Consider the following 57671-nt stretch of genomic DNA (forward strand, 5'->3'; position numbering starts at 1 on the left):
GAAGCCTGGAGAACGGCGATTAGCGCAATTGAAGTGAATGGAGCTGTACTTGCTGGTGCAAAGTATACGCTTCAGCCTGGCAGCATCATGATTGATCAATCTGTTTTTGCAAGCGATCAATTATATACGATTAATGTCAAATCGACGAGCTTTGCGGATACATGTGTTAATCAATTAATGCTTGCAGCAGATGGAAACCTTGTACTAAACGGTGGAATGACGAATGGGTCAGCTAACTGGGTGCATTGGTTTGGTGATGGAGGAGATTCGAAATATACACCTAAAGATGGTGTTGCCCAAATTGACATCTATTACCATGGGGGCATGCACCCAGAATGGAATGTTCCTGTCGGCTGGTCTACTCAGTTTAACCAAAGCAGTATCAAGCTAGAGGCAGGCAAATCCTACGAGCTTTCCTTTAACGCATGGTCAACGGTTAATCGTCCGATTGCAGTGGAGCTGGGTGGATATAACAACACTGAAAGCGTACATTTTAATCTGACTGGTGATTCAGCTGCTGTTTATAAGAAAAGTTTGCGGCCAAATAGCAACGTGGATATGACTCTTAAGTTTTTGCTTGGCAACGTCGTAAATGGTGCTTTTGTTACGCCTGATGGTGAGCATACGATTTACATTGATAATGTCGCTATTCGTGAAGTGGCAGCACCACCGGTATTAGTGGCCGATTCGACTGAAAACAAAGTCGGACAGACAATTGAGCTGACATTTGCAGACTCCCCTGCTTGGCGTGCCGCAATTACGCAGCTTACGATTGACGGTGCAGCTGTACAGAGCATCAGCTACACGGTTGAGGCAGGAAAAATCATGCTTAATGCAGATTTATTTACAAGTGTCAAAACGTATCTCATCACCATTGCCGCAGCTGGATACGGCATCAGCAAGGTGCAGCAGCAGGTGAAGACGGCTGCCGCAAACATTGCTCTTCATAAAGCTGCTACTGCATCGTCAGGCAATCAACCAGTAGCTAACGCTGTAGATGGAGCGGGCAGTACCAGATGGGAGTCGGAGTCAACAGATCCTCAGTGGCTTTCTATTGATTTAGGCGCAGTCTATAAGCTGGAAAGTGCTGTCCTGAGCTGGGAGGGAGCATATGGAAAAGCTTATAAGCTGCAAGTATCCTCGGCAGCAGCGCCAGGAGAAAGCGACTGGACGGATGTATTCACAGAAGCCGCAGGCAATGGCGGGCTCGACAACATTACATTAAACGGCGAAGAAGCAAGGCATATTCGAATGGTTGGATCTGCTAGGGGCACCAATTACGGTTATTCCCTGTGGGAGTTTGAAGTGTATGGCACATGGGTAAGCGGCGGCGAAGGAGGAGGAAACGGAGGCAATCCGGATCCTGGAACCACTCCGAATCCAGTGCTAGTGAACTTAGCGCTTAACAAGCAAGCTGTTGCATCAAGCTTTAATGCCGTTTTTCCTGCTCATTTGCTAACAGATGGCGATAAGGTTACAAGATGGGAAGCAAAATGGAGTGACAATAATACAGCTCCGTATCATGCAGAATGGTTCTATATTGATTTGGAAAAAGTTCAGTCCATTAATAAAATCATTTTGACTTGGGAAGCTGCTTATGGAAAAGCGATCGATATTCAAGTTGCTGCAGCAGGAAGCGACTTATCGGCAGCAAGCACAGATTGGAAGCCGGTACATTCCTTGAACAGAGAATTGAGAGCGGAAGACTTTGTTGAAACGATCACCCTTGCAAGCAGTGCGGAGGCTAGGTATGTTCGTATTTTAGTGACAGAAAAAGGTCTTCCTCCATATGGTCCATCACTTTTTGAGATTGAGGTTTATGAATAACTGTTTTATTTAGAGTGATAAAGAGAGCATGCTTTTACAGGGAATCCTGTGAAGTATGCTCTTTTGTCTTTTTGACGTATGATGGTTGCTCTTAAGGTAAACGTTTGTTTATTAATGATGATTTAATGAAGAATGGTAAATATATATTGCGACATATATAAATATATGTTACATATTAAATAACGGAAATGACCTCAACGTGTGTTCTAATTATTTATTCCGTCATATGAAAGCAAAGGGAGACTGGATCATGGAGAGAGAATTAGCATTAGAGCTTGTACGTGTAACGGAACTGGCTGCGCTCGCATCGGCGCCTTGGATGGGAAGAGGCGATAAGAATAGCGCTGATGGAGCAGCAACATCTGCGATGCGCTCCATGTTTGATTCAGTGTCCATACGCGGTACTGTCGTCATAGGCGAAGGGGAAATGGATGAAGCGCCGATGTTGTACATTGGGGAGGAAGTAGGAAGCTTGAATGGCCCCGAGGTTGACGTAGCGGTTGATCCGCTGGAAGGTACGGAAATCGTAGCCAAAGGACTTAACAATGCAATGTCCGTGCTTGCAGTCGCAGGAAAAGGCCAGCTTTTGCATGCTCCTGATATGTACATGGAGAAGCTCGCTTTCGGTCCTGCTCTTGTTGGCAAGCTGTCGATAACTGATCCGATGGATGTAACGCTCCGTAAAGCGGCTGACGCTTTAAACAAGAAAGTTTCGGATTTAACGGTTATGATTTTGGACAGGACGCGCCATGAAGCGATCGTCAAGGTGCTGCGCCGAGTGGGTGTGCGTATAAAATTTTTGTCGGATGGTGACGTTGCAGGCGCGATGGCACCTGCATTCCCTGAAGCAGGTATTGATTTATATGTAGGCTCAGGAGGAGCGCCAGAGGGTGTACTGGCTGCGGCAGCGCTGAAGTGTTTAGGCGGCGAGCTGCAAGCAAGACTGATGCCGGCGGATAGCAACGAGTATAATCGCTGCGTGAAAATGGGGATAGAAGATCCGTATCGCGTGCTTACGATGGAGGATATGATTGGAACGGGCGATGTTTATTTTGCAGCAACAGGCGTTACGCCAGGGGAGTTTTTGGGCGGAGTACAGTATTTTCCTGACGAGAGGGCAGAAACGCATTCCATCGTAATGCGCGCTAAGACCAAAACGATCCGATTCGTACGTGCTATGCACTATTTGCCGAATAAAACATTTTTAAATAATGATAATTGATTGATCACTGGAGTGGCCGGCCGAAAGGCCGACCACTATTAAAATAACATTCTAATAATACAATGAGCAGCAAGAATATAACTCAGCTGATTAGGAATTAACGGACATCAGATCCGTTATTTGCTTGAAATCCCCGTTTTTAAAGAGCTAACGGACATACAGTCTCTTATTTGGTCTCAAAAGCCATGATTATGTTTCCATTTACATAAATAACGTATCTGATGTCCGTTAGAATTGTATTTGAGCTGTATTCACCATAATAGCGGAACCTATGTCCGTTAGAGCTGAGCGCGTAAGCTTAACCTGCCAAACTTTGTCTAATCTCGTCAACCTAACGACCCCATCGACCCCAACGACCCCAACGACCCCAACGACCCCAACGACCCCAACGACCCCAACGACCCCAACGACCCCAWCGACCCCATCGACCCCATCAACCCTAAGCCCCCCCCAGAACCCCCACCTAAAACTAATATTGATTTCGAGCTGGAAACGCTCCTATTAACCTTTATTGCGAAAGCGTTCCTCATAGAGGAATTAACGGACATCAGATCCGTTATTTGCTTGGAATCCCCTATTTTTAAGGATCTAACGGACATACAGTCTCTTATTTGGCTTTAAAAGCCGTGTTTACGCTTCAATCGCCATAAATAACGTATCTGATGTCCGTTAGAATTCAATTTGAGCTGTATTCACCATAATAGCGGAACCTATGTCCGTTAGTGCTGCGAGAGGGCTTAACCAGTCTAACCCCAAGCCCCCAAGCCCCCAAGCCCCCAAGCCCCCAAGCCCCCAAGCCCCCAAGCCCCCAAGCCCCCCCCACCTACAAAATGTCGATGCTGAGCTCGATACACTCCAGTTACTCTTCATTCGATGAGCGAGGTGGCATATTACTGAAAAAACTCCCGTCAATTCGAGTACATCCCCTCCTTAGAGTAGATGTTGTCGAATAAGCGGGAGTTTTTTTAGTAAACCGATATGAAGTTTGTCACTAATGAGAGTAGCGGAAGCTATTCTTGTTAGTTTTCCTGTGAGGTGGCTGCTTACTTTTAGTGCTTCATTGTGTGTAAATGCGCTCACAGCTGAATGGGACTTCTTCCGTAAAAGTAACTCAAATGCTAAGTAGAAGTGCTAATGTTGACTATTAGTACGTTAGTTGCCGCCTGGTATGAACTTTTTCAACCAAGTTCCAAAGCTGGATGGATTGCGCGTTTGGATCAGAACGACACCTTCACCGCGGAAGCGGCATACGAGACCTTCGCCGCTCGTAATGCTGGATAACCAGCCTTTAGACGCTTTTTCTATCGTATAGTTCATATAGCCAGGCCAAGCAACTAAATGACCGTTATCGATGATGACTTCTTCGCCATGGCTCAAGTTTAGAGCATGGATCGCGCCATATGAGGAGAGAAACACCGTGCCCCGGCCGCTGATTTCTACAATAAAGAAACCTTCGCCCGATAAGAGTCCTTTGCCTAGGTTTTGCATTTTTGTATTGACTTCTATGCCGCTGGTGCCAGCTAAAAAACCATCCTTTTGCACATAAAGCTTATAAGAGCCGTCGAGTTCAATCGCTTCAATATCTCCGAGAGAAGGAGGGGCAAGGTGGACTTCACCTTGACCCCGATTTGCAGTCATCTCTTGGAAAAAGAACGTCTCTCCGCTTAACATTCTTCCGAGTCCGCGCATAAACCCGCCGTCTGTTGTCCCTTTAAGATCGATGGTAGGGGACATGGACACCATTGCACCCATTTCGGCTTTTACGCTCTCGCCCGGATTGAGCCTCACCTTCAGCATGGCAAAGGCGCCTTTATAAAAAATATCATAGTTCATGAATTAACCTCCTCAAAGGTTTTGCTTAAGCAATATCTGCTTCGCATCCATCGCATTAAGCTCGCAATGTAAAACGAAGCCTCGTAAATTCCATTTAGTCAAGGGGAGGCTGTGTCACACCTTCGCGCTCTGCTTGTCTGCGATGAGCCATCCGACTTGCTGCCGATGCAGCGATAGCCCCAACGATATCGTCCAAAAACGTATGGATTTCTCCATCGGTTTTGTCGTTCAGCTTGACCAAAATGCCGGGCTTCAGCTTATCGACATATCCGAAATTCGTAAACCCGATGCTTCCATACACATTGACAATGGACAATGCCAAAATTTCATCGCATCCATAAAGACTCTCGTCATGCTTGATCATATCCTGCAGCGGAGCCATAAGCTTGCCTTCCTCGGCGAGGATATCAAGCTGGATGCCGGTCAAAACGGCATTTTGCACCTCGCGCTTCGATAGGACGGCATCAATATGGACGATACAATCCTCTGGCGTTAAGCCAGGGAAATAGTCTTTTTGCAAAAAATGTACGAGCTCGGCGATAGCCAGCTTTGTTACTCCGCGTTTGAGGAGCCATTCGTCTGTAGCCTCAGCCACTTTGCGGCTGTTGAGGCTATAAGTTTCGGGATTGGACATGTTTTTGTTCCCCCTTAGGATTTTATGGACAAAACTGGTCTAAAAAAGGGAAGGGCTCGTATACATAGTACTACAAATAAGGAGTTGTACAAAGCCGCTAGGCAAAACTTGATTAGGGAGGAAAGGTCAATATGATTCAAAAAAGATGGATTAGGGGTGCTGTACTTTCGGGGGTTCTCGTGCTGCCCATTCTTACTTCGGGTTGTGGTCTGTTTTCCAAGCAGACAAGCCAATCAATCGATCCGCCGCAGGTTGAGGTTAAGGATGGAGTAGAAGGTGCAGAAACTGGACAGGCAATCGGAGTTGGTGAAGAAGCGCAAATGACAGTATACCTTGAAGATCGTAACGGTTATTTGGCTCCAATCTCACTTCAGACCTCACTCGGAGCGAATGAGCAAGCCGCACAAAAGGCACTGGAAATGATGGTCGAGAATGGGGCATACGCGAATCAGCTGCCTGAGGATTTCCGCGCAGTTATCCCACAAGGCACTCAAATTAAATCGTATAAATACGATAAAGAGCAAAAGCTTGCTAAAGTAGAATTTTCTGAGCCGTTCAGTGACTACAATCCACAGGACGAACGTACGATCGTTGAAGCGATCACATGGACTCTGACAGCTATGCCGGGGATTGAAGGCGTAGAAATTTGGTATGAAGGCGCTAAGCTGCCAGAAATGCCACAAGACGGCTTCCCGCTTGACAATACGCTGACACGTTCAGTGGGCATTAATATCGAAGCGGCAGACGGTGTGAACTATGCGCAATCAACGCCTGTAACGCTGTACTTCTCCGCTCAAACATTAAACGACGAACAATATTATGTGCCAGTTACAAGATTAGTCGCTCGCTCGGAGACTCCGACGAAAGCAGCGCTGGAACAACTCATTTCGGGTCCGCTTAACAAAAAAGAGTTGACCAGTGTAATCCTTCCGGATGTACAAGTGAAGGATGTTGTACAGGAAGGTGATGTTGTCACTGTAGATTTGCAGGATGAAGCGTATCAGCAAGGTCAGAAGCTTCCGTCCGAAATGCTTCAAGCACTCGTTCTTTCTATCACTGAAAATACGAAAGCAGCAACGGTTCAAATTAAAGTAAATGGAGAATCTAACTTTACGGACGAAGCGAACAACTCCTATAGCGAGCCTGTAGGCAGACCGCATCACGTCAATGCTATTAAGTCATAAGAGATAACTCCGGAATGTACAAAGAGGCCGATCAAAAGTGAACGCTTTTGAAAAGCCTCTTTTGTGCATTTATTAGCATGTATTAGGTCTGAACGGTTTATTTTAAGCAGAAGCAAGCATGCAAAAAATTTCCACTGATCAGCTGAATTTGTACATTCATGACCGCTTCACTTTTCTTTTTCACGGGCAGCGGATGCAATTCACAGGTTACTTTGTTAAAATAGGAAAGATTGCAGGATGGGATACTTTTGTTTTCTAATCGAAAAACGCTAGCACTCAGGAGGAAATTAGAATGAGAAACGATGGTCGGCAACCGAACCAGCTTCGGCCGGTAACCATAACGACAGGTGTCAATAAATACGCAGAAGGATCGGTTCTCATCGAGGTTGGAGAGACGAAGGTCATTTGTACAGCGAGCGTGGAGGATAGAGTACCTCCATTTATGAAAGGGCAAGGCAAAGGCTGGATTACAGCTGAATATGCAATGCTGCCTCGCGCAACACATACACGCAATATTCGTGAAGCGGCTAAGGGTAAGCTGACAGGACGGACGATGGAAATTCAGCGCCTTATTGGTCGTGCATTGCGTTCGGTCATTGATTTGCAAGCACTAGGTGAGCGGACTATTACGCTTGATTGTGATGTCATTCAAGCCGATGGCGGTACTCGTACGACATCTATTACAGGTGCGTTTATCGCGCTTTCCATTGCAATTAACAAAATTTCCGAGAAGGTACAATTTGCAAAATATCCGATTACAGATTTTTTAGCGTCGGTAAGTGTAGGTGTCATTCAAGAGAGAGCGCTGCTTGATCTGAACTACGAGGAAGATTCCAAAGCTAAGGTTGATATGAACGTTGTTATGACAGGCAGCGGCAAGTTTGTTGAGGTGCAAGGAACTGGCGAGGAAGCACCATTTTCGCGCGATGAGCTTAATCAATTGCTGCAACTTGGAGAAGAGGGTATTCTCGAGTTGATCAGCAAGCAAAAGGATGTTCTCGGTCCTTTGGCGGCTCGAATCGGAGGTTAGTATTCTGATGAAGCATTCCATATTAAATCATGCTGTTATTGTTGTAGCTACAAAAAATGCAGGTAAGGTGAAGGAATTCGCGCATGCGCTTCAGAAGCTTGATAAATCGGTAGAAAGCTTGCTGGATTATCCGCAAATTCCGGATATCGTGGAAGATGGCGATACATTTGCCGCCAATGCTCGCATCAAAGCTAAGACGACGGGAGACATTCTTGGCGTTCCTGTGCTGGCTGATGATTCAGGCTTGCGCGTTGCAGCGCTGAATGGCGATCCAGGTGTCTATTCCGCTCGTTATGCAGGTGAGAATGCGACTGACGGTGAAAACAATGCCAAGCTCATTCAGGAGCTTCATCAACTAGCTGATCATGCAGAACGAGAAGAATTGCAAGACGGGTCCAAAATACTGAGCAAAGCACAGTTCGTATGCGCGTTAGCGCTGTATGATCCGGCGACCGGTTTGTTTCTGGAATCGGAGGGTACAGTGGATGGCGTCATCACGGATAATCCTCACGGCAATGGAGGTTTCGGTTATGATCCGCTGTTTTGGCTTCCTAGCTTGAATCGCGGGATGGCCGAGCTGTCTAAGGAAGAGAAGCAGCAAATCAGCCATCGCGGCGATGCATTAAGAAAGCTCCTTCCGTTGCTTGAACAAGCATAATAAGTGAAAAAGCAACCCTATCCAAGAGCAGCTGAATGCAGCGGCTTTTAGCGGATGGGGTTGCTTTTTTTGTGTGATGAGAACAAAAACATTATCCTTGTCAGCTTAAGATATGACGACCTTATATTCCTTCAACCATAAATTGACCTGATATAAATAAGCGAATAGCTGCGGACCGGACATCAATTGACCAAACCAAGGGGTATTCGAGCTTGCGGATTCCGACTCGGTTAGCGCTCTAACCTTTTCTACATTAATTAATGGAAGGAGCGGGGAGCTGGAATCGTTCAGTACATCTAACAAAAGCCCTTTGACTGCGGCCAAATAGTTCGGATTATGCGTTTTAGGATAGGGGCTTTTTTTACGAGTCAATACGTCCTCAGGCAATACACCGCGCAGCGCCTTGCGCAATATTCCTTTTTCGCGATCGCCGGATGTCTTGATCTCCCATGGGATATTCCAAACATATTCAACTAACCGATGATCACAGAAAGGGACACGGACCTCAAGGCCTGCTGCCATGCTCATTCGATCCTTGCGGTCTAGAAGCGTTGGCATGAAGCGGGTGATGTTCAAATAAGACATTTGACGCATCTTCCGCAGCTGCTCAGATTCGCCATCTAGATGAGGAACCTCTGCTATCGCTTGGGAATAACGATCCCCAATGTAGTCAAGCGGTTTAATCCATGCGGCAACGTCAGGTGCGAGCAGATCAGCACGCATAACTGAAGCAAGCGACCAAGGGAAGGTATTGGCATTTAAAGCCTCTTCGCGATGAAACCAAGGATAGCCGCCAAAAATTTCATCGGCAGCTTCGCCTGAAATTGCTACGGTTGCATCTTTTTTTATTTCATGGCAAAAGAGCAGCAACGAAGCATCAACATCGGCCATGCCCGGAAGATCGCGAGCAAAGGTGGCTGCTTTTAATGCGCCAACCAAATCAGGTGTATCAAACTGTATAGGATGATGAATTGTGCCCAGATGCGTCGTCATTCTCTCGATCCATGGCGCATCACTATTAGGCTGGAAGGCATGTGCCTTAAAATGTTTATCGTTGTCCGCATAATCAACAGAGTACGTGTGGACATTCCCTTGCCCGTTCTCGTTGTAATAATTGACAGCGAGTGTAGTTAGCGCACTGGAATCAAGGCCGCCAGACAGCAGGGTACATACAGGAACGTCTGAAACGAGCTGCCGCTCAACGGTATCTTTTAGCAGCGCTCCTACTTGTTCAGCTGTTTCTTCTATATTTTGCCCATGGGGGCTGCTCTCAAGCTGCCAGTACGTAATCGTCTTCACGCCAGCGTGATTGACGGTCATACACTTGCCAGGTCTAAGCTCATTGATTTGCTTATATACACCATGGCCTGGAGTGCGTGCTGGTCCTAAAATAAAAATCTCAGCAAGCCCTTCCGCTCCAACCTCCGGCTTCACGGCAGGGTGTGCCAATATACATTTTTGTTCGGAGCCAAAAATAAACAAACCATCCTGTGTGCTATAGAACAGCGGTTTGACGCCAAGCCGATCACGCGCCAGAAATAGTTCTTGCTCTAATACGTTCCATATGGCAAAAGCAAATATTCCGTTAAAACGCTCTACGCAAGACTTGCCCCATTCCATAAAAGCGACCAGCAGCACTTCTGTATCACAATTTGTCGTAAAGATTCTGCCCCTGCTTTCAAGCTCCTTGCGAAGTTCTGGTGCATTATACAATTCCCCGTTATAGACAACGACATATTTGTCGTCGCCGGTATGGCGAATCATTGGCTGTGCCCCGTTCTCCGGATCAATGACGGATAAACGTCGATGGCCTAAAGCGCAATGAGCTGATATCCACGTACCGGAAGCGTCGGGACCGCGCGGTGCAAGGGTGTCTGTCATCTTCTCTAAGCTTTCACTTTGCTTAGTCAGATCACGGTTCCAGTCGATCCAGCCGGTAATTCCACACATTGATCTCATTCCTCTCTTTTGCTGGTCTCAAAGTAGCGATAATATCAGTTATATGCAGAATAAGGGATAAAATGTCTGTCCGACGGGGGATGCTAGAAGTGGCTGTGAAAAGTAATAAATGCAGGAAGGAGTGTGCGATTGATGGCAGAGCAAGAAGCAGGCAGTGAAGAACGCAAGCATTATTTCGTTTCTGTTCAGGCGGGACAAATATTAGAGGATCCGCAGGCAGCTGCGTATGAACTTGAGATTATAATGAACGAAAATGAGTATACGAAGCTTAGAGAGCTGTTTGATGAGCTGTCTAGCATGGATGAAGCGGAGATGTTTCATTTCTCGTACAGTCCGTTTGGCTCAGCAAGCGATGGCGAAATCAACGCTGGTTACGATCAGTTGATTGAGCGAATTTACAGGCAATTGTATGAGTTTGGAACGGACACGACGAAGCAGCATATCGAATCGATGCAGTTTTTTTAATAAGCGGATAAGTAAGCATAAACAGGGTGTTGCAGAAGCTGAATAGCTGAGGCAACATCTTGTTTTTTTATAATACAATCGATATATACATGGGAAATAAGTTGAATGATACAGTAAAAATAAAATAAGAATGTTTTTTCTAAATTATATCGCTGTTTTTAAGTAATCATTTCTATTATATTGCTGCAAAAAATGATATACTTCTACAAAAAATAGTGGAGGGTTTTCGTTTTGCAAAAGTTAGTTTTTTTTGTCGGAGTAGCGGGGACGGGCAAAACAACGGTAGCTAGAAAGTTGTCTGCTCGCATTCCAGCTGCTTTTCTTGACCGGGATACGATAGGCGGTCGTTTTGTTGAGGCTATATTGGAGTTAAACGGCCTGGATAAAAGAGATCGGGATTCTGATTATTACAAAAAGCATTTGCGTGATTTGGAATATGATACGGCAAAGGACGTATGTATTGAAAATTTGGCTGCTGGTCAAAACGTATTTATGATTTCACCTTTTACGGCAGAACTGAAAAACAAACAGTGGATCGAAGAGGTTGTTGAGGCAGCAGGCCTCACGATGAACGAGGTAGACGTTAAGGTGGTTGTTGTCACGCTGCTGGATATGGAGCTGCAAAAAAATCGGATCATCGGGCGTCAAACAGAGCGCGATCAGTGGAAACTGGACAACTGGGGCGACTTTGAGAAACGGATAGCATTTGTTCCGCAAATCAACTGGGTTATTCCTAACTCCTCCATCCTCGTGTTTGATAATAGCGGAGAGCTAACGGAAGAGAAAGCCGAGCAATTATTCCAATTTGTTAATGAAAAGCAGACAACATTATCCGTTTAATATAATAAGAAAAGGCGGCTTCATTTGGGGAATTTCCCTATGAAGCCGCCTTTTTATTTGTGGTTTTGTGATTAAACGGTTTTCAAAAATGATTTCAATTGCTGGATAAAGGCTTGTGCTGCAGCTTTAGGCTCACGTGCTTTATGTGTAATAATGCCATGCGTCAATAGGAGCTCTTGGTTCAAGGGCAATGACAGCAGCGTACCTGCGGCTACCTCATTAGCTACATTTGATTCTGGTACGAATGAGATGCCCATTCCGCAAGCAACCGTCTGCTTAATGAGCTCAACACTGGAGAAAGACAAATGATCAGCAAGCTCAACATCAACTTCTCTCAGCATATCGCGTCCATAAGTGTGGTAGATACACTGATCCCCGAAGCTAATGAAGGCGTTGTCGTGCAACGCTTGCCATCCGAGCTGCGCGAAGCGCTCTTCCAGCGCAGGAGCACAGATCAGCAAGAGCTTCTCTTCTATTAAAGGTGCAAATAGAAGGTCGTCACGTTCCGGAGCCTTGGGTACGATGCCGAGGTCAACGCGATGGATTATGACATGTGCGGTAATATCATGTTGCAGGCCAGGCGTTAAATGCAGCTTGATCTTGGTGTATTGCTGGAGAAAGCCGGTTAAAAAATGCGGTAGATGAGAGATGGCAAACGACTCTAGAGCTCCGATTCGAACGATACCTGACGGCATGCCAGGCTCCGAGAACGCATCCTGAAGCGAATGTCCAAGCTGGATAAATTGATATGCATAGGGAGCTAGCAGCAAGCCTGCTTCTGTTGGCTCTACGCCGCGCGGCAAACGGTGAAAGAGCTTTTTGCCGCTTGCTGTTTCCAAATGTCGAATATGTGAGGTTACCGTCGATTGAACGTAACCGAGACGATCAGCGGCACCGCTGAAGCTTTTCTCCTCCAGCACAGCAGTAAATGTAACAAAAAAACGACCTTCCCAAGACTCCAGCATGTTAACTCCCCTTAGGTATCGGAATTTGAAATGGGTTCCATTGTAAACATTCAATTCTCGAATGATTTCTCTTATGATAGCATGATGTCATAATAAGAGAAACGGGGAATGAGAAATGCTGAGAAATAAAAATTGGAAGCCGCTGGCGGCAGCGGTTGTTGGCACCGTTGTTATCGCATTGCTGCTGACCATGGGCGATTTAATGTCGATTACGCTGATGATGGCTCCATTTGGGGCCAGCTGTGTTATCGTGTTTGTTTTGCCAGATAGTCCGCTTGCCAAAGCCAGAAATGTTGTTGGAGGCCATTTGATCAGCACTGGAGCAGGTCTTGTGATGCTGCATCTGTTCGGAGATTCAACATGGTTCATTGCACTATCTGTTGGATTGTCCATCCTTCTGATGCAGCTCACAAGAACAGTTCATCCACCCGCAGGTGCTGATCCGCTTGTTGTTATGCTAAGCCATGCGGGCTGGTCCTATCTGTTTACTCCGGTCCTATTCGGAGCGGTGCTGATCGCGCTTGCCGCTTATGGTTATAGGAAATTATTGGCGACCAAGTCAGCTGCTTTGAAGTCATAGAAATAAAAAAAAGGGCTGATCCAGTTGGTAAATACCGGGATCAGCCTCTTTTAAATAGATCAGTATATAATAAAAAAACCACCTGAATAGGCGGCGTTAATGGATAATAATATGGCGTCCCGGAAGAGATTCGAACTCCCGACCGACGCCTTAGAAGGGCGTTGCTCTATCCAGCTGAGCTACCGGGACACAAGAAATAATATAGCACACATCATTAAAATATTGCAAGCACTTTTTTGAATTTATATTCTTTTTATTATAAAATAAGATTTATGAGTTGTCGGAATACTACATTTGTTTTTTCTTTTGATTGTACATGGTATAATCGTACGCAAGATTGTCCGAATGAACAAAAGGCGCGACCATAAGGCGGTGTTATCATTACAACTCCCAATGACACACAAGGCGACAACAAGGATAACGTTTACTTGTTCCCTAGCATGCTGGACCATTATCAGGTACAGTTAACCCGTATGCTGGAAGCGGAACAATACGGGGAGGCCAAGGAGTTGCTGCGCTTTTTGCTGCAATGCCAGGGCGAGGATGCTCGCCATTATGAAGAGTGGGACAGCTTACTTACGTGGCTTGACATGGCTTTTCCTGGAGAAGGAAATGATGGAGAAGATTCGGGATTCCTATCGGCCAAGCGAGAGAAGGAAGAGGACGAGGCGACTATGCGCGAGCAACTTCTTAATCCTCCTGATCAAGATGAAGCTTATGTGAACCAAGTGCTCTACATCATGCAAAATCATCCGATGATCGATCAGCAAATTCTTGCTCTTGAACGCGCTGCTTATATTCAGACTCCAGAAGTGGATGATTCCATTAAAAATTGGCTGGTAACCCAGCAGGTTCACCCTGTCGTTCAGTTTAAGGCACTGCAATGCTTGCGCAAGCGAGGAGCTGCCGGTTTACTGACACTGGAGAGACTTGGTGAAACCGTAGAGCTTGATTTGGAAGCGACGCCTCTTTCTATGGATGAATTCCCTTCGCCAATTATTAGGATATTGGAGCGGACAGAGCAGGTTGCCGAGGTCGATGATCCCACATTGCCGCATTTTGCTAGAGAGCTTTGGAAGGAAAGTTTACAGTTTTTGTATGGTACGGCTGCTTATCATTGGATGTTGAGAGAAGACGAGGATACAGTTGATTATTTTGCAGCTGCGCTGCATTTGACGCTGCTTCTTACCGTTTACGGCTCGGCAAACGATGACGATATTCGTGATACATACGGCATTACCGAAGGTTTAAGGTTCCGTTATGAGCAAGCATGCAAGGCGCTTAGACAGGTTGCCGTTTTGCAGCAATCGGGAGAAGATGAGCCAGAGTCTTGATAATCTGGGCTAGCTTGTTTATAATAGAATGGTTTATGAAACGTGATAACTACTGATGCATGAGCATTTTCGGAGGGGAAGGCATAAAATGAAAGCAACTTGGGAAAAAATAGACAAGAACATCGTGTCGATCGACGTGGAGGTAGGGGCGGAGAAAGTCACTGTTGCTCTTGATCAAGCATTTAAGAAAGTCGTACAAAAAGTAAACGTACCTGGATTCCGTAAAGGTAAAGTGCCTCGCGGCATGTTCGAATCCCGTTTCGGTATTGAGAGCCTGTACCAGGATGCAATTGACATTCTGTTGCCAGATGCTTATTCCGATGCAATCAAAGAAACTAATCTTGAGCCGGTTGACCGTCCTGAGATTGAAGTTGAGCAATTCGCAAAAGGCGAAACATTCAAATTCAAAGCAAAAGTTATCGTTAAGCCAGAAGTTACACTTGGCGAATACAAAGGCTTGGAAGTTGAATCCGTTGTTTCTGAAGTTACAGAAGAGGAAATCGCAGCTGAACTTGAGCGTTTGCAACAGCGTCATGCTGAGCTTACTGTTGTTGAAGAAGGCGCAGCGGCTAACGGCGACATCACAGTTATCGATTTCGACGGTTATGTAGACGGCGAAGCGTTTGAAGGCGGAGCAAGCGAGCGTTATTCACTAGAGCTTGGTTCGAATTCCTTTATTCCAGGTTTCGAAGAGCAAGTGGTTGGCATGCAAATCGGAGATTTCAAGGACATTGAAGTTAATTTCCCTGAGAGCTACCATGCAGAGCACCTTGCAGGCAAACCAGCTGTGTTCAAAGTGAAGCTTCACGAAATCAAACGCAAAAGCTTGCCAACGCTAGACGATGAGTTTGCAAAAGACGTAAGCGAGTTCGATACGCTTGAAGAGTACAAGCAGGATCTCGTTAGCAAACTTAAAGAGCGCAAAGATCAAGAAGGCGAACAAGCTCGCGAAACAGCAGTTGTTGACAAAGCTACGGCAGCAGCAGATGTTGAAATTCCAGAGCCAATGATCGTGACTGAAACGGATTACATGATCAAAGATTTCGAAAACCGTCTTAAAATGCAAGGCATGAACATGGACCTATACTTCCAATTCTCCGGTCAAAACGAATCTGTTCTTCGCGATCAAATGCGCGCAGATGCTGAGAAACGCGTTCGCAACAACCTTGTGCTTGATGCCATTGCTAAAGCAGAAAACATCGTTGCAAACGACGAAGATTTGAACGAAGAGCTTGAGAAGCTGTCCAAATCATACAACCGTCCTTCTGCTGAGCTTCGTGACATTTTTGAGAAAAACGGAAACCTTAGCAACTTGCAGGAAGATATTGCACTTCGCAAAACAATTAAGTTCTTGCTTGAAAACAGCAAAGCTGTTTAATAGCCACATACGAATAATTGAATAAATGCTTCACTCAGGATAAGGCACGTCGTTGATACGTGCCTTATTTTGACCCTACATATGGAAATGTGCTTGTTTTGGAGGCTAAACTCCGTACATATCGAACGGCCGGCGTCGTATAATGTATTAGTGGAAAAATGACATGAATACGATGACGTGTTACAATAAGTAAGTAACCAAAGTCATAAACGAAAAGAGGTTGGTCGCATGAATCTAGTACCGATCGTAGTCGAACAAACGAATCGCGGGGAACGTTCTTACGATATTTACTCCCGTTTGCTGAAGGACCGTATCATTTTCCTTGGGAGCGCAATCGATGATGATGTTGCAAACTCCATCATTGCACAGCTGCTGTTTCTGGCGGCCGACGACCCAGAGAAAGACATTCATCTATACATTAACTCTCCCGGCGGCTCCGTGACTGCGGGAATGGGTATTTTTGATACGATGCAATATATTAAGCCTGAGGTGTCCACGATTTGTATGGGCATGGCAGCAAGCATGGGTTCGCTGCTTCTTACAGCGGGCGCGAAGGGCAAGCGTTTTGCGCTTCCTAACGCTGAGGTTATGATCCATCAACCACTTGGCGGCGTACGCGGTCAAGCATCTGATATCAAAATCCATGCTGATTGGATTTTGAAAACGAAACAAAAGCTAAACCAAATTTACGTAGACCGCACCGGACAGCCTTATGAAAAAATCGACCGAGATACCGACCGTGACAACTTCATGAGCGCGGAAGAGGCTCTTGCCTACGGTTTGATTGACAAGGTGATTACTGCACCGGTATCGACGATTTAATCGAAGGGGTGATTACATGTTTAAATTCAACGACGAAAAAGGCCAGTTGAAATGTTCTTTCTGCGGCAAATCGCAGGATCAAGTACGTAAATTGGTTGCCGGTCCTGGCGTCTATATATGCGATGAGTGCATTGAGCTTTGTACCGAAATTGTTGAGGAAGAACTCGGCAATGAGGAAGAGCTTGATCTTAAGGATATTCCGAAACCGAAAGATATCCGGGCTATTCTGGATTCTTATGTCATCGGTCAAGAGTTTGCGAAAAAATCGTTGTCTGTAGCGGTTTATAACCATTACAAACGGATTAATTCCGGAAGCAAAATCGAAGACGTAGAATTGCAAAAGAGTAACATTTTGCTGCTAGGTCCTACAGGCTCAGGTAAAACGCTGCTAGCTCAAACGATGGCTAAAATTTTGAATGTTCCATTTGCAATTGCAGATGCTACTTCGCTAACAGAAGCAGGATATGTGGGCGAAGACGTTGAGAACATTTTGCTTAAGCTCATTCAAGCTGCAGATTATGATGTGGAAAAAGCGGAACGCGGCATTATTTATATCGATGAGATCGATAAAGTAGCTCGCAAATCGGAAAACCCATCCATTACGCGCGATGTTTCTGGCGAAGGTGTTCAGCAAGCATTGCTCAAAATATTGGAAGGTACAGTTGCATCCGTTCCTCCGCAAGGTGGACGCAAGCATCCGCACCAAGAATTCATTCAAATCGATACAACGAATATTTTGTTCATTTGCGGAGGCGCATTCGATGGCCTCGAATCATTGATCAAACGTCGTATCGGTAAGAAAGTAATCGGCTTTAGCTCTACAGGCGAATTGCAGAAGGATCTTAAAGCTGGTGAGTACCTCACGATGGTATTGCCAGAGGATCTGCTCAAATTCGGTTTGATTCCGGAGTTTGTAGGCCGTCTGCCTATCATTTCAACGCTTGAGCCGCTTGATGAGCCTGCACTCGTTCGGATCTTATCCGAGCCGAAGAACGCGCTTGTGAAGCAATATCAGAAGCTGCTTGAAATGGACAATGTGAAGCTTGATTTCGAACCGGCTGCACTTGATGCTATTGCGAAAGAGGCAATTAAGCGCAACACCGGAGCTCGTGGCTTGCGTGCGATTATTGAAAGCATTATGCTGGAAGTTATGTACGAGGTACCATCACGCGATGATCTAAGTACATGCCTAATCACTGAGCAAACCGTTCAAGAAAAAATCATGCCTGAGCTTACCGCTAAGAAAAGCAAGAAAAAAGAAGAGAGTGCGTAAGCCAGCACTCCAATATAAGAAGCTATAAGTCTAGGCTTATAACTTAACTTATATATGACCGCGTAACGAGCTGTTTCCGCTACATTGTAATGGAATGGGAGCAGCCGTTTACGCTTGACTACCGTCATTGTTTCCACCCAGCCGCGCGGTTTCTAAAACCGCCAGTCAAAGGGTGGACTTTGCCGTTCATGGGAGAGATAAGCTTATGTACTTACGTCAAGATACGGTACCGGTTAAAGTCGGCAATCTAACGATTGGCGGCAGTAACGAAGTGATTATTCAAAGTATGTGTACGACGAAGACTGCTGATGTCGAAGCTACTGTTGCGGAAATACTAGGACTTGAAGAAGCTGGCTGCCAGCTAGTCCGGGTTACTGTCAACAACAAGGAAGCGGCGGAAGCGATTAAGGAAATCAAGAAACGCATTCATATTCCGCTAGTTGCGGATATTCATTTTGACTATCGCTTGGCACTGCTAGCTATCGAGAATGGCATCGACAAAGTGCGGATTAATCCGGGCAATATCGGTCGCCGCGAACGCATCGAAGCGGTTGTTAAGGCTTGTAAGGAAAAAGGCATTCCGATCCGGATTGGCGTCAACGCTGGTTCATTAGAAAACCATTTGCTAGAAAAGTACGGTTACCCGACACCGGAAGCAATGGTAGAGAGCGCGTTGTTCCATATCGGTATTTTGGAGGAGCTCGATTTCCACGATATTATCGTATCTCTTAAAGCATCGGATGTTCCAATGGCCATTGCTGCGTACTCGATGGCGGCAAAAGTCATTAAGTATCCGCTCCACCTAGGCATTACAGAAGCTGGAACGCTGCACACAGGCACGATTAAGAGCTCCGCTGGTATTGGTGCTTTGCTCGCGCTTGGCATTGGCAACACGCTGCGTATCAGCCTTAGCGCTGACACGGTAGAGGAAGTCAAGGTTGCTCGTGAGCTTCTTAAAACCTTTGGTCTAATTACAAATGCTGCAACACTCGTTTCCTGCCCAACTTGCGGTCGTCTAGATATCGATCTGTTTTCGATTGCAAATGAGGTAGAAGATTATATTTCAAAAATTAAAGTGCCAATCAAGGTTTCTGTGCTTGGTTGTGCGGTCAATGGTCCAGGCGAGGCTCGTGAAGCGGATATCGGTATCGCTGGCGCTAGAGGCGAGGGCATGCTTTTCCGTTATGGGGAGCTCATTCGCAAGGTGCCAGAAGCTGAATTGCTGTCTGAGCTAAAGAAGGAAATTGACGAAATCGTACGCGTTTTTGAAGCGACGGGCGAAATACCTGGCCGCAAGCATCATACACCTGCATAATCATTTATGAAAAGGTTTATTTACGTCATTTGCAGACGTGAGTAAGCCTTTTTTTTTGTTGATGAAAAGGGGAAATTCGTGTGTTAACGCTTCTTATGATAAATGTGATGGTAGGCTTGAATTGTACTTTATACATTACGTGATAATAGGATATACCTCTAAGTAACGAGCTTCGCTAAAGTAATTTCCCCCTTTCCCAACACGAGGTTTCGAAATAAAGAGAATTGCTTGTGAAAAATAACAGCATTAACGGTTATTACCACATCGTAGAGGCAATACTATTTTATACGCATGTTTATTAAGGATAGCTATGCACATTGAAATCAACGAAGCAGGTCTAAGTTCTTCTCTTAAGCCTTCTTGTAGTTACATGATTAGCTAGAAAGGTATGAAAATGAAGCAAGGTATTTAATTAATATTTCCATTTAAGGATTATATTCCTGCGGAAATGATCGTCACTATTCAAATGGCTACAGCCGTTTACGCTTGAAATATAAGAATGAAAATAGATGATCATTTTCATAAAAGCTTATATTTCTACGCGAAATGAGCCTACACTATTTCATCGGCTACAGCCGTTTACGCTTGAAATATAAGGATGAAAATAGCTGATCATATTCATAAGAATCTTATATTTCTACGCGAAACGAGCCTACACTATTTAGACGGTTTCAGTCGTTTACGCTTGAAATATAAGAATGAAAATAGATGATTATTTTCATAAGAATCTTATATTTCTACGCGAAACGAGCTTTCACCATTTCATCGGCTACAGCCGTTTACGCTTGAAAGGAGCGGATTACTAATGAGTTTAAGTGTTGTATTAATGTTGATTCAAGTGTTTTTTGCAGTTGTTATCGGCTTGTATTTCTGGAATTTGCTGCGCAATCAAAAGACGAACCGCTCGGCCGTTGATCGCGAGTCTCGCAAGGAGATGGACAAGCTTAGAAAGCTTAGGAGTGTATCGCTTACGAAGCCCTTATCGGAGAAGACAAGGCCGCAAGCGATGCAGGACATCGTTGGCCAGCGTGACGGTCTGCGTGCCTTAAAGGCGGCGCTGTGCAGCGCAAACCCTCAGCATGTTATCATTTATGGCCCTCCAGGTGTTGGGAAGACCGCTGCGGCGCGTGTCGTGCTGGAGGAAGCCAAAAAAAATCCTTCTTCGCCGTTTTTGCCTGAAGCGAAATTTACAGAGATCGATGCGACAACCGCTAGGTTTGATGAGCGCGGAATAGCTGATCCGCTAATCGGCTCGGTTCATGATCCTATTTATCAAGGTGCAGGTGCGATGGGTGTAGCAGGTATTCCTCAACCTAAGCCAGGCGCTGTGACGAAGGCGCATGGCGGGATCTTGTTTATTGACGAAATAGGTGAATTGCATCCGATTCAAATGAATAAATTGTTAAAGGTACTGGAAGATCGTAAAGTGTTTCTGGAGAGCGCGTATTATAATTCGGAGGATTCGAATATACCAGTGTATATTCATGATATCTTCCAAAACGGCCTGCCTGCTGATTTCCGTCTAGTCGGTGCAACAACACGGTCGCCGCAGGAAATTCCGCCAGCTATCCGTTCGCGCTGCATGGAGGTGTTTTTTCGTCCGCTGCTTGCTGAGGAGATTGGCTTAGTAGCAGAAAACGCAGTGAAAAAAATTGGCTTTGCTCCTTGCCCTGAAGCGATCGATGTCGTCAAGCGATATGCGACGAACGGACGCGAAGCGGTTAACGTCATTCAGCTAGCTGCGGGTGTAGCTCTATCCGAAAAAAGGGACAGCATCGCTGCGGGCGATATTGAATGGGTTGTAAACAGCAGTCAAATTCCACCGCGTCCTGATCGCAAGGTGCCGGATGCACCGCAAATCGGTTTCGTAAATGGCCTTGCTGTATATGGTCCAAATATGGGCACGCTGCTCGAAATCGAAGTAAGCGCAATTCCTGCTGCTTCTGGCAAAGGTCTGTTTACAATTACAGGCGTTGTAGACGAGGAGGAGCTTGGCGGAGGATCGCGGACGCTTAGAAGAAAAAGTATGGCAAAGGGCTCAGTCGAAAACGTAATTACAGTTTTGAGACGTATCGGGCTTAATCCGCAGGATTTTGACTTGCATATCAACTTCCCTGGCGGTACGCCGATTGATGGCCCTTCTGCCGGTATTGCGATGGCAACAGCTATTACATCAGCAATAAAAGGCATTCCAATTGACAATAAACTGGCCATGACAGGTGAAGTTGGCATACATGGAAACGTAAAACCTGTTGGCGGCGTATTAGCTAAAGTTGAGGCAGCTTTCCAAGCTGGCGCTAAAACAGTCATTATCCCGAGGGAGAACTGGCAAGCGATTTTTGCAGACTTGGAAGGTCTTAAGGTCATTCCTGTCGAAAAGGTGGAAGAAGTGTTCAAGTTTGTGTTCCCAGATACTGAAGTGTCCCCTGTGCGGGTCGAAGCTCCGCTTGGAACCGATCTTTTTATCGCTTCAGCCGTTCCGTATTTGCAGGCTGATTCCGTAGAATGATAAACTAGGGTAGACGTTAACAATTGGAGGTGCTGGTGTGGGACCTAGTAAATCGAAAGGTCGTCGGCTGCCCTTGCTTCCGCTTAGAGGGCTACTCGTTTATCCCAGCATGGTGCTCCACCTTGATGTGGGTAGGGACAAATCGGTTCGAGCGTTAGAACGCTCGATGGTCGAAGATCATATGATATTGCTTTGTTCACAGTCTGAAGTGAACATTGAGGAGCCGACTGAGGAAGATATATATAAAGTTGGCACCATAGCAAAAGTAAGGCAAATGCTGAAGCTGCCTAACGGCACGATCCGTGTGCTGGTGGAAGGCGTATCGCGTGCTGAGATTTTGGACTATTTGCCGAACGACGAGTTTTATGAAGTATCTGTAAAAGAATTGCCGGAGCAGGAGACGGATGATCCTGAAGTCGATGCGCTTATGCGCTCGGTCTTGAACCAATTCGAGCATTATATTTCATTATCGAAGAAGGTTACGCCTGAAACCTATGCGGCGGTTTCTGACATTGATGATCCAGGCCGCCTTGCGGATGTCATTACGAGCCATCTTTCGCTGAAAATCAAGGATAAGCAGGATATTCTTGAAACCGTAGATGTCGGAGCTCGACTAGAGAAGCTGCTCGACATTTTGAACAACGAGCGCGAAGTGCTGGAGCTCGAGCGCAAAATAAACCAACGCGTTAAGAAACAGATGGAAAAGACGCAAAAGGAATATTATTTGCGCGAGCAAATGAAGGCGATCCAGAAGGAGCTCGGAGAGAAGGAAGGCCGTGCTGGCGAGGTCGAGGAGCTGCGTGCGCAGCTGGCCGAGGCAGGCGTGCCTGATCTCGTGAAAGAGAAGATCGAGAAGGAAATTGATCGACTCGAGAAAATGCCGTCCACCTCTGCAGAAGGCGGCGTCATTCGCAATTATATCGATTGGCTGCTTTCTTTGCCTTGGAGCAAAACGACCGAAGATGATTTGAGCTTGAGCAAAGCAGAAGCGATTCTTAATGATGACCATTATGGTCTAGAAAAGCCGAAAGAGCGGGTGCTTGAATATTTGGCGGTTCAGAAGCTAGTCAAGCAGCTAAAGGGTCCAATCCTTTGCTTGGTAGGCCCGCCGGGTGTTGGTAAAACCTCGCTTGCCCGTTCGATTGCCAAATCGCTTGGTCGTAAGTTTGTGCGTATCTCGCTTGGCGGTGTACGAGATGAAGCGGAGATCCGCGGTCACAGGCGGACTTATGTAGGCGCTATGCCAGGAAGAATTATTCAAGGCATGAAGACAGCAGGTTCTTCAAATCCTGTATTTTTGCTGGATGAGATTGACAAAATGGCGATGGATTTCCGTGGAGATCCAGCTTCAGCACTTCTAGAAGTGCTCGATCCTGAACAAAACAACACGTTTAGCGATCATTATGTAGAAGTGCCATTTGATCTATCTAATGTGATGTTCGTAACGACCGCGAATGCGATGCACAATATTCCTCGTCCGCTGCTTGATCGGATGGAGGTCTTGTATATTCCAGGATATACGGAGCTTGAGAAGCTGCAAATCGGAAATCGTTATCTATTGCCGAAGCAGAAAAAGGAACATGGCTTGACCGAAGAACAGCTCATTGTCTCGGAAGAGGTATTGCTCCAACTGATTAGGGAATATACGAGAGAATCCGGCGTTCGTAATTTAGAGCAGCAAATTGCAGCAGTGTGCCGTAAGGCAGCGAAACGATTTGTTGCAAATGAGCAGACAGAATCCACCGAGCCATTTGAAGTTACGAGTGAGGAGCTCAAGGAATTGCTGGGCCCTTCGAAGTTCCGTTATGGCCTAGCTGAGAGCGAGAATCAGATCGGAGCGGTGACTGGTCTTGCGTGGACTGAGGTAGGTGGAGATACGCTTGTCATTGAAGTCACAGTAATGCCGGGTAGCGGAAAACTAACGTTAACTGGTAAACTAGGTGATGTCATGAAGGAATCTGCTCAAGCGGCATTCAGTTACACTCGCTCGAAAGCGATTGAGCTGGGCATTGACCCAAGCTTTCATGAGAAAAATGATATTCATATTCATATTCCAGAGGGTGCGATTCCAAAGGATGGTCCATCAGCCGGCATTACGATTGCAACAGCGCTTATCTCCGCGCTTACAAACCGCTATGTGGATAAGGAAGTGGCGATGACGGGCGAAATTACGCTCAGAGGCCGCGTGCTTCCGATTGGCGGTTTGAAGGAAAAATCGCTGGCAGCACATCGTGCAGGCATTCGCAAAATATTGTTGCCGAAAGAAAATGAACGGGATCTAGGGGATATTCCCGATAGCGTACGACATGATATGCAATTTTTTCCTGTCAGTCATATGGATGAAGTGCTGCAGCATGCGTTGCTTCCGGTTCAAACGGAAGAGAAAGCAGGTACAACGATTTTATGAAAATTACACAAGCAGAATTCATCATCAGCGCAGTAAAACCACATCAATACCCAGAGGACGCCTTGCCAGAGATAGCTCTGGCAGGGCGTTCGAATGTCGGAAAATCTTCATTGATTAATAAACTTATTTTACGCAAAAACTTAGCTAGAACGAGCTCGCAGCCAGGCAAAACGCAGCAGCTTAATTACTACCGTGTTAATGACCTTATTTATTTGGTTGATTTTCCGGGGTATGGCTATGCTAAGGTTTCCAAAACTCAGCGCTTGCAGTTTGGCGAAATGATTGAACGTTATATCCGTGACCGTGAGCCGCTCAAGCTTCAGCTGCTGGTCATCGATATTCGTCATGAACCGTCTCTGCTCGATCAGCAAATGTACAAATGGCTGAAGCATTATGAAATCCCAACATGCGTCGTTGCGACCAAGGCGGATAAAATTCCGAAGTCGAAATGGGACAAGCATATTAAAATGATCAAAAAAACGCTTGAAGTCGACCCAAGCGATTCCGTCGTATTATTCTCGTCTGAATTAGGGCTTGGACGCGAGCAACTATGGGACATCATAACCGAAGCGATTGCTACATGAGGTAGCAAGACCAGCAAGTTATTCTATAAAGCAGAGGATTTAGTGAAATAGTCGGCTTTCCTCGTGAATTCTACCGTTATTTTGTGGAATATGCGAGAATATCGGGGATGAACGACAGGAATAAAATGATAAGATCACGTATAATATACTTAAGCAACAAGACCAAAGTTAAAGACCAAAGCGTGCAAGTTCAAAGAATTGAGGAGATTTTTATGGCTAAGCGGCTAGCCACAGAGTATGTAAATGCCAAACTGCAATTGACGAATGAAGAGATGGCTGAGTTTATCCGTTCATTTGAAGAGCAACAAATACACCTTCAGGTGTTGGTGCTTGACAATGGGAATCAGGAGCTCGTTCTCGAAGATGTAGCAGGGAGGGAAGAAGTCCGACTGACCTTTGAACGTCAACAAGACTATTACGTGTGCGTATTATCTTGCCGTCTTGTGCAACCGAGGCTGACCAATGCTATGCGAAAAGCTCTTTCAGCTTTCCGTGGCAACGCGATCGTCAACCGAATCTACAGTCATTATACGATGATCTATCATTATAAGAATGGTTCCGTTCACCAAATTGTCGAAAGCTCGAGCACAGGGGAGCGCATTGTATTCGAATTCAAGGATACACTTGGCCAACTGGAGCGTGTGTTCCAAAGTCGTTTGATCGAGCGGGAAATCGGATTGTTAAGCAATGCAGTCAATGAATTGCTAGATCTTCGCAACCAAACGAAGGATGCTGAAGAAATTAGCAAAATCGATGAGCGCTTAACCGATCTGACTCGCAAGCTCTTCATCCTTGAAGCTTAAACCATTTAGGAAATCTTGATTAAAGAGGCTGCTTTCGCAGCCTCTTTTTTTTGTTTTCAAAATATTACATCTATGAATTTTGCAACATTTTGCGTGTTTAAACAGTTAGTATCAGGGTAAGGCGAGTGGATAGCATCTTAGTTTTTTATACAACAAGGAGATGAATAGGAATGAATCAAACCAAAAGATTTAAACAATTTGCTATCGGAATATCATTTGCGATCGCATTATCTTTAACAGCGTGCAGCAATAAGGATACAGGAGCAGATCAAGTGCCGCCGCCGGCAACAGAGATGCCGAGCAATCAGCCAGAGACAAGTACACCGGCCTCACCGGACACCAAGCCAAGCGTCCCGCCTTCTGAACAACCTAATGAGCAACCAGGCGGTAATGGCGCTGAGGAGCCGTCTAGCGACTCTGAGGCCGGAGAAACGATCAGCTCAGTCTATGCGCTTGCGAAGGAAGGCAAAGTTCCAGGTTCCGATTATGCTGCCCATATCGCATTATTTGATGATATAGAGAAAAAATGGGGCAAGCCTGATACCAACGAATCCGCTGGGAAAGGGATGTATGCTGCCTATAAAGATAAAGGGATTACATTTGGATACAACAAAGGCATGCTTGTTTATGATGTAAGATCTTATTCGAAAAAGCTTCAAGGCATTACATTGAAAGACATAGAGATCGCGCTTGGGTCTGCTGATGAAAAAACGGTTAACGGTACGGATGACATTTATACCTATGAGGTCAATAAACAATATCAGCTTAAATTTATTTTGGCTGAAGCAACTGGCAAGGTGGATCACATCTCGGTATACAGTCCGCAGGACGCAAAAAATAATATGGCGGGATGATCGCACAGCCCATTGCGAGATAAGCTTCAACGTCATACATTGAAAACGGGGCTGGCAATGAAAGGTTATTTCCATCCTTTAGAAAAAAAGTATTGCAATTATCCCGGATAGATGTTATTTTTATTCTCGTTGAAAAGATTGTTGATGTTAATAATAGGAACCAGGATTCACTCAGGACATTGTTATGTTGCGAGAGATTAATCCCTCGAGAAGTGAATGACGTAGGTCCTAGCGGATGAAATTTTTCAAACATTTTATTCCTAGGAAGGGGGAACCGGAAGATGGAATACTCAACTTTCGGAAGACACGTTGCTGTTGATACTTGGGGTGTAGACTTTGATCTACTGAACAGCGCTGAATTTTTGCAATCACACATGGTAGAGGCTGCAGAGGCTTGTGGTGCTACTGTATTGTCGGTTCAAGCCAAACAATTCGATCCTCAAGGCGCAACTGTGCTCGTGCTGCTGTCGGAGAGTCACCTCTCGATTCATACGTATCCTGAGAGAGGTTTTGCTGCGCTTGATTGTTATACTTGCGGCGAAACTGTAGATCCTCAGCTTGCGATCGACTACATGCTCGCTGTACTGAAGCCAAAAGCGACGTATGCGAAGAAGCTTGTACGCGGTATGGGCGAACTGCAAGTAGAAGAGCCAAAAATGAAACAAACTGAGCTCGTTTAAGAGCTTTAAAATTTATTGCTCATAGCGAAATAACCATGGATGGTATCCATGGTTATTTCTTTGTAGTAAAAGGGAATAATGAGTCTGTACTTTTCAAATATTATTCATAAATGAACATTATCTGAATGTTTTACTATGCTATAATTATCGATAACATCAATGCTTGATCGCTTAAAGAGAAGGAGGCAGGTGACCGCGCATGCACATTATCGCAGTAGGACTGAATTACCGAACGGCTCCCGTAGAAGTAAGAGAACAATTTGCGTTCGCAGAACGGGATTTGCCGGAAGCATTAATACAGCTCATTCAGACACAAAGCATAATGGAATGTGTCATAGTAGCGACCTGCAATCGGACGGAGCTTTATGCAGTTGTAGATAGGCACCATCTATGCGGGCATTACATTCGAAGCTTTATGGAGAAGTGGTTTAAGCTGCCTAGGCAGAACTTCACCAACCATTTATATATGTATGAGGACGAGAAGGCGATTGATCATTTATTCCGTGTAACGAGCGGACTTGATTCCATGGTCATCGGCGAGACTCAAATTTTGGGACAAGTAAAAACAGCTTTTCAGCTCGCACAGCAGCAGAAGACGACAGGTACAGTTTTTAATATGCTGTTTAAACAGGCGGTTACGATGGCCAAGCGTGCCCATTCCGAAACGTCAATTGGCGAATCTGCAGTTTCTGTGAGCTACGCTGCCGTTGAGCTTGGGAAACGGATTTTCGGACAATTCAACAAAAAAACGGTTATGGTCATTGGTGCGGGTGAAACGGGCGAACTGACTGCCAAGCATCTGTACACGAATGGCGCAGATCGCGTCGTTGTTGTAAATCGCACCTATGAGCGGGCAACACAGCTGGCAGACAAGTTTAATGGAATCGCATGGTCGATGGAAGAAGCAGTGGATAAGCTTCATGAAGCAGACATTATTATCAGCTCCACTGGCTCGAAAGAATATGTGTTAACGCGCAAACAGGTTGCAGAAGCTATGCAGCGTAGAAAAGCGAAGCCGCTCTTTATGATTGATATTGCGGTCCCGCGTGATTTGGACCCTTCGATTGCTGCCGTTGATAATGTATTCTTGTATGATATTGATGATTTAGAGGGCATCGTGGAAAGCAATCTCGCGCATAGGCGTCAAGAGGCTGCCAAAATTGAAGCGATGATTACCGAAGAAATTGAAGTGTTCGAGCAGTGGTACAAAACGCTTGGCGTTGTTCCCCTTATTCGAACTTTGCAATCCAAAGCAGCAGGCATTCACGAGGAAACGATGAACAGCTTGACGAATAAATTGCCTGATCTCGGCGAGCATGAGCTTAAAGTAATCCGTAAGCTAACAAAAAGCATCGTTAACCAAATGATGCAGGATCCTATTTTACGAATTAAAGAAATGGCTGGCGAGAAGCGGGCAGACGAAGCGATGGATATGTTCGTTAAGCTGTTTGCACTCGAGGAAGATCTTGCTAAAGCGCGTCAAGCGGAGCTTGAAGCGGCAACAGATACTGTCGCTGCTGCAAAAAAGAAAAATGTTCAACCCCATGCAGCTGCGGCGGTATTAGCACCTATTACAAGGTAGAGGGCTGCTAGGTGGAGGAGCTATGGAGACGCAAAACTTTTTATATGATGCGATACTTTATATTTACGCCCTGAGCCTGCTGTTTTATTTCTCCGACTTCATGAATGCAAGTCGGAGAGCGAAACGGATGGGTACAGGGCTGCTTATTTTTGTTTGGGTATTACAGACTGGTTACCTTGTTACTCGCATCGTATCTCATTTGCAAATGACGGAAGTATCAACCTTTGAATACTGGTTAGGCTTTTCTTGGCTTTTAGTTACCATTTCGCTAGTGATCAGTCGATTTATTAAAATTGATTTCATTGTGTTTTTTGTAAATGTTGTTGGTTTTGCGGTGTTGGCGCTTAACCTGTATAGTGACCCTGGAAATGGCGAGTCGCTTAAAGTTTGGGAAACAACAAGAGAGCTATTATACATTCATATCAGTCTCGTTTTGCTTGCGTATGCTGCATTAACCATAGGCGCTTTGTTCGCCGGCATGTATTTGTTTTTGCATAATCAGCTGAAACGAAAGCGCTGGTCAAACTTTGTGCGCAGATTGCCAAGCCTCGATATGATTGAGCGTTATGGAGATCGAGCAGTCATTGTTGGCGTTCCATTGTTTGCAATGTCGCTTGCGATTGCGGTGACGTCTATACTTGTCGAAAGACGGTTTGCGTTGTTGATTGACTGGAAGGTACTGTCTTCCTTTGGAACCTTGGTCATGTACATTATTTATGTGTACCAGAGAGCAATGCTCAAACGTCCCGGATTGCAATTGGCCCGCTTTTATATTATTTCGTTTGGTTTGCTGCTTCTGAATTTGTTTACTAATTATTTCTCCTCCTTTCATTAACGAGAATTGACTGCTGGAGGCAAGGACGGCAATGAATGGTTTATATCCAATTTTCATGCAGCTTAAAGGCAAACGCTGCGTTATTATCGGCGGCGGAAGCGTGGCGCAGCGAAAGCTGCAAGGGCTGCTGGCTGCTGGAGCGGATGAAATATGGGTCATCAGCCCGTCATTAACTCCTCAACTCGTGAGTTTGGCTTCCGACGGGGAAATCAACTGGTTCCAGCGAGAATACAATGATGGCGATCTTGCTGGTGCATCGTTAGTGTTTGCGGCAACAAACGATAAACGTTTAAATGCGGAGATTGCGGACACCGCCGATCGGCTTGGCATTTTAGTAAACGCGGTGGATGATGCTGACAAAGGCTCGTTTATTTCACCTTCGATTGTCAGGCGTGGAGATTTGCTGCTGGCGGTTACTGCTTCAGGCGCAAGCCCGGCATTGTCTCAGCAAATAAAGAAAGAGCTTGCAGCGCTTTATGGCCCGGAATACGAAGAAATAACTATAGTATTGCGTCGCTTCCGGGAGAAAGTGTTAAACAGCTTGCTTGATGAACAGGAGAGACAATCCGTGCTGAAGCTTGCGGCCGAAGAGGCAGCGACGCTAAAGCGGATCAATATTGATATGGATGAATGGCTGCAAAGCCTGCTTCATCGGATAGACAGGGGGCTTACATAATGGCAACAACTAACCAAGGACAACGAATTATCGTGGTAGGAACAAGGCAAAGCGCACTTGCGCTTACACAAACGGGACAAGTGATCGATGAACTGACACGCATAAGTGAGAAGCATGGGTGTGATTATAAGTTTGAAGTGAAAAAAATAGTAACAAAAGGTGATCGCATACTTGATGTTACGCTGTCTAAAGTAGGTGGAAAAGGGCTGTTCGTTAAGGAAATCGAACAAGCACTTGCAGACGGTGTAATTGATTTGGCCGTTCACAGCATGAAGGACATGCCTTATGAGCTTCCAGAAGGGTTAATAAATGGAGCGATTCCAAGACGCGTCGATCCGAGAGATTGCCTTATCACTCGTGAAGGCGGCGGATTGTCTGAATTGCCTCTAGGTGCGAGAGTGGGAACGAGCAGCCTGCGCAGATCCTGCCAGCTTAAAAACGCGAGACCTGATCTTCAGCTTGAGTCCATAAGAGGCAATATAGATTCCCGTATTCGCAAATTAGAAACCGAAGGTTTCGATGCGGTTGTGCTTGCTGCAGCTGGTCTGAAACGCATGGGATGGGAAGATCGCATATCTGCGAACATTCCTGTTGATGTATGCTTGCCTGCTGTAGGACAAGGCGCACTTGGCATTGAATGCCGCGAGAATGATGAACAAGTTCGAGAGCTGCTTTCCCTTCTTAACGATGATGAAACCGAGGTTACGGTACGAGCTGAGCGAAGCTTCCTTGGTTCACTGAATGGTGGATGCCAGGTGCCGATAGGCGCATATTGCACATTAGGTGATGAGCTCCCAGGCCAAAGCGGGAAACATGAGCTTATCCTGACGGGCATGGTCGGATCGCCGGACGGAGCAACGCTGCTGAAAGAAGTGATGAAGGGAATTGATCCTGAACAGCTTGGCCGTGATGTTGCAGATGCACTCATTGCACGCGGCGCAGACCGTATTTTAGCTGAAATTGGGGGATGACGGGCTTGGACAAGGGGAAGGTATATTTAGTTGGCGCCGGACCGGGAGATCCGAAGCTGATTACGGTGCGCGGACTGCAATGCTTGGAGGAATGTGAGGTTGTCGTTTACGATCGCTTGGCAAGCCCGAGATTGCTCCGGTACGTGAAGCCGGGAGCGGAGAGAATTTACGTCGGCAAGCTGCCAGACCGTCATACAATGAAGCAGGAGGAAATCAACCAGCTTCTTGTCGATTTGGCGCTGCAAGGCAAGATCGTTACACGTCTGAAAGGCGGAGATCCTACGATTTTTGGACGAGTTGGAGAAGAAGCCGAGCTTCTTTATGATAACGGAATCGAGTTCGAAATCGTGCCAGGCATTACCTCGGCAATCGCAGTTCCCGCTTACGCAGGCATTCCAGTCACACATCGTGATATGGCATCATCCTTGTCCATTATTACGGGTCATGAGAGTCCGGATAAGCTTGACCGCTCCATTCATTGGGATAAAGTAACGAATGCTACGGGAACCCTTATTTTTCTAATGGGTGTCGCCAAAATAGGATATATTTCTGATCAGCTGATGAAGCATGGCAAGCCGCCGCAAACGCCAGTTGCGCTTATTCGCTGGGGAACGAGAGTTGAGCAGCGTACCATTGTTGGCACGCTGGAAACCATTGAGGGGATTGTCAAAGCAGCGAATTTTCAGCCGCCTGCTGTCATTGTGGTAGGCGACGTTGTACTGCAGAGAGAGAAGCTGAAATGGTATGAGAACAAGCCGCTATTTGGCTTGCGTATACTCGTTACACGAGCTAGAGCACAGGCAAGCGAGCTAGCTGAACAGATTGAAACGCTTGGCGGGGAGCCTTGCGAGTTTCCGGTCATTGAAACGATTGAACCAACGGACCCCGTTGTTGTAGCTAACTTGAAGGAACAGTTGGAGCAGGCAGAACAATATGAGTGGCTAATGTTTACGAGCGTAAACGGCGTGGAGTACTTTTTTGGATGGCTGCGTAAATTTAATATCGATATTAGGAGATTTTTTGGTTCGAGAATTGCAGCAGTTGGTCCTAAGACAGCTGAGGCGCTTGCAAAGCGCGGCTTAGTGGTTGATGAGCTGCCTGTGAAGTTCCATGCGGAAGGCTTGCTGGACAAGCTGGTGCCGCAGCTGAAGGCCGGAGAACGAGTGCTGCTGCCTCGAGGAGATCTTGCACGCGAGGTATTGCCTCGCGAGCTGAAGGCAATGGGACTTGTGCCAACGGAAATCGATGTTTATGAAACGGTCATTGTCGATGAGCAGGACGAGCTTGCCCTCGAATGGATTCGTGAGAAAGAAATTCACATGATTACATTCACTAGTTCATCGACGGTGACCAATTTGCTTGAGGTATTGAGACGCAAGGGCATTTCAGATCCAGTACAACTATTATCGGACATTCCCATTGCGAGTATTGGCCCGCTAACAACGAAGACTGCACTAGAAGCAGGCTTGAAGGTTGCTATTGAGCCAGAAGATTCAACGCTGGATAGTATGCTTAAAGCAATCGTTGATTATCAGCAAAAACAACTTGCTAAGCTAGTCGAGGAGGAATACTAAGTGATGAGTTTCCCAACAGTAAGAAATCGCAGATTACGCAAAACGTCTGCTCTTCGGAGCATGGTAAGAGAAACCGTGCTGAGTGTAAATGATTTTATATATCCGATCTTCGTTACGCATGGTGTAAATATAAAAGAAGAAATTCCATCTATGCCAGGTGTATACCATCTGTCGATGGATCTTTTGGAGCAGGAGATTCGTGAAGTGGTTGCTTGCGGCATTCAATCGGTGCTGCTGTTCGGCCTTCCAGAATATAAAGATGCTTTGGGATCTTCGGCTTATGATGCGAACGGTATCGTTCAACAAGCGATAAAAGCAGTGAAGAAGTGGGCGCCGGAGCTTGTTGTTGTCGCTGACACTTGTTTATGCCAATTTACCGACCACGGTCATTGCGGCATCGTACATTTGCATGAGGAAACAGGCATAGCGGAAGTGGATAATGACTCCTCGCTTGATCTGCTCGTACAAACGGCGGTATCGCAAGCGGAAGCAGGAGCAGACATTATCGCACCTTCCAATATGATGGACGGCTTTGTGCTTGCTATTCGTGAAGGACTAGATGACGCTGGCTTTAGTGACGTTCCGATTATGTCTTACTCTGTTAAATTTTCTTCGGCTTATTACGGCCCTTTCCGTGATGCTGCACATTCGGCTCCACAATTCGGCGACCGCAAAACATACCAGATGGACCCAGCTAACGTACGCGAGGCACTTCGTGAAGCAGAGTCAGATATTGCTGAGGGTGCCGATATGCTAATGGTCAAGCCTGCTTTAGCTTACTTGGATATTTTGAGGCTGCTTAAGGATAAATATAATTTACCGGTTGTCGCTTATAACGTCAGCGCCGAATACTCGATGGTGAAAGCCGCTGCAGCTAATGGCTGGATCGATGAGCAATCGATCGTTCTAGAAACCTTGCTAGGCATGAAGCGTGCTGGTGCTGATCTCATTATTACGTACCATGCAAAGGATGCGGCACGTTGGTTGAAGGGAGAGGGGTAAGCAGATGAGTGAACAATCGAACCTTAGAAATGATGCGCGCTCAGTAGAAGCTTTCGAAAGAGCGAAAAAAGTAATGCCAGGCGGTGTAAACAGCCCGGTTAGAGCATTCAAATCAGTGGGCTTGAACCCTGTCTATATGGAGCGGGGAGAAGGCAGCCGCATTTATGATATCGATGGCAACAGCTATATCGATTATGTAGCATCATGGGGCCCTCTCATTATGGGTCATGCCCATCCTGAAGTGATCGAAGCGATTAAACGTACAGCAGAGAAGGGGACAAGCTTCGGCGCCCCAACAGAGCTTGAAACATTGATGGCTGAGCTTGTTTGCGAGCGAGTACCTTCAGTTGATATCGTTCGCATGGTTAACTCCGGTACGGAAGCGACGATGAGCGCCATTCGGCTTGCTCGCGGTTATACGAAACGAAGCAGGATTTTGAAATTCGAAGGCTCATATCATGGTCATGCGGATAGCTTGCTCATTAAAGCAGGCTCAGGCGTTGCGACGCTTGGCTTGCCTGACAGCCCGGGTGTACCGGAGCATGTAGCTTCGCATACGATTACGGTACCATACAACGATATTGAATCGGTAAAGCTTGCTTTCGAAAAATTCGGTGAGGAAATTGCTTGTGTCATCGTTGAACCGGTAGCTGGCAACATGGGCGTTGTTCCGCCATTGCCTGGTTTCTTGCAAGGGTTGCGCGACATTACAACGCAGTACGGTACGGTTCTTATTTTTGACGAGGTAATGACGGGCTTCCGTGTTGGTTATAACTGCGCGCAAGGACTTTATGGTATTACGCCAGACCTTACTTGCTTCGGCAAAGTTATTGGCGGCGGATTGCCAGTCGGCGCATACGGCGGCAAACGGGAGCTTATGGAGATGATTGCACCGAGCGGACCTATCTATCAAGCGGGAACCTTATCAGGCAATCCGCTTGCGATGGCGGCAGGTTATGCAACATTGAATCTGCTAACCCCTGAAGTGTATGAGCATATGGAGCGTCAAGCGGTTAGGCTGCAGCTTGGTTTTGAAGCGAATGCGCGCAAACATGGCATTGCAAATACGATTAACCGTGTTGGATCGATGGTTTGTCCGTTCTTCACGGATACGTTTGTCATCAATTTCGAAACGGCAAAAACATCCGATCTAGAGCGCTTTAAGGCTTATTTTGCGGCGATGCTTGATTTGGGTGTAAGCATTGCTCCTTCACAATTTGAAGGCATGTTTGTTTCCGGGGTTCATACGAATGAGGACATAGATGCGACAATCGAAGCGCATGATATTGCGTTTAGCCGCTTGTAATATTGCTGTATTTTGAAATGAAGGCAAGAGGCTCGTAAGGAAGCGAAGTTGTTTTTTGCATCGTTTACGATTGGGAGGAACGTTATATGATTGATGGTCAGATGAAGAGGAATGGACAATGGCTGGAGCTAGACTGGCTTGCTCTTGGCGCTGCGTCCTCTGATACCATTAATCCTGAATCGGAAAAGGATCCGGCAGCATCGCCGGAGCTTGCGCAGCCGCGGGCTGGCAGTCATCCGCACGTTGTGCGTCAGTGGCTGCTGGCCCGTTCCTTTTTTCCGCAGAAGTGGATTAATCGGTTGTTTTCAATTGGAGGCATTCAGTGGAGCGGGGAGCATCTGCAGCTCCTTGCTTTCCCGCCAGTAGATCCGCGCAGTGATGCTTCATATCGTCACCTGCGCAGGGATACTAAACTAAATATGCCAGATGTGTTATATGAAGACGATTTCTGCATCGTATTTGACAAGCCAGCTGGCATGGCAGTGCATGGATCATCTCCCGGTCAAAGCGGAACGCTGGATGAGGCGGCGGCATGGCATCTTTTGAGCCAAGGCGATCCGCTGAATATACGTCATATCCACAGGCTGGATGATGATACGTCTGGTCCCGTTTTATATGCAAAAAATGATTTGGCCCAGTGGAAGCTTGATGAGGCGATGAGAGCGAAAGCGATAGACAGACAATATATGGCTGTCGTTCAAGGCCGAATGTCAAAGCTTTCGGGTACGATCAATATGCCAATAGGGAAGGATCGACATCACCCGGCAAGGCGCAGAGTTTCAGAAAACGGCGATCTAGCAATTAGCCATTACGAGGTTGTGGCAGCAAATTCTCGATCGTCACTAATACGTGTAAAGCTTGAGACGGGACGAACGCATCAAATTCGGGTTCACTTAAGTCATATTGGACATCCGCTGCTTGGAGACGGTCTGTATGGAGGCAGCACAGCACAGTTGAAGCATCAAGCGCTGCATGGGGAAAAGCTTGTTTTTCCGCATCCTCTGACCGACTCGCTAATAGAAGCAGCCTCGCCTTGGCCGCAATGGCTGATGCAGCTTTCAGAAGAGATGGAGTTCCGTTCAAAATGATAGTCATGCTCCTGCCCAACCTACCATATAGATAAGTAGTGAATGTAACGTTAGACCAAGCATTCAGTATGAGAGGGGAGGATTTAGGCGTGTCGGATCAAACGAACGGATTACGTTTTGATGTGTATGAGCGCGTCCACTTGCCCGATGATGTTGCGGCAATTGACGAGTTGGAGGAAATTGAGCTTGTTCCTCGTATTCAAGTTATCGATCAAGGGGACCATGCGGTGCTTAGAGGGCAGCTTCTGCTTAGCGGGGTATATAGGAGTCAAACTGATTCCGAAAACTCCCTGACGCTGGAGCACTGGATACCGGTCGAAATAACGCTGCCAATGAACCGCATATCACGGCTGGATGATATTTCGATTGAAATTGACAATTTTGACGTCGATCTTTTGTCTGCTCGCACATTAAACATTACGGGTGTTCTTTCTTTGCGCGGTATTTCTGCTCAGCCTATTCAGGAGCCGGAGGACATTTGGCGAGAAGAACCTTTTACTGTCATTCATCAACGGGAAGTTTATGATGAACGAGCCGTGGAAGCTTTTAATGGGCAAAATGCCGCTATTGAACAATCGTACATAGCGGAAGAACTTGAGCTTGCTGCGCAAGAGGAGATTTCAAACGAGCAAATAGCCGATGCATCGGATGAGCCTGAGGAAGCAACCGTAACAATCTCTTCCTCATCTTCAGGTGGAGGCTGGTCATCTTCGCAGTTATTCGCATCTCCTGCTCCGCAGGAAGAGGATGTGGAGAGCCAAGAAGATGAGAGAGAAATTTCACTATCTTCTCAGCAAACAAGCAACGAGGGCTGGTTAGCAACATCCTCGCCGTTTGCAAATGATTCCGCAGTGATTCCACCAGTTGAAGCAGCAAGCGAGCAAGTACTGGCGGAGGAACGTGAAGAGCCGGTACAAATCGATGCTCCAATAGCTCAAATAGCTCCAGTAGCAGAGGCTTTCCCGCAGCAGCAGATTCCTGTTCCAGAGCAGGAAAAGCAGGAGCCGCGTATCGCAATTACAAACAAGCAGCCGCAAGAGGGTTCTGGTTTGGCAGGAGATGTCGGCATTCTCACGCTGCTTCAGACGAGTCGGCGTGAACAAGCAGCACGTCAGGCGGCAGAACAGGTAGTCGCTCAGCAGCGGGCAGATGAGGAAGCTAGAGTACAGGCTTCTGGCGATGAGATTGAGTGGAAAAACTTATTTCTGGGCAAACGCTCGGAAGATAAGGAATTTAAGAAAATTCGGATGTGTATTGTGCAGCGGGACGAGACGCTTGATGTCATCGCTACACGCTATAGCATGAATCCGAGGGAAATTGTAATGTATAACCGATTGGACGACTCAAGTGTGTCGGAAGGACAGCTGTTATACATTCCATAGAGGCTTCTGTAACGAAAATGCCCTTATTGCTCATTAATTTGAGCGATAGGGGCATTTCTTGCTTCTGCCGAGGTTGACTCAGGTCAGCAACAAAGGTATGATAAAAGTATATATGTGTTATAACGACATTGATGGGGAATAGTAGGCAGCAAAGCCTTCAGAGAGTGGAACCGTTACGCTGAGAGGTTCTGCAGGAAGTGACTGCTACGAGTCGCCCCGGAGTTGCCTGAGCCAAGTAGGAGCAACCTGTGCTCTACCGAAGTCAGGCCGGCCGCAGCCGTTATCTGTTTGAGTGCCATGCGGATACATTTCGCGTGGAACAAAGGTGGTACCACGGAAGCTTAACCTTTCGTCCTTTATGATAAGGGCGGCAGGTTTTTTTTGTTTTTGTAGATCGATTTATGGAGGATGGACGAATGTCAGAAAATCAAACGACAACTGCAATGCCGACAACTTATGATCCTAAGGCAGCTGAGCAGAAATGGTACGATTACTGGATGCAGGGAAAATTTTTCGAGGCAGGCAAACGACCGGATGCACAGACGTATACGATTGTTATTCCGCCTCCTAACGTTACCGGAATGCTGCATATCGGGCATGCGTTAGATTTTACCCTACAAGATATTTTAATTAGAACGAAGCGTATGCAAGGTTTCGACACACTATGGGTGCCAGGAACTGACCATGCGGGCATCGCGACGCAAACAAGAGTTGAGCAGAAGCTGCGTGAGCAAGGAATTTCGCGCTACGACCTAGGTCGTGAAGCATTCCTAGAGAAAGTATGGGAGTGGAAGGATGAGTACGCAAGTACGATTCGCGATCAATGGTCGAAGATGGGACTTTCCCTCGATTATTCGAGAGAGCGGTTCACTTTGGATGAAGGCCTCTCCAAGGCTGTACGCGAGGTTTTTGTTAAGCTGTATGATAAGGGCTTGATCTATCGCGGCAAAAAAATCATTAACTGGGACCCTGCTGCTCGCACAGCTCTTTCAGATATTGAGGTAGAGCACAAGGAAATCAATGGTCATTTGTATCACTTGAAATACCCGCTTAAGGACGGTTCAGGCTTTATAACGGTTGCAACGACACGTCCAGAGACGATGCTCGGCGATACAGCTGTAGCGGTTCATCCAGAGGATGATCGTTACAAGCACTTGATTGGGCAAATGATCGTGCTTCCAGTCGTTGGGCGCGAAATTCCGATTATTGCAGATGAGTACGTCGATAAGGAATTTGGTTCAGGTGCCGTAAAAATTACGCCTGCACATGATCCAAATGACTTTGAAGTTGGCGAGCGCCACAGTCTGCCGCAGATCATTGTGATGGATGAGACAGGTACTATGAACGCTGAAGCTGGTCCTTATCAAGGTCTCGACCGTGCGGATTGCCGCAAGCAGCTCGTTAAGGATTTGCAGGAGCAAGGTGTATGCGTGGAAATCGAAGATCATGTGCATCAAGTTGGTCACAGTGAGCGCAGCGGCGCCGTTGTTGAGCCCTATTTGTCTACACAATGGTTCGTTGCAATGAAACCTCTAGCTGAGGCTGCAATCGCAGCTCAAAAGGCTGGCAAAGGTGTCAACTTCGTACCTGAGAGATTCGAGAAAATATATTTGCACTGGATCGAGAACGTACGCGATTGGTGTATTTCGAGGCAGCTATGGTGGGGTCACCGCATACCGGCTTGGTATGATGAGACGACAGGTGAAACACATGTCTCCCGTGAGAATATGGAGGGCGATCACCTTACCCAAGATAATGACGTGCTTGATACGTGGTTTAGCTCCGCATTATGGCCGTTCTCTACACTAGGCTGGCCGGATGAAACGAATGACCTGAAACGTTATTATCCAACGGATGTACTCGTAACGGGTTATGACATCATTTATTTCTGGGTATCCCGAATGATCTTCACAGCTCTTGAGTTTACAGAGCAATCTCCGTTCAAAGATGTGCTGATGCACGGACTTGTTCGTGACTCCGAAGGACAAAAGATGTCCAAGTCGAAGGGCAATGGTGTCGATCCGCTTGAGGTTATCGAGAAATATGGTGCAGATGCTATGCGTTATATGATCTCGACAAGCAGCACGCCAGGACAGGATTTGCGTTTCCGCTGGGAGAAGGTTGAGCAATCGCGCAACTTTGCGAACAAGATTTGGAATGCATCACGCTTCGCGCTGATGAATCTTGAAGGGGTTGAAGCAGCTGATATTGATATCACTGTTAACCTCGGTACAGCGGATCGCTGGATTTTGCATCGTCTGAATGAAACGGTTCGTGATGTAACTCGATTAATTGACAGCTATGAGTTCGGTGAAACTGGACGTCTATTGTATAATTTCATTTGGGACGATCTTTGCGACTGGTACATTGAATTCGCTAAGCTTAGCCTTTACAGCACGGATGAAGCAGCTAAAAAAGCTACGCAATCGGTACTTGCTTATGTGCTAGACCGTACGCAGCGCCTTATTCACCCGTTCATGCCATATATCAGCGAAGAGATTTGGCAGCATCTGCCTCATGTTGGCGATACGATCACTTTGGCAGAATGGCCGGTTTATGATACTGCGCTTGAAGCGCCGGACGCTGTGAAAGAGATGGAGCTCCTGATGGAGATGATCCGTTCAGTGCGCAATATCCGAGCAGAAGTAAATGTTCCGATGAGCAAAAAGATTGAAATGCTAATTAAGCCTGCTAGCGAGGCTGAAGCTGCTATTATGTCCCGCAACGAAGAATTTATTAAACGTTTCTGCGGTACGTCAAGTTTGGAGACTGGCCTGCACATTAGTGCGCCGGACAAAGCAATGACTGCGATTTTAACTGGTGCTGAGATTTATTTGCCGCTTGCCGGCTTAATCGATATTGCTCAGGAGATTGCTCGTTTAGAGAAGGAACATCAGCATTTGAATACCGAGGTAGAGCGGATTGAGAAGAAGCTCAGCAATGAAGGCTTTGTGGCAAAAGCGCCAGCTAAGGTTATCGATGAAGAACGCGCCAAAATGAACGATTATGCAGATAAACGCGACAAGGTACTAGCTAGAATTGCGGAATTGCGCGGATAACGCTGCAAAACGGAAGAAGGACGATTAGTATGGCAGAACAACAAATAGAGCAGCGGCCTGCAGGGCCGCTGCAATCCTACCGGGAAGCGGTAGATTGGATTACTGGGCTAATTCCATTCGGTATTCGTCCAGGTCTTGATCGGATCGAGGAATTGATGGAACGGCTGGATAATCCGCATCGCAGATTAAAGTTTATCCACATTGCCGGGACAAATGGGAAAGGGTCTACTTGTGCATATTTGACGAGCGTTTTGCTGCGCGGCGGATATGATGTAGGCACATTTACATCGCCATATATAACGAAGTTTACGAATCGTTTTCAATATAACGGCATCGATATCGAAGAAGAGACGCTGCTTAGACTTGCCAACGAGCTAAAACCTCATGTTGATGAGCTTGCTCAGACAGAACTAGGCTCGCCTACGATGTTTGAAGTATCTACAGCGCTGGCTATTCTTTTTTATGCAAAGGTCACTTATCCCGATTATGTCGTGTGGGAGACAGGACTTGGCGGCAGGCTTGATGTGACGAATATCGTTCAACCGGTTGTTTCCGTCATTACAAATATTGGCCATGACCATATGGATAAACTCGGTGATACGATTGCTGCAGTTGCGAGCGAAAAAGCTGGCATTATTAAAGCAGGAATACCGGTTATTAGTGCGGTTACTCAGCCAGAGGCAATTGAGGTTATTAAGCAAGCAGCTGAAGGCAAAAAAAGCACGCTTTATTTGTTAGGCGAACAGTTCCATGAAACGGCAATCTCGGTTCGCGAGAATGAACAAACTTTCCGCTTCGACAATCTATTCCGCAGCATCGAGCCTTTGACAATCACGCTAAATGGTGCCCATCAACGGACGAATGCAGCGGTTGCTGTCATGACGCTTGAGATACTTCGCCAATATAATGCACTGGTCATCGAAGATGATGTCCTGGCGGAAGGGCTTCAAAAGGCTGCGTGGCCGGGACGACTTGAGATGGTTTCTGATCAGCCTCGTATTTTGGTCGATGGCGCACATAATCCAGAAGGTGCAGAGTCACTCGTGGACGCTTTAAAAAATACTTACAAATATGATCGGTTACATCTTATGATGGGTATGCTGGAGAATAAGAATCATCAGGATGTTCTTCAGCATATACTACCAATAGTGGATACGCTTATTGTGACCGAGCCTGACTATCGAATGAAAAAAGATGCCTCTGCTTTGGCTGATTTGGTACGTGAAATGCGTCAGCAACAGCCAGATCAGTACGCTTTCGAGCTTGTAGTGGAATCAAACTGGCAAGCAGCATTACAAAAACTACAACAGTTAACCGGGGAAACAGACCTTGGAGTCGTGACAGGCACGCTATATTTAATTGCTGACGTTCGCTCCCGCATTTTGTATGACTCGGATTCTGAAAAAGGTTGGTGAACCGTCTTTGAATACGGCAGAACACGTTCATTTCATCGGAATCGGCGGTTACGGAATGAGTGCCATTGCCCGCGTTATGCTGGAAATGGGCTATAAGGTGACCGGGTCCGATGTCGCACGTCAAGAATTAACAGAGAAGCTTGCAGCAAATGGTGCCAGCATTTATATCGGTCATCAGCCCGAGCATGTGAATGGAGCGGACTTGGTCGTATACTCTACGGCACTTTCCAAAGATAATGTTGAACGGAAAGCAGCTGAAGAGCTCAACATCCCAGTTTTGCATCGATCGCAAATGCTGGCTAGATTGATGAATGCAGGCAAAGGAATCGCAGTAGCCGGCGCACATGGCAAGACGACGACCTCTTCAATGATCGCGCTTGTTATGGAATCTTGCGGTGCGGATCCAACCTATATTATCGGTGGCGAAATCGTTAATGTAGGTACAAACGCAAAAGCGGGCAAAGGTGAATACGTCGTAGCGGAAGCGGACGAGAGTGATGGTTCATTCCTTCATTATCACCCTACGCTTGCTATCGTGACGAATATTGAGCCGGATCATCTTGAAAATTATGATGGCGATTTCGGCAAGCTGAAGGCTGCTTATGTGCAGTTTTTGCAGCAGGTGAAAGCGGACGGCAAGGCGATTGTATGCGCGGATGACGAGACGGTTAACGAATTGATACCGCAAGTATATCAAGGCAATATGAACTCATCGCAGCTAGTGACTTATGGCATTGACGGCGATGCAGACTATAAAGCTCAAAATGTTGTACTTGGAGACCGGAAGGTAACCTTTACAATGACGCATAAAGGGGCATTGCTTGGAGATGTGGAGCTGTCTGTTCCTGGTCTTCATAATGTGTACAATGCAATGGCTACTGTAATTACTTGTCTCGAAGCAGGCTTGTCTTTTGACAAAATTGCTGTCGCGATTCAATCATTTAGAGGCGCGAAACGCCGCTTCCAGGTGCTTGGGGAAGTTAATGACATATTGGTCATTGATGACTATGCGCATCATCCAACGGAGATCAGAGCGACAATCAGCGCTGCAAAAGCAACAGGTAAGCGTATTATTGCCGTGTTTCAACCACAGCGTTATACGCGGACGTTTTTCTTATTCGAGCAATTCAGCCGCGCATTCCCAGAGGCCGATGAGGTAATTATTACCGACATCTACTCGCCGGCAGGCGAACTGCAAATCGAAGGAGTAACATCCCGCAAGCTGGTGGAGCTGATCAAAAGCAACAGCAACGCGAACTCCGAGTATATTCCAACCAAAGAAGAAGTGCTTGCATACTTGACTGAGCGGGTCGCACCAGGCGATCTTGTTATCACCATGGGAGCAGGCGACATTTGGAAGGTAGCGGATTCGTTAGCGAAATCGTTAAAATCAAACCAATAAGCAGCTAATGCCCGGGATTCCATATCGGAATCACCGGGCATTTTGTATAAGCATAGGACTTTTCGTAAGAAAGGTTCTAAATAAGCCCACATAAAATTAGCTTCAAAAATCGATAAAGTTGAATCTCACTAATCCAATTCCCTGTCCCCCAATTCAATTGCCTGTACTCACTACCTAATAAACCTCTCACTCTTTACCTCACTCATTCACTCACTCATTCACTGATCTAATCAACCCACTTAAACTAGCACTAGCTCATTAACCTTATAATTCAACAACCCAATAACCTATGCTTTAAAAAGCCTCCACAGCCTCCCAGCGGGACGGAGTGCACTAAACCTCATAATCTCTACAATCAAAAATTACGGACCCTTAATAATCCGTTTACGGGTCTCAGAATACGCATCAAGGTTTTAAGAAGCACCGAGCGAATCCAAGCGGGACAGGCTTTTGTTAGTCCCATTGCGAGTCTTAGTGGATGCAGTAAGGTTTGTAGAAACTTCCAGCGTGTCTAAGTAGGGACGAAGCTCACTCCAAGCGACATTTGCTTATTAACGCTAGTTGCAGACTTTTAATATTTCAATTGGGAGTCTCAGAGGATACAGCAAGGTTTTTAGAAGCTTCCAGCGGGTCCCAAAGGGACAAAGCGCTCCAACGCCGCATGAACTGTTGGACGCCGGATGTGGTTGTACGTTAGTTGAGTTGCGGGTGTCCAGAGGGTGCAACCCTTGGGGCCCTCCCTTGGAAGGGAGGGTTTGGGTGGGTTCGAAAATGTTTTAATCTTTTAAGTTTGAAATTGAAGTTTGAAATTGTAATCTCTTTAAAATAAAACCTTTGAAGGTTTGGTAGACAACCCTCTAAGGGCATGGGTCTAAATCTCTCAAATGTCTCATAGATTAATACTAGATGAAAGGGACAAGGAGTGGATGAAATGACTCAGAAAAACCGTATTACTTATCGTTTTGACCGTAATGGCAATGGACAGTCCGTTAACGAAGAAAGCCGCAGCAATGACAATCAACAAGAGGCTCTCGATCATAAAGCAGCATCACCCAACAACTCTAATAACAATGCGAATAAAATGATTTCCAAGAAAGTTGTTCCTCTATACCCATCGACAGAAAAGCATTCCGTCAGCGAAGTGAGTCCATGGAACAGTCCGTTCCAAGAGGATATTGGCGCATTGGAGCAGCTTATTAGAGATGCTGATTCGAAGCCAGTATCCACTCCAAAACAGGCTCAGCCCAATCCTCCAAAAGAGAAGAAAAAAACGATAAAACCAACTTTTATGGATGATCCCTATGAGCAGCCTGAGGATCTACAGACACATGAGGAAAGGTATTCAGATAGGGAATATATGCAGGAGCCGATTCAAGCGTATGAGGAAGAGTTCGTTGATGACGAAATCAGTATAAAAAGAGTGAACTATGCGCGAGCGAAACGTAAGGCTGGAGCGCCATCATGGTTTAATGTATTTTTGTCAGTGACGGCTGCGCTTGCTACTGGAGCGCTGTTTGGTTATTTATTGTTGTCATTGTTTACGGGGGCAAGCATTTGGCCGGGAGGAACTGGCAATAAGCCTGACTCAGTACCCGTGATTGGTGATTCTGTCCAAGAAGGAACAGGCAAAGAACCGGTTGCAGGTGTAGGTGAGGAAAGCAAGGAAGCGGGCGTTGAAAATAAAAATGACCCTGCAGCAAAACCAGATCCGAATACTGCGATGGCTGCACTTAAGGGGCTGGATCGTTCTTATTATTTGCTGCAATTTGGCGTGTTTAGCAATACAGAGGGCAGGGATGCCGCAATGGCGCAATTGGCCGAGAAAGGGCTTGCTGGTGCTGCTATGACAAGTGCTGCTGATTATCGCGTATATGTAGGCATGGGTACAGATCGAAAAGGAGCTCAGGTTATTCGGAATATGATGCCGGAAATCGATCTTTATATCAAAGAAGTAAATATAGTAAATCCAGGAAAAATACCGTTTAAAGGCGATCAAAAAGCAGCACAATCTTTCTTTGATCAAACGGCTGTAGTCGTCCAAATGTTGGATGAATTAACAGTAGCCCAGCTGGAACAGCCGACCTTATCGCCGCTTGGCGATGTTGCAGCAAATTCGTGGAAAGCCGAGCATCAAACATGGACAGAAAACGCGGAAACGCTGCGAATAGGTATAGTAGATGCGGAAGGTAAGGCATATTTGGATAAAATCAATCAAGCGATGAATGCGGCAGCAAAGACGATGGCAGAGTACGATAAAAAGCCTTCTCAAGCACAATTGTGGAAGACACAAGCGGAAGTTATGAAAGTGATCATTACGCAAAAAGAATGGTTTGAGAAGATCAGCGCATTGTAAACGAATAGGTTCATGCGTATAATAGTCTTAGGTGTCATTTCATGGCGAGAGGCGTTGAAAGATGAAGAAAAACGGCTGGATTCTTCTCATTTTTATCATATTTGGATTGTTGGCTGGTGCTCTAGTAGCGCGATGGCTGACTCCAGTTCCAGGCATCTCTTTTTTAACGAAACCAATCGAAACATCATGGTCACCTGCTGTCGATCTATATGTGCTCAGTTTCAACCTAACGCTTCATCTGCAATTCAGCTTGTTTAGCTTAATTGGAGCCGTAATTGCAATATGGTTATACCGCAAAATGTAGAGCAGCAGACATTGATGCATGAAGGAAAGCATGAAGGAGCGCAGCATTCAATTTATGGAATATAAAAAATTACGCAACGAAGCGATTAGCCAGCTAGTACTGGCCTCTTCGTCACCGCGCCGGAAGGAACTGGTCGCATCGCTGGACCTTTCTTTGCCGGTTTATATTTTGTCTACTGATACGGATGAAACGATTGAAGCAGGCTGGTCGCCATCGGAAGTTGTAGAGCAGCTCAGCCTGCGCAAAGCAAAAGCAGCCATACCCCTGCTGCAACAAAAGCAGGAGGTACCAACGTCTTTAATTATTGGTGCGGACACCATTGTCGTGCTTGACGGAGATGTGCTTGGCAAGCCTGCTGACGACGAAGAGGCAAAGTCTATGCTTAGACGCCTTCAAGGCCGCTCCCATGAAGTGTATTCAGGAGTTGCTTGTGTTCTCTCTACAAGCGGGGAAGCATTGGTTGCCCATCGCAAAACGAAGGTAATGATGAAGCCGCTTAGTGAGGATCAAATTGCTAGGTACGTTGCTACCGGCGAGCCGAGGGACAAGGCGGGCTCTTATGGCATACAAGGACTTGGAGCGACGATTGTAGAGCAAATTGACGGCTGTTATTTTAATGTCGTTGGCTTGCCGTTATCGCTTCTCTCAGACATGCTCGCTTCCTATGACATTGCTGTTTTTTAAAAGGTAACTTAATTGATTTCAATCGGATTTTTTTTCATGAATGTGGCAGGATATGAATAATTCATTTTTTCGAAGAGGCGGGATTGGGACATGTTGCCGCAACCTATGATTTTGCGTGAAGTCCCCCATGAAGAACGTCCAAGAGAGCGCATGATGAAATATGGGGCAGAAGCACTTAGCCATACCGAATTGTTAGCCATACTGCTGCGCACAGGTACGAAGCGGCAATCCGCCGTACATTTGGCAGGAGCGGTGCTTAAGCAATGCGGCAGCCTGCGTAATTTAATGGATATGAGCATGGAACAATTAACAGCCATTAGAGGAATTGGTCCGGCAAAGGCGATTCAGCTTCGTGCTGGCATTGAACTGGGAAGAAGAATTTCCCGGAGTCAGCTTGGTGAGACGGTTATTGTGCGCAAGCCGCAGGATGCTGCGGAATATGTGATGGAAGAGCTCCGCTATTTGAAGAAGGAGCACTTCGTATGTTTGTTTTTAAACACAAAAAACCATATTATTGCCCGCGAAACCTTATCTGTCGGTACGCTTAATGCATCGCTAGTACATCCTCGAGAAGTATTTCGTGCAGCTATTTCACGTAAYAGCGCATCTATCATTTGTGTTCATAATCACCCAAGCGGCGATCCTACGCCAAGCCCAGAAGACATTGCGTTAACGGGACGTTTAGCGGAGGCTGGACAGCTAGTCGGAATAGAAGTTCTTGACCATTTGGTAATCGGTGACGGAAGATTCGTAAGTTTGAAGGAACAAGGTCATATGTAATATAATAAAGTGATGTGGCAATTAGAAGGGAGCAAGAACATGTTTGGTGGTTTTTCGAAAGATTTGGGTATTGATTTAGGAACAGCGAATACGTTGGTATTCGTCAAGGGAAAAGGAATTGTGGTAAGGGAGCCTTCTGTGGTGGCCCTTCGTACAGATACAAAAACAATTGAAGCAGTAGGCGAGCAAGCCAAAAAAATGATCGGTAGAACGCCCGGCAACATTCGTGCTGTTCGTCCGATGAAAGATGGCGTTATCGCTGATTTTGAAACGACTGCTACGATGATTAAATATTTTATTCGCCAAGCTCAAAAGCAGCGTTCTTTATTCCCTCGTCATCCAAACGTTATGGTTTGTGTGCCGTCAGGCATTACAGCGGTTGAGAAACGCGCGGTCGAGGATGCGACTAAACAAGCCGGAGCTCGTGAGGCCTATACGATTGAAGAACCATTCGCAGCAGCGATTGGCGCTGATTTGCCTGTATGGGAGCCGACAGGCAGCATGGTAGTTGATATTGGCGGAGGTACAACAGAGGTTGCTGTTATTTCATTAGGCGGAATCGTTACGGCGAGATCCATTCGTGTAGCTGGTGACGAGATGGATGAAGCGGTTATTCAATATATTAAAAGACAATACAATCTCATGATCGGGGAACGTACATCCGAGCAGCTGAAGATGGAAATTGGTTCAGCACTTCCACTGGATCGTCCAGAAACGATTGAAATTCGTGGACGCGATCTCGTATCGGGATTGCCTAAGACACTAGCGATTACATCCGATGAGATTACAGAAGCATTAGCAGATACCGTTAATGCCATTGTTGACGCGGTGAAAGTAACGCTGGAGAAATGCCCGCCGGAGTTGTCTGCGGACATTATGGATCGCGGTATCGTGCTCACAGGCGGCGGCGCCTTGCTGCGCAATCTGGACAAGCTGCTTCAAAGAGAGACAGGCATGCCTGTTATTGTTGCCGACAATCCGCTTGATTGTGTTGCGATCGGTACTGGCCGCTCGCTCGATAATATTCATTTATTTAAAGCAAGAAGCTCATCTCGTTCGAGACGCTAAGTTAGGTCCGATGGGGAAACGGATATGAAATGGGCAGGTGGTCGAGCTGTTTAAGCTAATGAGAAATAAGCGTATGTTTATGCTTATGATCGGGTTTATTTTATTCATAGCGGTCATCGGCTTCTCGCTAAGCGACCGCAAGGAATTATCGTGGCCGGAGAAATTTTTGAAGGATTCGGCAGCATACGTGCAGCAATGGTTCTACAAGCCCGCTGGTTATATAGCGGGCTTCTTCGAGGATATTAGTAATTTACGTACGATTTATGAAGAAAATGAGCAGCTGCGCCTTACAGCTGCAGCTTATTCTCGTGACAAGATTAATTACAATTTCGTAGAAAAAGAGAATGAACGTTTAAAGGCAGAACTCTCGTTCACACAGCGTCAGAAAGAGATGTACAATTATAATTATTTGATCGCACAGGTTGTATCGATCAGCAACGATGCGAATAACCGCACGATGACGATTAACTTAGGTTCCAGAGATGGCATCAAACCGAATATGGCCGTAACAACCATAGAGGGGTTGATCGGTCTTGTAAGTTCAGTAACCCCCAATTCGGCAGCTGTTACTCCAATTACAGAACTTGACGAAGCATCACCAACGTTCAACTCCATTGCTGTGACGATTATGGGTCGTGAGAATGAATCATTTGGTGTTCTGAGCAGCTACAACAAGGAAACGTCTAGAATCGTTATGACGAAAATCGCCGAAGACGATAAAATGGAATTTCAAGATACAGTTATTACATCTGGCCTAGGCGGTATTTATCCAAGAGGACTCGTTGTCGGAACGGTTGAAAACAAGCAGCTTGGCGACTTCGGCCTTACATATACGGCATCGGTCAAGCTATCAGCAAGTTTTGATCATCTGACTGAGGTATTTGTTGTTCAGGTCCCTGAAATGGAGGAAGCCGAGAAATGAGCTTGAACCGAATCATCCTGCTCATGTTGCTCTTGTTTGTTATCGAGGGAGCAGTGATGCCGTGGATTATTCCAGCCGGCTTCGGTCAACGGATCATTCCTCACTTTGTATTTGTAATGGTCATCTTCTCAGGTCTATATAGCAGAAGGCATCTTGCACTCATGCTTGGCATAAGCTTCGGATTGCTTCAGGATATTGTATACTTTGGTCATCTGCTTGGAATTAATGCGTTTATTATGGGTTTAATGGGTTACTTTACTGGCGTATTGCTGGAGCATCGCCGTTCAACGCTTATGATGGCGATTTCTGTTGTGGGTTTTGCCTGCATTCTATATGACAGCGCCATATATTTCATTTACAAGGCATTTCGAATTACGAATGAAAGTTATGCATGGGCTCTTATCGATCATATCCTTCCTAGTTTATTTTTACAGCTGGCGTTTGCACTCTTGTGTTATGTACCGGCGCGAAAATGGTTTGAAGGGCAGACATTGGTCAAAGCAGAGAAGGATGAGGAATAAAATATTGCTGCAGGCAGGATTTTGCCCAGCTTAGCAAGAATCCATTAGGTTGGGGAGGGACGAACGTGACCGATAAGCAGCATATTATTATTAAGGGTGTAAAAGAAGGTCTCGTGTTCCTTCTCGACGATAAATGTGAATTTGCGACGCTTCTAGATGAATTGCAATACAAGCTGGAGAAGACGCATCAGCAGTTGCTCACAGGTCCCCTTGTTCACGTTCAGGTGAAGCTTGGATCCAGGCAGATTTCTGATGATGATAAAGATCGCATCAAAAACGTGATACGTTCACAAGGAAACCTAATGGTTCAATCTGTTGAGTCTGAAGCGCCTAAGATCGATCCTCAGCTCGGACAGCAACCTAATCTGCAAGTGCTCACGTCTATTATACGCTCAGGCCAAACTTATGAGCATGATGGGGATTTACTTTTAATCGGCGATTTGAATCCAGGCGGTACTTTAATGTGTACAGGTGACATATATGTGCTGGGTGCATTGCGCGGAACCGCGCATGCTGGGATTGGCGGGAGGACGGACGTGATTATAGCGACTTCACTCATGCGGCCAACTCAGCTCCGCATTGCGGATGTAATCAGCAGACCGCCAGAGGAATGGATGACCGGCGATGCCTCTATGGAGTTCGCCTTCTTAAGTGAAGGTAGAATGCAAATTGATAAGCTAGCGCAATTATTCCGCATACGGCATAATCCTATAATGTTTAAAGGAGTGTAGAATATGGGAGAAGCGATTGTTGTAACATCAGGAAAAGGCGGCGTCGGCAAGACGACCACTTCGGCGAACCTGGGTACCGCGCTAGCTTTACTTGGTAAGAAGGTTTGCATGGTTGATACAGATATTGGACTTCGCAATCTGGACGTGGTTATGGGACTTGAGAATCGAATCATTTATGATTTGGTTGATGTTGCCGAGGGCCGCTGCCGCTTGAATCAGGCGCTCGTTAAGGACAAACGCTTTGAAGAGCTGTACATGCTTCCTGCCGCACAGACGAAGGATAAGGATTCTGTTACGCCTGAACAAGTTCGAAATATGATTTTAGAGCTCAAGAAAGAGCATGACTATGTTATTATTGATTGCCCAGCGGGGATTGAGCATGGCTTTCGAAACGCAATTGCAGGTGCCGATCGGGCTATCGTGATTACTACACCTGAGAACGCTGCAGTGCGGGATGCCGATCGTGTAATCGGACTGCTGGAGCAGGAGAAAATACCAAGTAAGCTAATCATTAACCGGATTCGTCAAAATATGATGAAAACCGGGGAAATGTTGGATATCGATGAAATTTGTCAAGTGCTGGCAGTCGATTTGATCGGAATCGTACCTGATGATGAGAAAGTTATTTCTGCTGCAAACAGCGGAGAGCCGACAGTTATGAATCCGGCTTCACGTGCCGCAATCGCCTACCGGAACATCGCACGCCGCATACTTGGCGACATGGTTCCTCTCATGCTGCTTGATGAGAAGGCGGGAGCGTTCAAACGTTTCCGTAAGTTCCTCGGAATAGGATGATTACGACTTGCTTAACAAATTAAAAAAGCTGGATTGGGGAATTTTGATAATCTTAGTTTTACTTATGATTATCAGTATCGTACTTGTCTATAGTGCAACTGCAAATAATCCAAAGTATGCCGGATATGAAATCAAACAGCTGAAGTTTTACGGTTTGGGCTTTTTTGTAGCTATCGCAGCCACCTTATTTGATTATCGTATCGTTCTCAAGAGCTGGCATGTCCTTTATGGCATAGGGGTTATATTGTTAATTCTTGTTTATTTTTTTGGAGCGGTTATAAATGGGGCTAGAGGATGGTTTCAGTTCGGCTCCTTATCGTTTCAGCCTGCGGAAATGGTCAAAATTATACTCATTATCGGTATCGCTTATATTATGGGACGACGGCAAGGCGATCGGCTGACGTTCACCCAAGATTTGCTTCCGATTGCAGCATTTGCTTTATTGCCGTTTATGCTCGTAATGATTCAGCCGGATCTCGGCAATGCGATCATATACGTAGTCATCGTGTTAGGGATGTTATGGATTGGGAATGTCAAATATTCTCATGTAATTACAGGAATTACGGTCGTTGTTGCAAGTCTTGTCCTTTTTGTTTCTCTGTTCAATACATTCAATCAAGAAATTTACAATTACTTGAAAGATAATGAAATGGGACATTGGCATAAAAGGATTAATACATTCATTAATCCGGAGACGGCAACTGCAGATGATAAACATCAATCGGAAAATGCACAAATTGCAATCGGTTCAGGCGGTTTAAACGGTGACGGTTATATGCAAGGCGATATGAAAAATGGCGGTTTTGTACCTTATCCGTATTCTGACTCGATTTTTGTTGTTATCGGCGAGGAATTTGGTTTTCAAGGCGCAGCCATCTTATTGCTTCTGTATTTCTTGCTCATATATCGGATGATTATTATTGCTTTTAAGTGTTATGATTTGCGAGCCTCGTACATTATTATTGGCATCGTGTCCATGTATGTGTTCCAGGTGTTCCAAAACATCGGAATGATGATTGGAATTATGCCAATTACGGGAATTACGCTGCCGTTTATTAGTTATGGAGGCACATCTCTACTGCTTAATATGTTGTCAATCGGACTTGTATTCAGCATTAAGGCACATCAAGAAAAATATGAGATGGCTGACTAAAGGTTAGCCAAGTTAGAAAGCTGCTTCTGAGACGGATGTTATCCGATCTTGGGGTGGCTTTTTTTATGATCAGCTGCGCTCGCATACTTGTCTCAATCCCCACATATCCATGTATAAAGGAACAAGCTGTCCCAAGGACGATGGAAGCGGGGGAAAAATGAGATGTTAATGAAGGATAATGAGAAGCGGCGCAATCAGCATAAAAATCAAAATACAGGGGATCGGAACTCTGTGCCTTTACAAGAAGAGGACATATATTCAGACCCTCGCATGCCATACAAGCACGAATATTTTGATGAAGACGAGGCGGAGGAGCTTGATCCAGAGGTCGTTTGGAAAACCAATCCTAATCCATGGGCAAATTGGAACGAGGACAAAGGGTATGTTGATAATAGAAGATTTGTAAAAGGGCCAGTTGTATCGAATGGGAACGATCCGAGATCAGGCGGCGGGAAAAATAATTATACTTTCGGCAAGGAGCTGAAATGGAAGCTAGCAGTAGCATTGCTGTTATTTGGCGCGGTATGGGCTATGTTTCGCTATGATACGGAATACACGCTCAAGGGACAAGCGCTTGTGAAACAAGCGCTTACGGATGAGATTGATTTTGCAGCTGCGGCTGCTTGGTATAAGGAAATGTTTGCCGGGGCTCCATCCTTTATTCCTATTTTTCAGGACAATCCTGAACCTGCGGTAGGCGCGGATGGAACGGTAAAGCTGCCTATCGTAACCCCATTGGAAGGAGGATCGCTTGTTCGAACGTTTGCGGAGATGCTTAATGGTATAGAGCTTGCTGGAAGCTCTGAAGCAGAGGTTGTTGCGGCAGAGACGGGGCGCGTATTGCTATTATCAGATCAGAGCACGCAAGGTTCGACTATTGTTATCCAGCATGTCAATCAGCGCGTAACCGTATATGGGATGCTTGGGAAAACAAGTGTTAAAGTAAATGACTGGGTTGAGGCAGGGGATTCTATCGGCAACCTGCTGAAAGCTGAAGGTACGCAGCCAAGCCTGCTATATTTTGCTGTTAAACAAAATGATTTGTATATCGATCCCGTGGGCGTGATACCGATTGATTAAATGGAAAGGAATCCTATGGTCGGTCCATCCGTTGTTCGTTATCATTATGCTTGGGTCGGTCATGACAGGATATTTTGCCGAGCTGATTACCTTGTTTTTACTCGTGCTTGTCCATGAAATCGGCCATGTTATTGTAGCTCGGGGCTATGGCTGGACGATAAAGGAAGTAAAGCTGCTGCCCTTTGGCGGTGTTGTAGAGGTTGAGGAAGCCGGCGGTGTACCTGCAAAAGAAGAAGCAATTGTAGCGATTGCGGGTCCCTTGCAAAACGTTTGGATGGGACTAGCTGCTTGGGGCTGCGGGCAGCTTGGCATATGGGACTTAGCATGGGCGGAGTATGTATGGAAAGCAAATCTAATGATCGGCTTGTTCAACCTGCTGCCTATTCACCCGCTAGACGGAGGGAAGCTGCTGCAGGCGGCATTAAGCTATACGGTTAACTATTATAAAATGCTTATTTGGAGCGCGCGAATCAGCTTGTTTTTTAGTGTGCTGATGATCATCGTCTCCTTGCTTCCATGGTTAGTGTATAAGGATGGCATTCAACTCAATCTGCTCATTGTCGGCATATTTCTTGTGATGACGAACTGGACATATTATCGTAATGTTCCATATTTGTTTTATCGTTTTCTGATGTACCGGGAAAGGATCACGCTGCAGGCGCTGAGGCTCGGACACATTGCAAGTCCTATAATCGTAAGCGGCAAGCAGTCAATCATCTCGGTAGCAAGGCTCTTTCAAAGGGAGCGATATCATTTGATATACATGGTGGAGTCGCACAGCAAGGAGGTCAGAGTGCTTCCGGAGCAGAAAATTGTAGAAGGATGTTTGTCCGAAAATAATCCGAATCGTGCAGTGTCGGAACTTTTCAGTTAAAATAGATGAAAAGCGTACGGGCAGGTGATATTCAGGAATGAAGCAAATGTTGATGCACGTTAACGGTGAAATGCTGCAAACCGCTGTACTGGAAAATGGCCGCCTAGTCGAATTTTTTATGGAAAAATCAAAAGCAAGCAGTTTGGTTGGCAATGTTTATAAAGGTCGTGTCGTGAACGTGCTGCCTGGCATGCAGGCGGCTTTCGTAGATGTAGGACTAGCTAAAAATGCATTTTTGTACATTGATGAGCTGCTCCACCCTCATTTGGAAAAACAGCCAGCTGAAAAGCCGCTCATTCAAAATATGGTCAAGCCTGGACAGGAATTGCTCGTACAAGTTATGAAGGAGCCGCTGGGTGGCAAAGGCGCCCGTGTCACTACACATTTTTCACTGCCTGGCCGGTTTCTTGTTTATATGCCAAATGCCGATTATATTGGCGTTTCCAAAAAAATCAGTTCCGAAAGCGAGCGGTCGAGATTGCGAGCCATAGGCGAGAAGCTGCGTGAGCTGGAGGAAGGCATTATTTTACGAACGGCGGCTGGAGCTGAAAGCGAGCTGTCTTTGCATGCCGATGTCGCTGGGTTAAGAGAGATTTGGCAAAGCATTTCGGAACGAAGCGTGGAAGCGAGTGCGCCAAGCGAGCTGCACAGAGAGGCAGGTCTCATGCGGAGGGCTGTACGAGACACGCTTACGATGGATATGGATGAAATATGGATAGACAATGCGGAGAGGTTTGAGGAAGCGTCAGCACTGCTGGAGGAAATGACCCCTCAGCTTCGTGAGCGGTTAAAATGTTTTGAATCAAGGCAAGGCAATTCTTTATTTGATACGTATCGTGTGACGGAGCAGGTAACGAGAGCGTTCGAGCGCAAAATTCAGCTTACCTGCGGAGGGCACCTCATATGGGAAGAGACGGAAGCTCTGACGGTTATTGATGTGAACACAGGCAGATTTATTGGGACATCTGGCCTTGAGGACACTGTGTTTCGTACGAATATGGAAGCAGCAGACGAGATTGCAAGATTGCTCCGAGTTCGAGATGTAGGCGGCATTATTATTATTGATTTTATTGATATGGAGCAGGACAACCATCGCGAGCAGGTTATGCAAAGACTCGTAGAGAAAGCGCGCAATGATCAAACCAAATGTACGATTTTGGGCTGGACAAAGCTCGGATTAATTGAAATGACGCGTAAAAAGGCTCGTGAGAATGCAGTCCATCAACTGATCGAGCGCTGTGAGAGCTGCGGAGCGCACATAAAATGATCAGAGTTGTATAAATAGTTTAAATTTTCTTGTTGGATGAATTGATATAGCTTGCATAGTATGGTACAATCTTTGGGTGTGTGTCTCGTACCTCATTGGAATGGGACGTACAAGTACCGCTCCGATTGGGTAAACAAGCGTTTGCGGCGCATGCCGTGAGCCACCTGAATTAGGCGAGTCTTCGAAAATAAGGAGGTGCACCAACAATGTTCGCAATTATCGTAACTGGCGGCAAGCAATACAAAGTTCAGGAAGGCGATGTAATCTACATCGAAAAACTGGATTCTGAAGCAGGCGAAAGCGTAACGTTTGATCGTGTTTTGGCGGTTTCTAAAGGTGACGGTCTTGTAACTGGAACTCCGGTTGTTTCCGGCGCTACAGTAACAGGCAAAGTCGAGAAACAAGGCAAAGGCCAAAAAATCATCGTTTACAAATACAAAGCCAAAAAGAACTATCGTCGTAAGCAAGGTCATCGTCAACCGTTCACAAAAGTAACAATCGAGAAAATCCAAGCGTAAGAGGAATTTCTATGATAACAGTTACCTTTGTACGAAGAGCCGCTGACAGACGTATCGTATCATTTGCGGTCGAAGGACATGCTAAATATGCGAAGCCCGGCAAAGATATCGTTTGTGCGGGTGTATCAGCCATCTCGGTTGGTACCGTTAACGCGATCGAAGCTCTAGCGGGAGAGGAGCTCCCTGCCAAGATGAAGAACGGCTGGCTATCGTCGGATATTCCGACGCTTGCAGACGAGGCTTCAGACGGCCGGATGCAGCTGCTGCTGGAATCGATGGCGGTTATGCTTGACACTATTGCAAAATCATACGGCAAGCATGTCGTTATTCATGAACATCTTAATGCGTAAGCATTCGGTGCAGGTTTGTTTTACAAGCCTCTAGTTCATGCTTACGGTGCAGCTTTGCTCACCAATCCTTTAGAAGGAGGGAATAACTATGTTGAAACTGAATCTTCAGCTCTTCGCTTCGAAGAAAGGTGTAGGTTCCACTAGAAACGGACGTGACTCACAGTCGAAACGCCTTGGCGCTAAACGTGCTGACGGTCAAACCGTATCTGCTGGAAGCATCTTGTTTCGTCAACGCGGAACAAAAATTCACCCAGGAACTAACGTAGGCATCGGGAAAGACGATACGCTTTTTGCATTAGTAGAAGGCGTAGTGAAGTTCGAACGTTGGGGACGCGACCGCAAAAAAGTGAGCGTGTATCCAGCTGTTCTTGCTCCGGTAGCTGCAGCAGTAGAAGCTTAATACAACCTTATATATGCAACAAGCCCCGGCCTGCATCGCTTGGCCGGGTTTTTTTATTCCATGGCTGATGACCGTAGGACGGCTGCGTGATATACTGGATAAGCAAGCAAAAATGCCTAAGGCGTCTTGGACGCTGAAGCAGCTTTGACGGGGAAATATAATATATTCGTTGTTATATTTTCGGGAAATACGAAGAAAGTAGGTTTAATCGATGGGACGCTTAACAACGGTGAAATATTACGCGGCGGCAACCATTTTGTTGCCATGCGCCGCTGTACTTATTTGGCCCAAACAAGTGTGGTTAACTGCTGTCTTTCTCGTTTGGCTTATAGCTGTTGCGACTTACTGGATACGAACGGAACGGAAAGAGCACGCAGAGCGGACTGCGCGAACGATTCAATCGTTGCAAAACTCTGCAATACG

Annotated in this window: 53 protein-coding genes, 1 tRNA gene and 1 other annotated feature (2 of these 55 cut by a window edge); of the genes, 49 read left to right on the forward strand and 5 right to left on the reverse strand. The window is 46.1% G+C overall.

The features are described from left to right. Positions 1-1827, forward strand: partial view of a carbohydrate binding domain-containing protein gene (locus tag AB4Z50_RS03315; RefSeq protein WP_441875691.1) — the 3' end only. 6735 nt of this gene lie to the left of the window's left edge; 1827 of the gene's 8562 nt are visible here — the last part of the coding sequence; its start codon lies off the left edge, out of view; its stop codon occupies positions 1825-1827. A gap of 250 nt (positions 1828-2077) precedes the next feature. Beyond that, positions 2078-3049 carry a class II fructose-bisphosphatase gene (gene glpX, locus AB4Z50_RS03320; RefSeq protein WP_441875694.1) on the forward strand — a complete coding sequence of 324 codons (972 nt, stop codon included), beginning with the start codon at positions 2078-2080 and terminating at the stop codon, positions 3047-3049. 1152 nt (positions 3050-4201) lie between these two features. On the opposite strand, the gene AB4Z50_RS03325 is transcribed toward glpX, so the two are convergent. Further along, positions 4202-4882: a TIGR00266 family protein gene (locus AB4Z50_RS03325; RefSeq protein WP_076271638.1), complete on the reverse strand. Its 681-nt coding sequence runs from the start codon at positions 4880-4882 to the stop codon at positions 4202-4204. A 94-nt stretch (positions 4883-4976) separates the two neighbouring features. Continuing rightward, positions 4977-5516 carry a phosphatidylglycerophosphatase A family protein gene (locus AB4Z50_RS03330; protein WP_076271639.1) on the reverse strand — a complete coding sequence of 180 codons (540 nt, stop codon included), beginning with the start codon at positions 5514-5516 and terminating at the stop codon, positions 4977-4979. A gap of 131 nt (positions 5517-5647) precedes the next feature. On the opposite strand from AB4Z50_RS03330, the gene AB4Z50_RS03335 reads away from it, so the two are divergent. The 3 genes from AB4Z50_RS03335 (at position 5648) to rdgB (ending at position 8388) form a co-directional block, all read left to right on the forward strand. Beyond that, positions 5648-6700, forward strand: coding sequence for a GerMN domain-containing protein (locus AB4Z50_RS03335; protein WP_441875698.1), 1053 nt, complete (start codon positions 5648-5650; stop codon positions 6698-6700). Between the two features lie 292 nt (positions 6701-6992). Beyond that, a complete protein-coding gene (gene rph / locus AB4Z50_RS03340; protein ID WP_441875701.1) occupies positions 6993-7730 on the forward strand; it encodes a ribonuclease PH in 738 nt (245 codons plus the stop codon). 7 nt (positions 7731-7737) lie between these two features. Continuing rightward, entirely contained in the window at positions 7738-8388 is a 651-nt protein-coding gene (gene rdgB / locus AB4Z50_RS03345; RefSeq protein ID WP_076271642.1) for an RdgB/HAM1 family non-canonical purine NTP pyrophosphatase, read from the forward strand. A gap of 105 nt (positions 8389-8493) precedes the next feature. Here the strand turns inward: rdgB and asnB are convergent, their stop codons facing one another. Further along, positions 8494-10338: an asparagine synthase (glutamine-hydrolyzing) gene (asnB, locus tag AB4Z50_RS03350; RefSeq protein ID WP_339209540.1), complete on the reverse strand. Its 1845-nt coding sequence runs from the start codon at positions 10336-10338 to the stop codon at positions 8494-8496. A 141-nt stretch (positions 10339-10479) separates the two neighbouring features. On the opposite strand from asnB, the gene AB4Z50_RS03355 reads away from it, so the two are divergent. Then, entirely contained in the window at positions 10480-10812 is a 333-nt protein-coding gene (locus AB4Z50_RS03355; protein WP_441875706.1) for a hypothetical protein, read from the forward strand. A gap of 231 nt (positions 10813-11043) precedes the next feature. Next, positions 11044-11652, forward strand: coding sequence for an AAA family ATPase (locus AB4Z50_RS03360; RefSeq protein WP_441875709.1), 609 nt, complete (start codon positions 11044-11046; stop codon positions 11650-11652). Positions 11653-11723: 71 nt separating this feature from the next. On the opposite strand, the gene AB4Z50_RS03365 is transcribed toward AB4Z50_RS03360, so the two are convergent. Beyond that, on the reverse strand, positions 11724-12617 hold the full coding sequence (locus tag AB4Z50_RS03365; RefSeq protein ID WP_441875712.1) for a LysR family transcriptional regulator: 894 nt from the start codon (positions 12615-12617) through the stop codon (positions 11724-11726). A 115-nt stretch (positions 12618-12732) separates the two neighbouring features. On the opposite strand from AB4Z50_RS03365, the gene AB4Z50_RS03370 reads away from it, so the two are divergent. Continuing rightward, positions 12733-13197 (forward strand): HPP family protein, encoded by a 465-nt coding sequence (locus AB4Z50_RS03370; protein ID WP_441875715.1) that lies wholly within the window; start codon positions 12733-12735, stop codon positions 13195-13197. Between the two features lie 112 nt (positions 13198-13309). Here the strand turns inward: AB4Z50_RS03370 and AB4Z50_RS03375 are convergent. Continuing rightward, positions 13310-13386, reverse strand: a tRNA-Arg gene (locus AB4Z50_RS03375). A 251-nt stretch (positions 13387-13637) separates the two neighbouring features. On the opposite strand from AB4Z50_RS03375, the gene AB4Z50_RS03380 reads away from it, so the two are divergent. From AB4Z50_RS03380 to AB4Z50_RS03580, 41 genes are all read left to right on the forward strand, one after another. Then, the gene (locus AB4Z50_RS03380) at positions 13638-14531 is read left to right on the forward strand and encodes a hypothetical protein (RefSeq protein ID WP_076271667.1); all 894 of its coding nucleotides are present in this window, start codon (positions 13638-13640) and stop codon (positions 14529-14531) included. A gap of 88 nt (positions 14532-14619) precedes the next feature. After that, positions 14620-15909 carry a trigger factor gene (gene tig, locus AB4Z50_RS03385; protein WP_441875719.1) on the forward strand — a complete coding sequence of 430 codons (1290 nt, stop codon included), beginning with the start codon at positions 14620-14622 and terminating at the stop codon, positions 15907-15909. Positions 15910-16137: 228 nt separating this feature from the next. Then, complete coding sequence (clpP, locus tag AB4Z50_RS03390; protein WP_053374767.1) at positions 16138-16731, forward strand: ATP-dependent Clp endopeptidase proteolytic subunit ClpP; 594 nt, start codon at positions 16138-16140, stop codon at positions 16729-16731. Positions 16732-16747: 16 nt separating this feature from the next. Further along, positions 16748-18004 (forward strand): ATP-dependent protease ATP-binding subunit ClpX, encoded by a 1257-nt coding sequence (gene clpX / locus AB4Z50_RS03395; protein ID WP_076271649.1) that lies wholly within the window; start codon positions 16748-16750, stop codon positions 18002-18004. A gap of 205 nt (positions 18005-18209) precedes the next feature. After that, positions 18210-19319, forward strand: coding sequence for a flavodoxin-dependent (E)-4-hydroxy-3-methylbut-2-enyl-diphosphate synthase (gene ispG / locus AB4Z50_RS03400; RefSeq protein WP_054027210.1), 1110 nt, complete (start codon positions 18210-18212; stop codon positions 19317-19319). An 805-nt stretch (positions 19320-20124) separates the two neighbouring features. Then, positions 20125-21828, forward strand: coding sequence for an ATP-dependent protease LonB (gene lonB / locus AB4Z50_RS03405; protein ID WP_339207835.1), 1704 nt, complete (start codon positions 20125-20127; stop codon positions 21826-21828). A gap of 37 nt (positions 21829-21865) precedes the next feature. Continuing rightward, positions 21866-24235: an endopeptidase La gene (gene lon / locus AB4Z50_RS03410; RefSeq protein ID WP_441875726.1), complete on the forward strand. Its 2370-nt coding sequence runs from the start codon at positions 21866-21868 to the stop codon at positions 24233-24235. After that, positions 24232-24819, forward strand: a complete 588-nt coding sequence (yihA, locus tag AB4Z50_RS03415) for a ribosome biogenesis GTP-binding protein YihA/YsxC (RefSeq protein WP_076271653.1) — start codon at positions 24232-24234, stop codon at positions 24817-24819. The genes lon and yihA overlap by 4 nt, the downstream gene beginning before the upstream one ends. A 212-nt stretch (positions 24820-25031) precedes the next feature. Then, positions 25032-25622 carry a non-ribosomal peptide synthetase module gene (locus AB4Z50_RS03420; RefSeq protein ID WP_339207840.1) on the forward strand — a complete coding sequence of 197 codons (591 nt, stop codon included), beginning with the start codon at positions 25032-25034 and terminating at the stop codon, positions 25620-25622. 170 nt (positions 25623-25792) lie between these two features. Then, the gene (locus AB4Z50_RS03425) at positions 25793-26476 is read left to right on the forward strand and encodes a YjgB family protein (protein WP_441875730.1); all 684 of its coding nucleotides are present in this window, start codon (positions 25793-25795) and stop codon (positions 26474-26476) included. A 281-nt stretch (positions 26477-26757) separates the two neighbouring features. Then, a complete protein-coding gene (gene speD / locus AB4Z50_RS03430; RefSeq protein WP_054027216.1) occupies positions 26758-27156 on the forward strand; it encodes an adenosylmethionine decarboxylase in 399 nt (132 codons plus the stop codon). A gap of 199 nt (positions 27157-27355) precedes the next feature. Then, positions 27356-28738: a glutamyl-tRNA reductase gene (gene hemA, locus AB4Z50_RS03435; RefSeq protein WP_076271656.1), complete on the forward strand. Its 1383-nt coding sequence runs from the start codon at positions 27356-27358 to the stop codon at positions 28736-28738. A gap of 22 nt (positions 28739-28760) precedes the next feature. Then, positions 28761-29573 carry a cytochrome C assembly family protein gene (locus AB4Z50_RS03440; RefSeq protein ID WP_076271657.1) on the forward strand — a complete coding sequence of 271 codons (813 nt, stop codon included), beginning with the start codon at positions 28761-28763 and terminating at the stop codon, positions 29571-29573. Positions 29574-29604: 31 nt separating this feature from the next. Next, complete coding sequence (locus AB4Z50_RS03445; RefSeq protein WP_441875737.1) at positions 29605-30249, forward strand: precorrin-2 dehydrogenase/sirohydrochlorin ferrochelatase family protein; 645 nt, start codon at positions 29605-29607, stop codon at positions 30247-30249. Further along, positions 30249-31220, forward strand: a complete 972-nt coding sequence (gene hemC / locus AB4Z50_RS03450) for a hydroxymethylbilane synthase (RefSeq protein WP_441875740.1) — start codon at positions 30249-30251, stop codon at positions 31218-31220. Before AB4Z50_RS03445 ends, hemC begins: the two co-directional genes overlap by 1 nt. A gap of 5 nt (positions 31221-31225) precedes the next feature. Beyond that, positions 31226-32794: a uroporphyrinogen-III C-methyltransferase gene (gene cobA, locus AB4Z50_RS03455; RefSeq protein ID WP_441875743.1), complete on the forward strand. Its 1569-nt coding sequence runs from the start codon at positions 31226-31228 to the stop codon at positions 32792-32794. Positions 32795-32797: 3 nt separating this feature from the next. Beyond that, positions 32798-33796, forward strand: a complete 999-nt coding sequence (gene hemB, locus AB4Z50_RS03460; protein WP_076271668.1) for a porphobilinogen synthase — start codon at positions 32798-32800, stop codon at positions 33794-33796. A gap of 4 nt (positions 33797-33800) precedes the next feature. Further along, positions 33801-35102: a glutamate-1-semialdehyde 2,1-aminomutase gene (hemL, locus tag AB4Z50_RS03465; RefSeq protein ID WP_076271661.1), complete on the forward strand. Its 1302-nt coding sequence runs from the start codon at positions 33801-33803 to the stop codon at positions 35100-35102. 86 nt (positions 35103-35188) lie between these two features. Further along, positions 35189-36190: an RluA family pseudouridine synthase gene (locus tag AB4Z50_RS03470; RefSeq protein ID WP_441875746.1), complete on the forward strand. Its 1002-nt coding sequence runs from the start codon at positions 35189-35191 to the stop codon at positions 36188-36190. 89 nt (positions 36191-36279) lie between these two features. Further along, the gene (locus tag AB4Z50_RS03475) at positions 36280-37572 is read left to right on the forward strand and encodes a LysM peptidoglycan-binding domain-containing protein (protein ID WP_441875749.1); all 1293 of its coding nucleotides are present in this window, start codon (positions 36280-36282) and stop codon (positions 37570-37572) included. A gap of 119 nt (positions 37573-37691) precedes the next feature. After that, positions 37692-37932: a binding site (T-box leader), on the forward strand. 56 nt (positions 37933-37988) lie between these two features. Then, the gene (locus AB4Z50_RS03480; protein WP_076271664.1) at positions 37989-40631 is read left to right on the forward strand and encodes a valine--tRNA ligase; all 2643 of its coding nucleotides are present in this window, start codon (positions 37989-37991) and stop codon (positions 40629-40631) included. Between the two features lie 29 nt (positions 40632-40660). After that, positions 40661-42046: a bifunctional folylpolyglutamate synthase/dihydrofolate synthase gene (locus AB4Z50_RS03485; RefSeq protein ID WP_441875753.1), complete on the forward strand. Its 1386-nt coding sequence runs from the start codon at positions 40661-40663 to the stop codon at positions 42044-42046. Positions 42047-42053: 7 nt separating this feature from the next. Then, positions 42054-43448 carry a UDP-N-acetylmuramate--L-alanine ligase gene (gene murC, locus AB4Z50_RS03490; protein ID WP_339207856.1) on the forward strand — a complete coding sequence of 465 codons (1395 nt, stop codon included), beginning with the start codon at positions 42054-42056 and terminating at the stop codon, positions 43446-43448. A 931-nt stretch (positions 43449-44379) separates the two neighbouring features. Further along, the gene (locus AB4Z50_RS03495) at positions 44380-45801 is read left to right on the forward strand and encodes an SPOR domain-containing protein (RefSeq protein WP_441875756.1); all 1422 of its coding nucleotides are present in this window, start codon (positions 44380-44382) and stop codon (positions 45799-45801) included. Positions 45802-45862: 61 nt separating this feature from the next. Next, positions 45863-46105, forward strand: coding sequence for a DUF4321 domain-containing protein (locus tag AB4Z50_RS03500; protein ID WP_076270861.1), 243 nt, complete (start codon positions 45863-45865; stop codon positions 46103-46105). Positions 46106-46159: 54 nt separating this feature from the next. Beyond that, positions 46160-46789: a Maf family protein gene (locus tag AB4Z50_RS03505; RefSeq protein ID WP_430057842.1), complete on the forward strand. Its 630-nt coding sequence runs from the start codon at positions 46160-46162 to the stop codon at positions 46787-46789. Positions 46790-46879: 90 nt separating this feature from the next. Further along, the gene (gene radC, locus AB4Z50_RS03510; protein ID WP_076270860.1) at positions 46880-47569 is read left to right on the forward strand and encodes a RadC family protein; all 690 of its coding nucleotides are present in this window, start codon (positions 46880-46882) and stop codon (positions 47567-47569) included. A 39-nt stretch (positions 47570-47608) separates the two neighbouring features. Beyond that, positions 47609-48637, forward strand: a complete 1029-nt coding sequence (locus AB4Z50_RS03515) for a rod shape-determining protein (RefSeq protein ID WP_076270859.1) — start codon at positions 47609-47611, stop codon at positions 48635-48637. A gap of 58 nt (positions 48638-48695) precedes the next feature. Next, on the forward strand, positions 48696-49559 hold the full coding sequence (mreC, locus tag AB4Z50_RS03520; RefSeq protein ID WP_339207859.1) for a rod shape-determining protein MreC: 864 nt from the start codon (positions 48696-48698) through the stop codon (positions 49557-49559). Continuing rightward, positions 49556-50080: a rod shape-determining protein MreD gene (gene mreD / locus AB4Z50_RS03525; protein ID WP_076270857.1), complete on the forward strand. Its 525-nt coding sequence runs from the start codon at positions 49556-49558 to the stop codon at positions 50078-50080. The genes mreC and mreD overlap by 4 nt, the downstream gene beginning before the upstream one ends. Before the next feature lie 65 nt (positions 50081-50145). Then, complete coding sequence (locus tag AB4Z50_RS03530) at positions 50146-50811, forward strand: septum site-determining protein MinC (RefSeq protein ID WP_076270856.1); 666 nt, start codon at positions 50146-50148, stop codon at positions 50809-50811. 3 nt (positions 50812-50814) lie between these two features. Continuing rightward, the gene (minD, locus tag AB4Z50_RS03535) at positions 50815-51606 is read left to right on the forward strand and encodes a septum site-determining protein MinD (protein ID WP_054027234.1); all 792 of its coding nucleotides are present in this window, start codon (positions 50815-50817) and stop codon (positions 51604-51606) included. Positions 51607-51613: 7 nt separating this feature from the next. Beyond that, positions 51614-52759, forward strand: coding sequence for an FtsW/RodA/SpoVE family cell cycle protein (locus AB4Z50_RS03540; protein ID WP_441875764.1), 1146 nt, complete (start codon positions 51614-51616; stop codon positions 52757-52759). Positions 52760-52921: 162 nt separating this feature from the next. Then, entirely contained in the window at positions 52922-53839 is a 918-nt protein-coding gene (locus AB4Z50_RS03545) for a peptidoglycan DD-metalloendopeptidase family protein (protein WP_441875767.1), read from the forward strand. Beyond that, positions 53832-54713, forward strand: coding sequence for a M50 family metallopeptidase (locus AB4Z50_RS03550; protein ID WP_441875770.1), 882 nt, complete (start codon positions 53832-53834; stop codon positions 54711-54713). Before AB4Z50_RS03545 ends, AB4Z50_RS03550 begins: the two co-directional genes overlap by 8 nt. A gap of 37 nt (positions 54714-54750) precedes the next feature. Then, entirely contained in the window at positions 54751-55980 is a 1230-nt protein-coding gene (locus AB4Z50_RS03555; RefSeq protein WP_441875773.1) for an Rne/Rng family ribonuclease, read from the forward strand. Positions 55981-56186: 206 nt separating this feature from the next. After that, the gene (gene rplU / locus AB4Z50_RS03560; protein ID WP_053374798.1) at positions 56187-56498 is read left to right on the forward strand and encodes a 50S ribosomal protein L21; all 312 of its coding nucleotides are present in this window, start codon (positions 56187-56189) and stop codon (positions 56496-56498) included. Between the two features lie 11 nt (positions 56499-56509). Next, positions 56510-56848: a ribosomal-processing cysteine protease Prp gene (locus tag AB4Z50_RS03565; RefSeq protein WP_054027239.1), complete on the forward strand. Its 339-nt coding sequence runs from the start codon at positions 56510-56512 to the stop codon at positions 56846-56848. 88 nt (positions 56849-56936) lie between these two features. Then, on the forward strand, positions 56937-57248 hold the full coding sequence (rpmA, locus tag AB4Z50_RS03570; protein ID WP_076270851.1) for a 50S ribosomal protein L27: 312 nt from the start codon (positions 56937-56939) through the stop codon (positions 57246-57248). 13 nt (positions 57249-57261) lie between these two features. Further along, entirely contained in the window at positions 57262-57396 is a 135-nt protein-coding gene (locus AB4Z50_RS03575) for a hypothetical protein (RefSeq protein ID WP_441875778.1), read from the forward strand. Positions 57397-57459: 63 nt separating this feature from the next. Continuing rightward, on the forward strand, positions 57460-57671 hold the beginning of the coding sequence (locus AB4Z50_RS03580; protein ID WP_441875781.1) for a Spo0B domain-containing protein. Its footprint extends 526 nt past the window's final position; the window shows 212 of its 738 coding nt (coding positions 1-212); its start codon is at positions 57460-57462; its stop codon lies beyond the right edge, outside the window.

This window comes from Paenibacillus sp. 2TAB26 (assembly GCF_052115145.1).
Taxonomy (GTDB): Bacteria; Bacillota; Bacilli; order Paenibacillales; family Paenibacillaceae; genus Pristimantibacillus.

Bases quoted from the DNA above. Each gene is read 5' to 3' on its own strand.
- glpX (WP_441875694.1), top strand. From the start codon at position 2,078: ATGGAGAGAGAATTAGCATTAGAGCTTGTACGTGTAACGGAACTGGCT.
- AB4Z50_RS03325 (WP_076271638.1), bottom strand. From the start codon at position 4,882: ATGAACTATGATATTTTTTATAAAGGCGCCTTTGCCATGCTGAAGGTG.
- AB4Z50_RS03330 (WP_076271639.1), bottom strand. From the start codon at position 5,516: ATGTCCAATCCCGAAACTTATAGCCTCAACAGCCGCAAAGTGGCTGAG.
- AB4Z50_RS03335 (WP_441875698.1), top strand. From the start codon at position 5,648: ATGATTCAAAAAAGATGGATTAGGGGTGCTGTACTTTCGGGGGTTCTC.
- rph (WP_441875701.1), top strand. From the start codon at position 6,993: ATGAGAAACGATGGTCGGCAACCGAACCAGCTTCGGCCGGTAACCATA.
- rdgB (WP_076271642.1), top strand. From the start codon at position 7,738: ATGAAGCATTCCATATTAAATCATGCTGTTATTGTTGTAGCTACAAAA.
- asnB (WP_339209540.1), bottom strand. From the start codon at position 10,338: ATGTGTGGAATTACCGGCTGGATCGACTGGAACCGTGATCTGACTAAG.
- AB4Z50_RS03355 (WP_441875706.1), top strand. From the start codon at position 10,480: ATGGCAGAGCAAGAAGCAGGCAGTGAAGAACGCAAGCATTATTTCGTT.
- AB4Z50_RS03365 (WP_441875712.1), bottom strand. From the start codon at position 12,617: ATGCTGGAGTCTTGGGAAGGTCGTTTTTTTGTTACATTTACTGCTGTG.
- AB4Z50_RS03370 (WP_441875715.1), top strand. From the start codon at position 12,733: ATGCTGAGAAATAAAAATTGGAAGCCGCTGGCGGCAGCGGTTGTTGGC.
- AB4Z50_RS03380 (WP_076271667.1), top strand. From the start codon at position 13,638: ATGCTGGACCATTATCAGGTACAGTTAACCCGTATGCTGGAAGCGGAA.
- tig (WP_441875719.1), top strand. From the start codon at position 14,620: ATGAAAGCAACTTGGGAAAAAATAGACAAGAACATCGTGTCGATCGAC.
- clpP (WP_053374767.1), top strand. From the start codon at position 16,138: ATGAATCTAGTACCGATCGTAGTCGAACAAACGAATCGCGGGGAACGT.
- clpX (WP_076271649.1), top strand. From the start codon at position 16,748: ATGTTTAAATTCAACGACGAAAAAGGCCAGTTGAAATGTTCTTTCTGC.
- ispG (WP_054027210.1), top strand. From the start codon at position 18,210: ATGTACTTACGTCAAGATACGGTACCGGTTAAAGTCGGCAATCTAACG.
- lonB (WP_339207835.1), top strand. From the start codon at position 20,125: ATGAGTTTAAGTGTTGTATTAATGTTGATTCAAGTGTTTTTTGCAGTT.
- yihA (WP_076271653.1), top strand. From the start codon at position 24,232: ATGAAAATTACACAAGCAGAATTCATCATCAGCGCAGTAAAACCACAT.
- AB4Z50_RS03420 (WP_339207840.1), top strand. From the start codon at position 25,032: ATGGCTAAGCGGCTAGCCACAGAGTATGTAAATGCCAAACTGCAATTG.
- AB4Z50_RS03425 (WP_441875730.1), top strand. From the start codon at position 25,793: ATGAATCAAACCAAAAGATTTAAACAATTTGCTATCGGAATATCATTT.
- speD (WP_054027216.1), top strand. From the start codon at position 26,758: ATGGAATACTCAACTTTCGGAAGACACGTTGCTGTTGATACTTGGGGT.
- hemA (WP_076271656.1), top strand. From the start codon at position 27,356: ATGCACATTATCGCAGTAGGACTGAATTACCGAACGGCTCCCGTAGAA.
- AB4Z50_RS03440 (WP_076271657.1), top strand. From the start codon at position 28,761: ATGGAGACGCAAAACTTTTTATATGATGCGATACTTTATATTTACGCC.
- AB4Z50_RS03445 (WP_441875737.1), top strand. From the start codon at position 29,605: ATGAATGGTTTATATCCAATTTTCATGCAGCTTAAAGGCAAACGCTGC.
- hemC (WP_441875740.1), top strand. From the start codon at position 30,249: ATGGCAACAACTAACCAAGGACAACGAATTATCGTGGTAGGAACAAGG.
- hemB (WP_076271668.1), top strand. From the start codon at position 32,798: ATGAGTTTCCCAACAGTAAGAAATCGCAGATTACGCAAAACGTCTGCT.
- hemL (WP_076271661.1), top strand. From the start codon at position 33,801: ATGAGTGAACAATCGAACCTTAGAAATGATGCGCGCTCAGTAGAAGCT.
- AB4Z50_RS03470 (WP_441875746.1), top strand. From the start codon at position 35,189: ATGATTGATGGTCAGATGAAGAGGAATGGACAATGGCTGGAGCTAGAC.
- AB4Z50_RS03480 (WP_076271664.1), top strand. From the start codon at position 37,989: ATGTCAGAAAATCAAACGACAACTGCAATGCCGACAACTTATGATCCT.
- AB4Z50_RS03485 (WP_441875753.1), top strand. From the start codon at position 40,661: ATGGCAGAACAACAAATAGAGCAGCGGCCTGCAGGGCCGCTGCAATCC.
- AB4Z50_RS03495 (WP_441875756.1), top strand. From the start codon at position 44,380: ATGACTCAGAAAAACCGTATTACTTATCGTTTTGACCGTAATGGCAAT.
- AB4Z50_RS03500 (WP_076270861.1), top strand. From the start codon at position 45,863: ATGAAGAAAAACGGCTGGATTCTTCTCATTTTTATCATATTTGGATTG.
- AB4Z50_RS03505 (WP_430057842.1), top strand. From the start codon at position 46,160: ATGGAATATAAAAAATTACGCAACGAAGCGATTAGCCAGCTAGTACTG.
- AB4Z50_RS03515 (WP_076270859.1), top strand. From the start codon at position 47,609: ATGTTTGGTGGTTTTTCGAAAGATTTGGGTATTGATTTAGGAACAGCG.
- mreC (WP_339207859.1), top strand. From the start codon at position 48,696: ATGAGAAATAAGCGTATGTTTATGCTTATGATCGGGTTTATTTTATTC.
- mreD (WP_076270857.1), top strand. From the start codon at position 49,556: ATGAGCTTGAACCGAATCATCCTGCTCATGTTGCTCTTGTTTGTTATC.
- minD (WP_054027234.1), top strand. From the start codon at position 50,815: ATGGGAGAAGCGATTGTTGTAACATCAGGAAAAGGCGGCGTCGGCAAG.
- AB4Z50_RS03545 (WP_441875767.1), top strand. From the start codon at position 52,922: ATGTTAATGAAGGATAATGAGAAGCGGCGCAATCAGCATAAAAATCAA.
- AB4Z50_RS03555 (WP_441875773.1), top strand. From the start codon at position 54,751: ATGAAGCAAATGTTGATGCACGTTAACGGTGAAATGCTGCAAACCGCT.
- rplU (WP_053374798.1), top strand. From the start codon at position 56,187: ATGTTCGCAATTATCGTAACTGGCGGCAAGCAATACAAAGTTCAGGAA.
- AB4Z50_RS03565 (WP_054027239.1), top strand. From the start codon at position 56,510: ATGATAACAGTTACCTTTGTACGAAGAGCCGCTGACAGACGTATCGTA.
- rpmA (WP_076270851.1), top strand. From the start codon at position 56,937: ATGTTGAAACTGAATCTTCAGCTCTTCGCTTCGAAGAAAGGTGTAGGT.
- AB4Z50_RS03575 (WP_441875778.1), top strand. From the start codon at position 57,262: ATGCAACAAGCCCCGGCCTGCATCGCTTGGCCGGGTTTTTTTATTCCA.